55 protein-coding genes and 2 tRNA genes (1 of these 57 running past the window's edge) are annotated in these 57,671 nt (G+C 43.5%); 30 read left to right on the top strand and 27 right to left on the bottom strand.

From position 1 onward, the window contains the following. Nucleotides 1-46 precede the first annotated feature (46 nt). The 8 genes from C3B73_RS02300 to C3B73_RS02335 all read left to right on the top strand — a co-directional run bounded on the left by C3B73_RS02300 (nt 47) and on the right by C3B73_RS02335 (nt 11,620). Entirely contained in the window at nt 47-700 is a 654-nt protein-coding gene (locus C3B73_RS02300; protein ID WP_103663931.1) for an IS1595 family transposase, read from the top strand. Between the two features lie 79 nt (nt 701-779). Beyond that, nucleotides 780-1,871 carry a PAS domain-containing sensor histidine kinase gene (locus tag C3B73_RS02305; RefSeq protein WP_103664024.1) on the top strand — a complete coding sequence of 364 codons (1,092 nt, stop codon included), beginning with the start codon at nt 780-782 and terminating at the stop codon, nt 1,869-1,871. Nucleotides 1,872-1,939: 68 nt separating this feature from the next. After that, nucleotides 1,940-2,016 (top strand) — tRNA-Arg (locus C3B73_RS02310). A 445-nt stretch (nt 2,017-2,461) separates the two neighbouring features. Then, nucleotides 2,462-5,950, top strand: a complete 3,489-nt coding sequence (locus C3B73_RS02315) for a PAS domain S-box protein (protein ID WP_103664025.1) — start codon at nt 2,462-2,464, stop codon at nt 5,948-5,950. A 3-nt stretch (nt 5,951-5,953) separates the two neighbouring features. Next, nucleotides 5,954-6,613, top strand: coding sequence for a response regulator transcription factor (locus C3B73_RS02320; RefSeq protein ID WP_103664026.1), 660 nt, complete (start codon nt 5,954-5,956; stop codon nt 6,611-6,613). A gap of 226 nt (nt 6,614-6,839) precedes the next feature. Next, nucleotides 6,840-7,235, top strand: coding sequence for a response regulator transcription factor (locus tag C3B73_RS02325; protein WP_103664027.1), 396 nt, complete (start codon nt 6,840-6,842; stop codon nt 7,233-7,235). 136 nt (nt 7,236-7,371) lie between these two features. Continuing rightward, the gene (locus tag C3B73_RS02330; protein ID WP_103664028.1) at nt 7,372-10,362 is read left to right on the top strand and encodes a PAS domain S-box protein; all 2,991 of its coding nucleotides are present in this window, start codon (nt 7,372-7,374) and stop codon (nt 10,360-10,362) included. 10 nt (nt 10,363-10,372) lie between these two features. Further along, nucleotides 10,373-11,620 (top strand): GAF domain-containing sensor histidine kinase, encoded by a 1,248-nt coding sequence (locus tag C3B73_RS02335; RefSeq protein WP_103664029.1) that lies wholly within the window; start codon nt 10,373-10,375, stop codon nt 11,618-11,620. Between the two features lie 96 nt (nt 11,621-11,716). Here the strand turns inward: C3B73_RS02335 and C3B73_RS02340 are convergent, their stop codons facing one another. The 3 genes from C3B73_RS02340 to C3B73_RS02350 all read right to left on the bottom strand — a co-directional run bounded on the left by C3B73_RS02340 (nt 11,717) and on the right by C3B73_RS02350 (nt 15,394). Then, complete coding sequence (locus tag C3B73_RS02340) at nt 11,717-13,552, bottom strand: response regulator (RefSeq protein WP_232802943.1); 1,836 nt, start codon at nt 13,550-13,552, stop codon at nt 11,717-11,719. Nucleotides 13,553-13,613: 61 nt separating this feature from the next. Further along, on the bottom strand, nt 13,614-14,042 hold the full coding sequence (locus C3B73_RS02345; RefSeq protein ID WP_103664031.1) for a SufE family protein: 429 nt from the start codon (nt 14,040-14,042) through the stop codon (nt 13,614-13,616). 98 nt (nt 14,043-14,140) lie between these two features. Beyond that, nucleotides 14,141-15,394 (bottom strand): PAS domain-containing protein, encoded by a 1,254-nt coding sequence (locus C3B73_RS02350; RefSeq protein WP_103664032.1) that lies wholly within the window; start codon nt 15,392-15,394, stop codon nt 14,141-14,143. A 117-nt stretch (nt 15,395-15,511) separates the two neighbouring features. Between C3B73_RS02350 and C3B73_RS02355 the strand changes: the two genes are divergently transcribed. Next, nucleotides 15,512-16,315 carry a formylglycine-generating enzyme family protein gene (locus C3B73_RS02355; protein ID WP_232802944.1) on the top strand — a complete coding sequence of 268 codons (804 nt, stop codon included), beginning with the start codon at nt 15,512-15,514 and terminating at the stop codon, nt 16,313-16,315. Between the two features lie 38 nt (nt 16,316-16,353). Here C3B73_RS02355 and C3B73_RS02360 read toward each other — a convergent pair whose 3' ends face one another. Further along, on the bottom strand, nt 16,354-17,511 hold the full coding sequence (locus C3B73_RS02360) for an acyl-CoA dehydrogenase (protein ID WP_103664034.1): 1,158 nt from the start codon (nt 17,509-17,511) through the stop codon (nt 16,354-16,356). Nucleotides 17,512-17,684: 173 nt separating this feature from the next. Here C3B73_RS02360 and C3B73_RS02365 point away from each other — a divergent pair, with 173 nt between their 5' ends. Genes C3B73_RS02365 through C3B73_RS02380 form a run of 4 tightly spaced genes read left to right on the top strand, consistent with a single transcriptional unit; the run spans nt 17,685 to nt 23,234 of the window. Then, nucleotides 17,685-19,094, top strand: a complete 1,410-nt coding sequence (locus tag C3B73_RS02365; protein WP_157939401.1) for a methylmalonyl-CoA mutase subunit beta — start codon at nt 17,685-17,687, stop codon at nt 19,092-19,094. Further along, entirely contained in the window at nt 19,094-21,238 is a 2,145-nt protein-coding gene (gene scpA / locus C3B73_RS02370) for a methylmalonyl-CoA mutase (protein WP_103664036.1), read from the top strand. The genes C3B73_RS02365 and scpA overlap by 1 nt, the downstream gene beginning before the upstream one ends. After that, the gene (meaB, locus tag C3B73_RS02375) at nt 21,235-22,227 is read left to right on the top strand and encodes a methylmalonyl Co-A mutase-associated GTPase MeaB (RefSeq protein WP_103664037.1); all 993 of its coding nucleotides are present in this window, start codon (nt 21,235-21,237) and stop codon (nt 22,225-22,227) included. Before scpA ends, meaB begins: the two co-directional genes overlap by 4 nt. 23 nt (nt 22,228-22,250) lie before the next feature. After that, a complete protein-coding gene (locus tag C3B73_RS02380) occupies nt 22,251-23,234 on the top strand; it encodes an endonuclease/exonuclease/phosphatase family protein (protein WP_103664038.1) in 984 nt (327 codons plus the stop codon). Nucleotides 23,235-23,256: 22 nt separating this feature from the next. Here C3B73_RS02380 and cdaA read toward each other — a convergent pair whose 3' ends face one another. The 8 genes from cdaA to C3B73_RS02420 form a co-directional block, all read right to left on the bottom strand. Further along, a complete protein-coding gene (gene cdaA, locus C3B73_RS02385; protein WP_103664039.1) occupies nt 23,257-24,069 on the bottom strand; it encodes a diadenylate cyclase CdaA in 813 nt (270 codons plus the stop codon). A 15-nt stretch (nt 24,070-24,084) separates the two neighbouring features. Further along, on the bottom strand, nt 24,085-24,915 hold the full coding sequence (gene folP / locus C3B73_RS02390) for a dihydropteroate synthase (protein ID WP_232802945.1): 831 nt from the start codon (nt 24,913-24,915) through the stop codon (nt 24,085-24,087). Between the two features lie 25 nt (nt 24,916-24,940). Continuing rightward, nucleotides 24,941-25,276: a ferredoxin family protein gene (locus C3B73_RS02395; protein ID WP_103664040.1), complete on the bottom strand. Its 336-nt coding sequence runs from the start codon at nt 25,274-25,276 to the stop codon at nt 24,941-24,943. A gap of 126 nt (nt 25,277-25,402) precedes the next feature. After that, nucleotides 25,403-26,632: an alkaline phosphatase family protein gene (locus C3B73_RS02400; protein ID WP_103664041.1), complete on the bottom strand. Its 1,230-nt coding sequence runs from the start codon at nt 26,630-26,632 to the stop codon at nt 25,403-25,405. An 81-nt stretch (nt 26,633-26,713) separates the two neighbouring features. After that, nucleotides 26,714-29,380, bottom strand: coding sequence for a TonB-dependent receptor (locus tag C3B73_RS02405; RefSeq protein ID WP_103664042.1), 2,667 nt, complete (start codon nt 29,378-29,380; stop codon nt 26,714-26,716). A gap of 197 nt (nt 29,381-29,577) precedes the next feature. Beyond that, nucleotides 29,578-30,273: a TIGR04283 family arsenosugar biosynthesis glycosyltransferase gene (locus C3B73_RS02410; protein ID WP_103664043.1), complete on the bottom strand. Its 696-nt coding sequence runs from the start codon at nt 30,271-30,273 to the stop codon at nt 29,578-29,580. Nucleotides 30,274-30,413: 140 nt separating this feature from the next. Further along, on the bottom strand, nt 30,414-31,460 hold the full coding sequence (arsS, locus tag C3B73_RS02415; protein ID WP_103664044.1) for an arsenosugar biosynthesis radical SAM (seleno)protein ArsS: 1,047 nt from the start codon (nt 31,458-31,460) through the stop codon (nt 30,414-30,416). Between the two features lie 47 nt (nt 31,461-31,507). Beyond that, complete coding sequence (locus C3B73_RS02420) at nt 31,508-31,843, bottom strand: arsenosugar biosynthesis-associated peroxidase-like protein (RefSeq protein ID WP_103664045.1); 336 nt, start codon at nt 31,841-31,843, stop codon at nt 31,508-31,510. A 179-nt stretch (nt 31,844-32,022) separates the two neighbouring features. Between C3B73_RS02420 and C3B73_RS02425 the strand changes: the two genes are divergently transcribed. Next, nucleotides 32,023-32,502, top strand: a complete 480-nt coding sequence (locus C3B73_RS02425) for a hypothetical protein (RefSeq protein WP_103664046.1) — start codon at nt 32,023-32,025, stop codon at nt 32,500-32,502. Here C3B73_RS02425 and C3B73_RS02430 read toward each other — a convergent pair. The 9 genes from C3B73_RS02430 to C3B73_RS02470 all read right to left on the bottom strand — a co-directional run bounded on the left by C3B73_RS02430 (nt 32,499) and on the right by C3B73_RS02470 (nt 40,893). Further along, nucleotides 32,499-33,389: an MBL fold metallo-hydrolase gene (locus tag C3B73_RS02430; protein WP_232802947.1), complete on the bottom strand. Its 891-nt coding sequence runs from the start codon at nt 33,387-33,389 to the stop codon at nt 32,499-32,501. The two genes, C3B73_RS02425 and C3B73_RS02430, sit on opposite strands and share 4 nt — an antisense overlap. A 103-nt stretch (nt 33,390-33,492) precedes the next feature. Then, nucleotides 33,493-35,526, bottom strand: coding sequence for a DUF349 domain-containing protein (locus C3B73_RS02435; RefSeq protein ID WP_103664048.1), 2,034 nt, complete (start codon nt 35,524-35,526; stop codon nt 33,493-33,495). Between the two features lie 222 nt (nt 35,527-35,748). Then, nucleotides 35,749-36,570, bottom strand: a complete 822-nt coding sequence (locus C3B73_RS02440) for a mechanosensitive ion channel family protein (RefSeq protein ID WP_198597258.1) — start codon at nt 36,568-36,570, stop codon at nt 35,749-35,751. Nucleotides 36,571-36,683: 113 nt separating this feature from the next. Beyond that, nucleotides 36,684-36,869, bottom strand: a complete 186-nt coding sequence (locus tag C3B73_RS02445) for a CsbD family protein (RefSeq protein ID WP_103664050.1) — start codon at nt 36,867-36,869, stop codon at nt 36,684-36,686. A 108-nt stretch (nt 36,870-36,977) separates the two neighbouring features. Continuing rightward, entirely contained in the window at nt 36,978-37,481 is a 504-nt protein-coding gene (locus C3B73_RS02450; RefSeq protein WP_103664051.1) for a Dps family protein, read from the bottom strand. A gap of 185 nt (nt 37,482-37,666) precedes the next feature. Further along, nucleotides 37,667-38,017, bottom strand: a complete 351-nt coding sequence (locus tag C3B73_RS02455) for a hypothetical protein (protein ID WP_103664052.1) — start codon at nt 38,015-38,017, stop codon at nt 37,667-37,669. Between the two features lie 146 nt (nt 38,018-38,163). Next, complete coding sequence (locus C3B73_RS02460; protein WP_103664053.1) at nt 38,164-38,670, bottom strand: SixA phosphatase family protein; 507 nt, start codon at nt 38,668-38,670, stop codon at nt 38,164-38,166. After that, complete coding sequence (locus tag C3B73_RS02465; protein ID WP_103664054.1) at nt 38,667-39,587, bottom strand: YihY/virulence factor BrkB family protein; 921 nt, start codon at nt 39,585-39,587, stop codon at nt 38,667-38,669. The genes C3B73_RS02460 and C3B73_RS02465 overlap by 4 nt, the downstream gene beginning before the upstream one ends. A gap of 10 nt (nt 39,588-39,597) precedes the next feature. Then, the gene (locus C3B73_RS02470; protein WP_103664055.1) at nt 39,598-40,893 is read right to left on the bottom strand and encodes an MATE family efflux transporter; all 1,296 of its coding nucleotides are present in this window, start codon (nt 40,891-40,893) and stop codon (nt 39,598-39,600) included. 176 nt (nt 40,894-41,069) lie between these two features. Between C3B73_RS02470 and C3B73_RS02475 the strand changes: the two genes are divergently transcribed. The 12 genes from C3B73_RS02475 to C3B73_RS02530 all read left to right on the top strand — a co-directional run bounded on the left by C3B73_RS02475 (nt 41,070) and on the right by C3B73_RS02530 (nt 49,442). Continuing rightward, a complete protein-coding gene (locus C3B73_RS02475; RefSeq protein WP_103664056.1) occupies nt 41,070-41,543 on the top strand; it encodes a hypothetical protein in 474 nt (157 codons plus the stop codon). After that, the gene (locus C3B73_RS02480; protein WP_103664057.1) at nt 41,543-42,403 is read left to right on the top strand and encodes a hypothetical protein; all 861 of its coding nucleotides are present in this window, start codon (nt 41,543-41,545) and stop codon (nt 42,401-42,403) included. Before C3B73_RS02475 ends, C3B73_RS02480 begins: the two co-directional genes overlap by 1 nt. Before the next feature lie 84 nt (nt 42,404-42,487). Continuing rightward, on the top strand, nt 42,488-43,042 hold the full coding sequence (gene rsmD / locus C3B73_RS02485; protein ID WP_103664058.1) for a 16S rRNA (guanine(966)-N(2))-methyltransferase RsmD: 555 nt from the start codon (nt 42,488-42,490) through the stop codon (nt 43,040-43,042). Nucleotides 43,043-43,052: 10 nt separating this feature from the next. Then, on the top strand, nt 43,053-43,547 hold the full coding sequence (coaD, locus tag C3B73_RS02490; RefSeq protein ID WP_198597259.1) for a pantetheine-phosphate adenylyltransferase: 495 nt from the start codon (nt 43,053-43,055) through the stop codon (nt 43,545-43,547). Nucleotides 43,548-43,661: 114 nt separating this feature from the next. Then, nucleotides 43,662-44,861, top strand: coding sequence for a pyridoxal phosphate-dependent aminotransferase (locus C3B73_RS02495; protein WP_103664060.1), 1,200 nt, complete (start codon nt 43,662-43,664; stop codon nt 44,859-44,861). Between the two features lie 60 nt (nt 44,862-44,921). Then, entirely contained in the window at nt 44,922-45,155 is a 234-nt protein-coding gene (locus C3B73_RS02500; protein ID WP_103664061.1) for a hypothetical protein, read from the top strand. After that, a complete protein-coding gene (locus tag C3B73_RS14185; RefSeq protein WP_103664062.1) occupies nt 45,145-45,447 on the top strand; it encodes a type II toxin-antitoxin system RelE/ParE family toxin in 303 nt (100 codons plus the stop codon). Before C3B73_RS02500 ends, C3B73_RS14185 begins: the two co-directional genes overlap by 11 nt. Nucleotides 45,448-45,587: 140 nt before the next feature. Next, complete coding sequence (locus tag C3B73_RS02510; protein WP_103664063.1) at nt 45,588-45,875, top strand: FmdB family zinc ribbon protein; 288 nt, start codon at nt 45,588-45,590, stop codon at nt 45,873-45,875. 76 nt (nt 45,876-45,951) lie between these two features. Beyond that, nucleotides 45,952-46,524, top strand: a complete 573-nt coding sequence (locus C3B73_RS02515; RefSeq protein ID WP_103664064.1) for a GbsR/MarR family transcriptional regulator — start codon at nt 45,952-45,954, stop codon at nt 46,522-46,524. Continuing rightward, nucleotides 46,517-46,882 carry a YraN family protein gene (locus C3B73_RS02520; protein WP_103664065.1) on the top strand — a complete coding sequence of 122 codons (366 nt, stop codon included), beginning with the start codon at nt 46,517-46,519 and terminating at the stop codon, nt 46,880-46,882. Before C3B73_RS02515 ends, C3B73_RS02520 begins: the two co-directional genes overlap by 8 nt. A gap of 112 nt (nt 46,883-46,994) precedes the next feature. Continuing rightward, the gene (gene polX, locus C3B73_RS02525) at nt 46,995-48,755 is read left to right on the top strand and encodes a DNA polymerase/3'-5' exonuclease PolX (RefSeq protein WP_103664066.1); all 1,761 of its coding nucleotides are present in this window, start codon (nt 46,995-46,997) and stop codon (nt 48,753-48,755) included. A gap of 69 nt (nt 48,756-48,824) precedes the next feature. Beyond that, a complete protein-coding gene (locus tag C3B73_RS02530) occupies nt 48,825-49,442 on the top strand; it encodes a flavin reductase family protein (protein WP_103664067.1) in 618 nt (205 codons plus the stop codon). 1 nt (nt 49,443) lies between these two features. Here the strand turns inward: C3B73_RS02530 and C3B73_RS02535 are convergent, their stop codons facing one another. From C3B73_RS02535 to C3B73_RS02545, 3 genes are read right to left on the bottom strand one after another with little or no spacing between them, the layout of a single operon-like run. After that, nucleotides 49,444-51,285, bottom strand: a complete 1,842-nt coding sequence (locus C3B73_RS02535; protein WP_103664068.1) for a DUF4153 domain-containing protein — start codon at nt 51,283-51,285, stop codon at nt 49,444-49,446. Nucleotides 51,286-51,315: 30 nt separating this feature from the next. Beyond that, nucleotides 51,316-52,095, bottom strand: a complete 780-nt coding sequence (locus C3B73_RS02540; protein ID WP_157939402.1) for a toxin-antitoxin system YwqK family antitoxin — start codon at nt 52,093-52,095, stop codon at nt 51,316-51,318. A gap of 5 nt (nt 52,096-52,100) precedes the next feature. Then, nucleotides 52,101-53,204, bottom strand: coding sequence for an AI-2E family transporter (locus C3B73_RS02545; protein WP_103664070.1), 1,104 nt, complete (start codon nt 53,202-53,204; stop codon nt 52,101-52,103). Nucleotides 53,205-53,332: 128 nt separating this feature from the next. Between C3B73_RS02545 and C3B73_RS02550 the strand changes: the two genes are divergently transcribed. Both C3B73_RS02550 and mce read left to right on the top strand, forming a co-directional pair. After that, on the top strand, nt 53,333-54,835 hold the full coding sequence (locus tag C3B73_RS02550) for a M24 family metallopeptidase (protein WP_103664071.1): 1,503 nt from the start codon (nt 53,333-53,335) through the stop codon (nt 54,833-54,835). 27 nt (nt 54,836-54,862) lie between these two features. Further along, nucleotides 54,863-55,261 carry a methylmalonyl-CoA epimerase gene (gene mce, locus C3B73_RS02555; RefSeq protein WP_103664072.1) on the top strand — a complete coding sequence of 133 codons (399 nt, stop codon included), beginning with the start codon at nt 54,863-54,865 and terminating at the stop codon, nt 55,259-55,261. 192 nt (nt 55,262-55,453) lie between these two features. Here mce and C3B73_RS02560 read toward each other — a convergent pair. Then, nucleotides 55,454-55,527 (bottom strand) — tRNA-Pro (locus C3B73_RS02560). Nucleotides 55,528-55,715: 188 nt separating this feature from the next. Here C3B73_RS02560 and C3B73_RS02565 point away from each other — a divergent pair. Both C3B73_RS02565 and C3B73_RS02570 read left to right on the top strand, forming a co-directional pair. Beyond that, a complete protein-coding gene (locus tag C3B73_RS02565; RefSeq protein ID WP_103664073.1) occupies nt 55,716-56,213 on the top strand; it encodes a hypothetical protein in 498 nt (165 codons plus the stop codon). Nucleotides 56,214-56,418: 205 nt separating this feature from the next. Further along, entirely contained in the window at nt 56,419-56,835 is a 417-nt protein-coding gene (locus C3B73_RS02570) for a hypothetical protein (RefSeq protein ID WP_103664074.1), read from the top strand. A gap of 79 nt (nt 56,836-56,914) precedes the next feature. Here the strand turns inward: C3B73_RS02570 and C3B73_RS02575 are convergent, their stop codons facing one another. Both C3B73_RS02575 and C3B73_RS02580 read right to left on the bottom strand, forming a co-directional pair. Beyond that, nucleotides 56,915-57,535 carry a class I SAM-dependent methyltransferase gene (locus tag C3B73_RS02575; RefSeq protein ID WP_157939403.1) on the bottom strand — a complete coding sequence of 207 codons (621 nt, stop codon included), beginning with the start codon at nt 57,533-57,535 and terminating at the stop codon, nt 56,915-56,917. Further along, nucleotides 57,532-57,671, bottom strand: partial view of a copper chaperone PCu(A)C gene (locus tag C3B73_RS02580; protein ID WP_103664076.1) — the end only. It continues 307 nt past the right edge of the window; the window shows 140 of its 447 coding nt (coding positions 308-447); its start codon lies beyond the right edge, outside the window — the gene reads right to left on this strand; the stop codon is at nt 57,532-57,534. Before C3B73_RS02580 ends, C3B73_RS02575 begins: the two co-directional genes overlap by 4 nt.

Raw genomic sequence — 57,671 nt, forward strand, 5'->3', positions numbered from 1 at the left:
GGGGCTGAAGTAGCTAAGACTTGAATAAGGTGCTAAATTAGTTACTATGTATGAACGCAAAAGTCGATTAACCCCACACCAACAAAGCCGGCTGATAGAACATTTTGTAGCAGGTACTACGGCCCGTGCAGCCTCGGAATTGATTGGTGTTCAAGCTAACACCGCTATACGGTTTTTTATGAGACTACGTCAACTCATTGCAAGTAAACTACCCAGTTATGAATTATCTGGGGAAGTGGAAGCCGATGAAAGCTATTTTGGAGGCAAGCGTAAAGGTAAGCGTGGCCGTGGATCTACCGGCAAAGTAGCTGTATTTGGATTACTTAAGCGTGGAGGTAAAGTGTACACGGCTATTATTCCGAATGCTAAAACAGAAACCTTGCTACCAATTATTCAACAGAATGTGCAGCCGGATAGTATTGTTTATACCGATACTTTTCGCTCCTACAATGCCCTGGATATCTCTGAGTTCCACCACATGCGAATTAACCACAGTGAACTCTTTGCAGATCAACTGAATCACATAAATGGAATAGAGAATTTCTGGAATCAAGCCAAGCGTCATATGCGCAAATTTAACGGCATCAAAGCAGATAATTTTTACTGGTTTTTAAAGGAATGTGAGTGGCGCTTCAACGGAGGCAATCATGCAGAGCTCTTAAAGCAATTAAAATCATGGTATAAGCAAACCAAACATTAACCCTTAGCTACTTCAGCCCCTTAATTTTTTTGCACTACATTGATCGCATACAGGATCTATTTAAAATTGTACTCACAATATGTACTCTGATGATACTTTAGCAGAGGTGAATAAAATATATTCCCTTACCCCCTTCTTTGAGTTATCAAGTGATCCGCTTTGTATCGCAGGCTTTGATGGTTATTTCAAAAAAGTAAACCCTGCACTCTGCAAATTGCTGGGGTATTCTGATAGGGAGCTACTTGATCAACCTATAAACTCTTTCATTCATCCGGATGATCGCATCCTGACAGAAAAGCACAGGGAAAACATAAGAAACGGCAAGCCTCTTCTGAATTTTGAAAACAGGTACCTTTCAAAAGATGGGAAAACCGTTTGGCTTTCATGGACATCGATGCCTGTACATGATCACAAATTGGTTTACGCGATCGCAAAAAACATCACTCACATAAAACAACATGAATCAGAACGTAATCAGCTGCTTTCAGAAGTAACCAAAGCAAATCAGCGATTAAAGCAATTGAACTATACCACGGCCCACGACTTAAGATCTCCCGTAAGTAATTTACTTGCCGTATTTAGCTTAATGGATACTGATCACATCAAAGATCCGGAAACACTGGAATTTATCAGGATACTTAAGACGGCATCACAAAACCTTAAACAAACGCTCGATCAATATGTCGATCATCTTCAAAGTGATGACATGCTTCACATCAAGAAAGAAAAGCTAAACCTTAATGATGTGCTGAATAAAGTCACTGAATCACTCAGTTCACTTTTAAAGGATGCCAAAGCAAGCATCATTACTAATTTTGAGACCTTTGATACGGTCAACTTTAGCCAAAATTACCTCGAAAGTATTTTTCTGAACCTGATCACGAATTCCGTGAAGTATGCTCATCCTGATCGGGATCCTGAAATAACACTGACCACTCAAGTTGTAGATGGAAAGCACCAGCTTATATATTCAGATAATGGTCAGGGGTTTGACAGTGAGGATAATCAGGATAAGGTGTTTGGTCTCCACCAAAAATTCCACGACCACGAAGACAGCAAAGGCATTGGCCTTTACCTGGTGTATAACCATATGACAAACTTAGGTGGGCATATCAGTGTAATCAGTGAAGTTGACAGGGGGACTACCTTTACTCTCACTTTTGGGGATTAAAAATTCACATTCTAAAATTAATTGCCCCACTGTATTTAACTTCTTATCTTTAGGGCTCTCAAATAAATGCACCCGTAGCTCAATTGGATAGAGTACCTGACTACGAATCAGGCGGTTGGAGGTTCGAATCCCCCCGGGTGTACCAATTGCCTTTCAAAGCCGTCTTAATTAGGACGGCTTTTTTATTTCTGCCTATCTGCAAACTACTACACTCTCACGCTCGCACAAGATCGGCCTGATTTTGTGAGCTCCTGAACGTTTACTTTTTAACTTTTTCATAAAAACCTTCTTTAAATACCTTTTAACCGTGTTTTTCTCACAAAAAATAATTTCACTTTTTTTGTAAGGAATTGCTTTGAGATCGCTCTGACTTTGTGGTCAAGAGAACCAGTTTGGGTTCTAGTGGGTGCAAGTACAACCACCCTCGCCTTTTAAAGGTGGGGGTGGTTTTTTATTTAGCAAAAGTTTTCAGATGATCCGGTGACTTAGGTTTTCGTATCTTTTTCACATCCAACTCAAATATTGTTTGTTGTTTGCGAGATAAAGCGGTTAGTTTATCCCAAAGATTCACTGAATAATGCATTTATAACATGCTCCGGGTCCCTGATCTTTTTAAACCAAATGCCTTTTCGATCACGGTATATTACCTCGTGTTCGCGATGCTCTGGATCTTGCTTTCGGATCAATTTTTGATCTGGCTTACCAATGATGCAAGACTCATCTCTCAGTATCAAACCGTCAAGGGGCTTTTTTATGTGGTGATCACAGGTATCTTCCTTTACTACCTGATCCATTTGAGTAACGAAAGGATCTCAAACGAAAAGGAACGCATTGACTCTGCGCTTTATGCCGCCGGTATGGCCTCCTGGAGTATCGACCTGAAAACAAATAAAATTCAACGATCTGAATATCACCATAAACTCTTTGGAATCCCTTCAAATCGGATCAAATGGAACATCAATAAATTTTATGATGCCATTCACCCGGAAGACAGAGAGTATGTTCGCGAAGCACTTGAGAAAACCATTGGCCGGAAGAGTTCAAACTTTGAGGTCAAATACCGAATAAAAGTGCAGGATGGATCCATTCACTGGATGCACAGCCGAGGTAATCTGCTGTATAACAGTAATGGCAAAGCAACTCACTTATCCGGAGTAGTGGCCGATATTACAGAGCAAAAGAAACTCGAGGATCAATTTCAGAGAGAGAAGGAGCTTTTTGAGAGTGTATTCAGGAATATCCCTGTCATGATCGATATCACTTCTTCTGACGGAGAGACGGTTCGTGTGAATAAAGCCTATGAAGAGATCACCGGGTTCACGGATAAAGACCTTGAAAATCCCGGGATCATGGAAATTGTTTATCCCGATAAGGACATGCGCCAAAAAGCCTGGAATTCTATTGAAGAAGCTGATGGTACATTCAAGGAATTCGAAACCGTCACAAAACAAGGGGAAAAAAGAATTCAGCGATGGGCTAACATTCGTATCTCTGATGGAAGCACCATTGGAATTGGTATGGATATCACCGAGCAGAAAGAGCTGGAAATCAAACACGAGCAAGACCGGCTGGAACTCGAAAAGATTTATAACAACATCCCGGTCCTCATCAACCTTCATAATGAGAATGAAAATGTATATCGAATCAACAAACATTTTGAGCAAAAGGCCGGTTACACAAACGAAGACCTCAAGACTATTGACCTGATCGATACGATGATCCCTGAAGATCAAAAGGAATTAGCCAAACAACACATGCTTAAAGCGGATGGCAGCTGGGAAGATTTCAACGTCATCACAAAGTCAGGAGAGCTCATTGAAACTTCCTGGTCAAATATTAAGGTAACTGAAGATCTGTCTATAGGCATTGGGATCGATACCACTGAGATCAAACGTAAGGAAAGGCAACTTCAGGAGCTGGCCAATCAGTATCGTAATGCGGAAAAGCTTGCCAATTTTGGTCATTGGCGCCGCGACATACGTACCGATGAATCTTCCGTTTCCGAAGGTTTGTATAAGATCGTTGAGCTCGACACTGATATTGATTTCACCTTCGATATCTTAAAACAGATTATCCATCCCGATGACTTTGACTTCTTTTTGAGAGCCGTTGAGAGATCATATAAAACGGGTTCACTGGATATCCACTATCGCATCATTAAACAAAAGAGTGGAAACATAGCTCACGTCCACGAATTGGGCCGGGTCGAAATGGACGAGAACGGGAAACCTTATCTGATCAGTGGTACTGTTCAGGATATTACAGAAACCGTTGAATATCAGGTCCAATTGCAGGACCTTGCCGAACGCTACAGAAAAGCAGAAGACATTGCCAATTTTGGTCACTGGTGGCGCGACCTGGTAAATGATCATGCTATATTTTCACAGGGTTATTATAACATTACAGAACAAGATCCATCCGACAAAGACAGCAGACTTTCGGCTTCCTTACAGCTTATACATCCTGATGATCGTGAAGAGTATCAAAATGCTTTTAATCAGGCCCTCGAAACCGGCAATTTAAATATCCGATTCAGGATCATAAAACCTGAAAGTGAAAGTATTGGGTACTTCCATGAACTGGCTGAAACTGAATTTAATGAGGAAGGTGAGGCGGTGGCCATTAGCGGAACCATTCAGGATGTCACTGAACGGGAGGAAACCCAGATAGAGTTAACCCAAAGAAATGCTTTCATTGAATCCACGCTTGACAACCTGCCTATTGGTGTAGCGGTGAACCTGATCGATTCCGGGGAGGTTACCGTTATGAATAAAAAATTCTCAGAGATCTACGGCTGGCCAAGTGAAGATCTGACCGATCTGAGTACGTTTTTTGAAAAGGTCTATCCGGATGAAGCACACCGTAAACGCATGGTAGAAATGGTGATGGCCGATATGGCATCCCGTAATCCTGACCGAATGAGTTGGGAGCATCTTCGCATTACCACCAAACAAGGGCAGGAAAGACTCATCAACGCCAAGAATATTCCGCTCTACGAGCAAAACCTGATGATCTCCACAGTCGTTGATGTGACCGCGCAGGTAGAGGCAGAACGCCGGCTGGCCGAATCAGAACACAACTACCGGCTCTTATTCCAAAAGAGTCCTATGCCTATGTGGATCTATGATCCTGAAAACTTCAAGATCATTGAGGTCAATGACGCAGCCATCAAGCATTATGGATTTTCCCGTAAGGAATTCTATGGTATGACCCTTTTAGATATCAGGCCTAAAGAAGACCGAAGGGCATTCCTGAAGGCCGTTAAGCAACACGTTTCAGATAATGTAACTGAGACCACGGAATGGAAACATATTAAAAAGAATGGATCGGTTATTGATGTTAAGGTTACCGGGTCTTCCATAAATTATTTTGGAAACAACTACCGGCTGGTTCTGGTAAATGATATCACCGAGCAGAAAAAAGCCGAAGAAATGGTCCTAGCCTCTTTGGTGGAGGGTGAAAATAAAGAACGCTCCCGTATTGCACAGGAACTTCACGATGGATTAGGGCAGTACCTTGCTGCGGCTAATATGAATCTTAACTCGGTAAAGGATGAAGCAGAGGCTTTAAGTGAACGCAAACAGGAACAGCTTGAAAATGGTCTGAACCTGCTACAGTATGCGGTTACGGAGACCGCTCAGATCTCGAGAAACTTGTTGCCAAGGGTTGTGGATGATTATGGCCTTGCACTTGCAGTTCAGTCCCTTGTTGAAAATTACAAGAACACACCGGGAGTCAAGGTCACCTATTATCATAATATTGAAGACCTTGAATTAGGGCACGAGGTACAATTCAACTTATACCGGATCACTCAGGAAGGACTTTCTAACGCCATTAAATATGCTGAAGCCTCCGAGATAAACATACAGTTAATAAAAGATGAGCTTGATTTGATTCTCTCAATTGATGATAATGGCATTGGGTTTGACGCTGATGCAGAAGACTTTAAACCGGGGCTTGGACTTCAAACTATTAAAACCAGAGCCGGAGCCCTTGGCGGTACATTCGAGTTTGACAGCAAACCAAATAGGGGTACCTTCCTGAGCGTAGTGGTACCGATCACGAAACCAAAAAACTAAGATATGGCAAATATTAAGATTGGCATTGTTGATGATCATAAGATCGTTCGTGACGGAATAAAGATCATGGTTGAAGACCACCCCGGCTTTGATATTATCTGTGAGGCAGAAAACGGTAAGGAAGCCGTCCGACTTTGTGGCGAAAAATCTCCAGATGTCATCATTATGGATATAACCATGCCCGAAATGGATGGTATAGAGGCCACACGCATCATCAAAGAGAAACAACCGGATGTAAAAGTACTGGCTCTCACCATGCTTAGTGAAGACCAGCACATTCGTAAAATGATCAAGGCAGGAGCTTCCGGATATATCCTGAAAAGCTCGGGAAAGCAAGAACTGATCACGGCTATTGAATCTATTGTAGATGGCAAACACTACTTCAGTAACGATGCCACCCAGGCCATACTTCAGGAGCTGGTGACCCCAGATGTTAATCGCGTGAATGATGAAGAGGATGTCCATATCACTGAAAGGGAACTCGAGGTCCTCAAGCTGATCGTGAATGAGTTCACCAATCAGGAGATCGCCGATAAACTCTTTGTAAGCGTCAGAACCATTGATGCGCACCGAAGAAACTTGCTTCAAAAAACAGGAGCCAAAAATACGGCCGGCCTCGTAAAGTTTGCCTTAAAAAATAATCTCTTCAGCAATTCGGGTTAACCCACCCCTGCTCTCATTAACTGTTTTCATTTTCATATTGCAGATCCTTATAAGGCTATCAAAGCCCGGTATTGTATGCCAGCATCATTTTTCAAGTAATTAATACGTAGGTATTTTTACCTATGCCTATCTATTTATAATTACGACTTTAAGCCTATTCACAATTATCCCCCTTTGAATTAGATTAATATTAAACATAACCATCCCAAGCTTTGCGGGGGTTCGGGTGATTAAAATTGCATACATAGGTAAGACCAATCAAACAAACAGCTTTATTTGTGACACCATACAGTCTAATTATTCGGCTGTCATTACGTTTCACAAACCGGATGATTTGTTTGATAATCCCGAGATGCTGGATGACAGTAGCCTCGACCTGGCTATTTTTGACCTCAATTCATCCTATGGAATTGGGAATGCCCCAAAAAGCATACAGAAGATCAATCAGTACCTGATCACCTCTCCCCTTTTGGTTATGTATCCTTCAAGCTTTAATTACATCACCCCACTTATTGAAGCCGGGGCAAACGGAGTGATCCCTAACACCCCAACCGAATCTGAGATCACCGAAGCCATTGATAATCTACTTAGCGGAAGTAATTATTTCAGTGAACCGGAATAAGTCTTTTTACCTAAGTATAATAAACACCAATTACCGTTTTATGCGTAATTTGAAAAATAGGCTTTTCACGTCATTCATTTACGTCCGATACCTTCTAACTTTTGTTAAAGACAATGGTTAAGTACCGGGTTAGCAAATGAAAAATCAACGAGGATCAGACATATATTCGATATCAGAGCTGGACAGCTTAAGTTCAAGCCTGCTGAATGCCCTGGATTCTCAAATTGCTGTAATTGACGAAGCCGGTACCATCATAGCCTATAATCAAGCCTGGAAGACTTTCCGGGATAACTTACTACTTACCTGGTGCCACCCCGATCTTGGATCTAATATTCTAAAAACTCTTCAGGCCCCATTAGCTGAAGAAAACGACTTTGCTCTACGCTTTTTGATCGGAATTAAAGAGGTTCTGACCCAGGAAATCCCTGTTTTTGAAGGTAAGTGTAAATTTCAAGCCAAGGATGAAGATGAACATCAATGGTTCAAGGTAAAGGTTACTCAACTTGGGTCACAGGGTGGAGCTATTTTGATGTACGACAACATCAGTGATCAGATACAAAGCACCAAGTATCTTAAGGAAACTCAGCAAAAATTTGAGAGTCACTTTAATAACAGTTTGTATGGAATTCTGGTTGCGGATGAAAACAAAGTTATCATCGAGGCTAACAAAGTGGCTTGCGACCTGCTTGAAACATCCGGTGATGACATCACGTTTTCAAACATACAGAACTTTCTTGACCTGGAAATGGATATCGACCGTCTTCAAAAGCAGGTCAATCGAGATGGTAACCTGATCGGAGAAGTTGATATTCAGACCGCCAACGGTAACACCGTGCCTGTTGAAATGAGCGTAACTCTTTTCAGAAACGAGGATGGTAAATATATCACCAGCTGGGCATTTGTTGATGTTTCTGACAAAAAAGTGGCCCAAAAGGCTCTTCGGAAAACTGAACAACTTTATCAGCTACAATTTTATAATACCCTGGAAGGTGTAATCATAGGCAGACCGAATGGCCGATTATTAAAGGTCAATCCGGCTGCCTGTGATCTACTTGGCTATACTAAAGATGAACTTGAAGGAGAGCATCGTGATATAGTTTTCGACCCTGAACACCCACTTAACAAAAAAGCCCTTCAAAACAGACGAAAGAACAAGAGTTTTGTTGGTGAGGTCTATTTTACCCATAAAAACGGCCACCTTATGCCCGTTGAGGTCAGCAGTGCCATTTTCACTGATGAAGACGGCACAGAAAAATCTATTATTAACATCAAAGACATCTCTGAGCGCAAGTCGATACAGCGGCAGCTTATTGAGGAAAAAGAATTCACGGAATCAGCGATCTCAAGTTTACCATCAGCCTTTTTTGTTTTTTCTACTGAGGGAGAGATGGTCCGCTGGAATGACATGCTGGAGAAAGATCTTGGTTATTCTGCCAGGGAAATAGCCCGCATTAACGTATTTGAGCTGATCCACCCCGATGATCGATATAAGCTGGAAGAGGTACTAAAAGGTGAATTGATAGGAAGAAGCCTGAGTTTTGAGGTCAAATGCCTCACAAAAAACGGAGAGATCGTTAATTACCTGCTCAGGGGTTCAAACTTTAAACAAAATGGAAAAACATTCATTGTTGGCGGTGGGCTGAACCGAAACGATTTTCTTGAGATCGAAAACGAGCGCAAGAAAAATGCAGAACTGTTAAGCCAGCTATTTTATAACTCCCCTATCGGCATTGTTCTCATTGATGGTAAAGAGAATATTCTGAGTTCTAATAACAGCTTTGAAGAAACCTTTGAGTACAGTAAAGATGAGCTAAAAGACAAAACCTTGTCCCAGGCTATCGTGCCTGATTACATGAATAAACAGGCTGAGTCTTTTACAGCACAAAGCTTAACGGGCGAGTCATTCCAATCTGAAACTATTCGAAAAACCAAGAGTGGAAAAGAGATCCCGGTATTGGTCGGTGGCGTACCCGTAGAAGTGGATGGAGAAGTAATTGCCATATACGGAATGTATGTGGACATATCAGAACGAAAGAAACTTGAGGATCAGATCCTTGAACTGCTGGAAACCGAGAAAAAGGCTCGTATTCACATGCAGGATATGTTCGAGGAAGCCCCGTCAGCCATTGCAGTGCTGGAAGGCAAAGACCACAAATTTAGCTTTGCCAACGAAAATTATGAACAGCTGATCGGGCATCAGAATATTTTAAATAAACCGGTTATTGAAATTTTACCGGAACTAAAAGATCAGGGATTGATCGATATTTTGAATTCCTGTTATTGGGAAGGAAAAGCATATTCTTTCAACGAGCATCCGGTCTATTTCCGTAAAAACGATAGCCTTGAAAGTGAAACCCATTATCTGAATTTCGTTTACAAACCTCTACGGGATGATAATGAAGAGATCTACGGTATCTTTGTTCAGGCCATTGATGTAACTGAACAGGTTGAAGCCCGTAATTTGCTCGAAAAATCACTCCAGGAAAAAGAAACGTTATTGACCGAAGTTCACCACAGGGTAAAAAATAATCTGGCTATTATCTCAGGGCTTCTGGAACTGGAGATCATGAGTGTAGAAAATGAGCAGGTTACCAAACACCTCGATTCTACTCAAGCCCGAATTAAGACCATTGCCAAGGTACATGAGCTGTTATACCAAAATGACAGCCTTTCCCACGTCAGCTTCAACGAATACATAGAAAGCATTCTCGGCAAGACCAGTAAACTGATGAAAGGAAAGGTTCCTCTGATCTCTGATTTCGAGCTCTCTGATGTGCATTTGAATGTAAATCAGGCCATACCTGCAGGTATGCTTTTGAATGAGATCCTTGAATATCTGCACGATGCCTGCACGGCTTCAAAAGATGAACAAGACGGTCAGATCTCCTTCATTTTACGGGAAGAAGATAACAAAGTGATCATCGACCTGGTTGATCCGATTCACCGGGTCCTTGATTTTCAAAGATCTGACTCCGGATTGCAACAAACCTTACGCAACGAACTCATTGAAGTGTTACTCACTCAGATCTATGGTGAAATAAAAATTACAGAAGGAGCCGACAGTGTTCTGACGATCTCCTTTCCAAAACGTGAAACAAAAGGGCCACATAACGCCTTATATCATTAGGAAAGGAACTATGAAAACCATGTACTTGCATAAACAAACAGATCAGCACTTTGCGGGAAATGCCACTGTACCGGCCAACGAAGCGGAACGTCAGGCTAAATTGGAGGAATACGCGATCCTTGATACGCTACCGGAAGATGAATTTGATTCTCTGGTAGAACTGGCAGCCATGATCACAGGATCTCCTATTTCACTCATGAACCTTCTGTCTTATAACAGACAGTGGACCAAAGCCTCTTATGGAATGGATGTTGAATCTTCACCAAGGTCTGAGTCAGTTTGCCAATACACTATTTTGGATCAGGTTAATTTTGAAGTTGAGGATCTGTCTGAAGACGAAAGATTTTTTGACATGCCCTATGTGAAGAATGATCCGAATTTACGATTTTATAGTGGATACCCTCTTCGTACTACTGATGGGTATAATCTGGGGGCTTTATGTGTATTAGATACCCAGCCTCGTTCATTGACCGACAAAGAAAAGAAAGGACTTCAAACTATTGCCAATGAGATCGTAGCGAGACTTGATCTCAGAAAGCAACAACAGGAATTACAGCGACTCAATAAAGAAAAAGATCAGTTTTTGAGAGCTGTAAACCACGATATAAAGAGCCCGCTGAACGGGATTGTCAGTTCAACTCATTATTTACAGAATCTATGGGGCGGTGACCGCGAGGAACTAAACCAGATCCTGAATATGATAGAACTTAGCGGGAGAAAACTTATAAACTACACCAGCGAACTAGTCTCTAATTCTATGGAACAAGGGGAAACAAAACTAATCATAGATGATGTAGTGATGGATGATCTGATCCAGGATCTGATCGATATCTATAACCCACTTGCCAATGCAAAAGGCATCAACATAAACACACACCTCAGCACACCCGGAACATTCAAGCTTGACAGCGAGAAATTCAAACTCATTGTCAGTAACCTACTCTCTAATGCATTAAAGTTTTGCCACGAGGGAGACAGCATCACACTGGATGTCAAAATTACGGGCGTTGAAGAAAAAACCCTCTTTCTTTACATCTCTGATACCGGGATCGGGATTCCTGCGGCGCACCTGCCTACTATTTTTGAAAAAGATGAAGATCATCAGCGTCAGGGCACCAAAGGCGAAATAAGTACAGGTATGGGCTTACCGATCGTTAAAAAGTATGTAGAACTGCACAATGGTGAGATCAAAGTAGAGAGCATTGAAGGAATGGGCACTACATTCCATATAAACATACCGGAGAATGTGACCGGTTAAGAATTTCATTTGTACCCCGAAAAACCCCAAGAGTCGCTTCCTGATACGGAGCGGCTCTTATTTTTTCTGACAGTTTTTTTAAACTAACTGAATGGTTTAAACTCCTACGATCTGGGCCAGCTTTTGCTCAAGATCTGCGGGATTGAAAGGTTTAGTCACAAAATCATTCATGCCGGCCGCATATACATGCTCCCGGACTTCTTTTAAGGCCGCCGCTGTGAGGGCGATAATGGGAACCTTTCTCTTATACGGGTCGTCCAGTTTTCTGATCTTTTCAGTAGCTTCATACCCATCCATTTCAGGCATTTGGAGATCCATCAGCACCACATCAAAATTACACTCCTGGATGGCATCCAGGGCTTCTTTTCCGTTGTTAACCACTTTCATTTCCACTTCCCAGCGCTCCAGAAAACGTGTCATCACTTTCTGATTCACCACATTATCTTCGGCCAGAAGTATCTTCACTCCTTTAAGTAAACTTGACCCTTCTATTTTACCTTGCGAACCGTTCGTACTGACTTCCGGTTGTTGAGCCACACCAAATTCAAGCTCCACAGTAAAGGTACTACCTACGCCCTCCTCACTTTCAACGCTAATGGTTCCGCCCTGAAGCTCCGTCAGTTGCTTACTGATGGTAAGGCCCAATCCGGTACCTCCAAACAGCCTCTTGGTGTTCTGACTGGCTTGTGTAAAGCTATCGAAGATCGTGTTGATGCGTTTTTCATCAATACCTATTCCGGTATCCGATATAGCAAACTGAATGCTTGCCTGTTCGTGCTCATGTTGCAGAACCCTGACTTCCAGTTTCACCTCGCCTTCTTCAGTAAACTTCAAAGCATTACTGAACAGATTATTCAGGATCTGTGTTAGCCGGGCGGGATCGCCGATCAATCTTCCCGGTACCTGTTCAGCGACCTCCACTTTCAGGTCTATATCCTTATTCTTTGCTGTTGATCGGAAACTTTCAAGAATGACATTGATCAGATTATTCAGGTCAAATTCTACCTTTTCAAATTCGATCTTTCCGGCTTCGATCTTTGAGAAATCCAACACGTCATCGATCAGCGATAACAGGGTCTTACCTGAGAAATCAAGAATATTGATGGGTTCAAGCTGATCTTTTCTGGGATTATCCTGCTTCAGGAGATGAGTCATACCAAGTATGGCATTCATCGGTGTGCGTATCTCATGACTCATAGTAGCCAGGAATTCCGATTTGGCCTTTGTGCTTTTTTCAAGTTCAGTGGTCGTTTCTTCTAACTGACTTATGTAATTCTCTAATTTTTCCTGTTTTACACTCAGCTCTTCGTTCAGTTCCTTTTCCTTTTTGAGCAGTTCCAGAGTTTGTTGCTCCGCATTTTCCTTGAACTGGGAAAAGGTGTTGAATATCAGCCATGTGGTTACGAATGAACCCGTAAGCACAGCCCATCTCACAAGAGAAAATCCGCTGGCTGTCATGTTAACTCTTTCAAAAATGATGTAATCCAGAACAAAATAGGATAAAATGGATAATAAGATCCCGATGTTGCGTAGGTGGATCTGAGTATTATCAAAAAGCAGAATAGAAAGCCCCATGGCCGGAATAAAAAAGGCCTGTATCATCGCATCATTCCCAAAAACAGAGCTCAAAATAATGATCCCAATATCTGCATAGGCGATCAGAAGTATTTTGGAAGCTTTTTCAAACCCCTGCCTGGCCAGTAACGGGATCAACAAAAAGGCTATGGCCTCAGAAAGGAAGAACCAGGTCAGCGATACGGATTCATTGATCTGAAAGGCAACCAGAAACAGAATGGAAACCCCCGCCAAAAAGAAGGAAACGGAGTTTAATATGGACATACTGGCTTTAGAACCGATAACCTCATTTTCGGCCCTCAGGTCTTTTCCCAGCGCAATATCTGAGATACCTGTTAATGAATACTTTTTGCTCATGTCCATTATCCTTCCAATTAGTGTATTAAGAAAAGGAAATTACGGAAGGAGAACCATTAGATTACGATAACGTTTCACTGGATTTAAAGGCCATGGCATAGATCTTCATTTGTTTGATCATAGATGCCAATCCATTGGCCCGGGTAGGTGACAGATGGCTTGCCATACCAATTTTATCAATGAATTCAGGCTTTGTATTTATGATCACATCCGGAGTTCTTCCCGAATAAAAACGGATCATCAGAGATACCAAGCCTTTGGTAATGGCAGCGTCGCTATCAGCATTAAAGATCACTTTTCCATCTTCCATTTTGGCGGTAAGCCAAACCTGACTTTGGCATCCCTTGACCAAATTTTCATCGATCTTATCATCTTCCGGAAGTGGGTCTAATTTCGTCCCCAATTTGATGATGTACTTGTATCTCTCCTGCCAATCTTGAAGCAGTTCAAACTCTCTTACAATACGGTCTTCAGTTTCTTTAATATCCATTTTTATTTTGAATATACGGGTTCAGATAGTCCCTATAAAGAAAAAGCCCGATGATCGGGCTTTTTCTTCTCTTTTAATTTTAATTAGAAAGCGTAGAGTCAATTCTCCACTTCAAGCTCTATCATGGCAACGCTTTTTACGCTCTCGACCACTTTTCCGTTAGTGCCATAATCCGGCTTAAAGGATTGAACAACTGAAATATAATTACCATCAGAGGTCTTATATCTGCAATTGACGCTTGTGGATGTACCTTCAAAGGCTTTCTCCATGGCATCTTCCACATCACGCAGATCATCAGCATGGACTACATTTTTCACGCCTTCCTTGATCACTATATCCGGATCAAGTCCTGTCAGGGCCGAGTACCCATCGGATACAAACTTACATCCGGTCTGCCCGTTTTCCTGTATCACAAAGCGTAACACAAACTCATCTTTTTTCCCGACAATGGATTCCAGGTCCTTTTTCTTACGCTTCAGCGTTTCGATGATGCGATCTCTTAATGAAATATTATCAAAATGGATCCTGATGATCGTCTCTTCATTATTTACAAAGTAGTTGACCTTTCCTTCCAGTTTAACGGTCTCACCGTCTTTCTGAGTAAATTCCCATTGGTAAGGTGATTCTTCTATCTGCTCTGCATCAAAATCTGAAAACAGTCGTTTTACTTCTTCTTTGTCATCTTCTAAAACAAGATCCCAGAATTTAATGGTCTTGAATTCATCCGCATCATACCCAAGCAGGTTCTTGAAGGAACTGTTGGAGGAAATGATATTGCCCTGAACGTCAAGATCCACGAAGGTTTTCTTAGACTCTTCTACCAGGTTGTCAAAATCCAGGTTGGCATCAAATACCAGTTTACCTGATTCCTTGCGATCTGTAATGTCTCTTTGATAAGATACCCAGTGAGTGATCTCACCGTTCTTGTTGGTCAGAGGATGAATATCCCATTGGTTGATAAACTCGCTACCATCCTTCTTGTAGTTCACTGTGTGACCAAAAAATGCCTGTCCTTCAATCAGTCGCTCTTTTAACCGATCAAGAACATGACGATCTGTTTTTTCACCCTGAAGCATTCGCGGGGTATTTCCGATCGCCTCCTCTTTGGTATAACCGGTCATCTTGGTAAATCCATCATTTACATAAACGATCTTTGGGCCGGGTTTCTCAAGATCAAGGTCTGTGATCAGAATAGAATCGTAATCGTGTTTGATGGCTTGTTCGAGAAGCGAGAGCTGTTGGTTTACTCTTAAAAATCTGTTCTCTAGTTCCGTGTACAGCTCTTTTAGCTTCGAATAAGATGCTTCATCCTTACTGCATTGCTTCAGCTGATCTAATATTTTTTGGTCCATTACTGCTTTGTTTATTTGATCCAATGGTCTTATCTGCCAAGTTAAAACTCTGTATGTAACAACATCATTCCAAAATTTCTAAATTAATTTTGTTATTACTATTATATTAGTAACAAGATGATTAAATATGAACACATAGCTGTTTTAGTGGCACTCACCTTCTTTAGCGGGTGTGCAATGTTACAGAAAAACCCTTCAATATTGAAACCCGAAATGGTCTTTGTTGAGGGCGGTACTTTTTTAATGGGAGACCTGATAGACAGTACCAACACTGATGCACTGCCATTACATGAGGTCACACTAAATGACTTCTATATTGGTAAGTATGAAGTAACCTTTCAGCAGTATGATGAATTTGCAGTATCTCAGGGCAAAAAGTTACCCAGGAATGATGATTACGGACGAGGGTCAAGAGCTGCCGTATATGTGAATTGGCATGATGCTAAAGCATTCTGTGAACATTTTGGGTGGAGGCTGCCGACCGAAAATGAGTGGGAATATGCCGCACGTGAGGGTGGGCAAAAAAGACTTTTTTCGGGGACAAACTCAGAAGACTCCTTATCGGCATATGCGATTACCAACGAAGGGAATATTTCTTTTGCCTACCAAACCGGTACAAAAAGACCCAATGCCCTGGGGATCCATGACATGAGCGGAAATGTATACGAGTGGATCGGAGCCTACTATCAATTTTACGAAAACCCTGACGATTGGCATGACCTGAAAAACAGTAGTGTAAGAATAATAAGAGGGGGCAGCTTCAGAGATGGGCCCTTAATGGCAAAAGTATATTGGAGAGTGGGCGTACTTGCTGATATTCAGGATTATGATATTGGTTTCCGCTGTGCCATTTCTCAGGAAGAGTTGAACAAAAGTGGGGTCTTTAACGGCTTACTGAGATTCCGAAACAAACAACCTTAAAATAAAAAGGGGGCCGAAGCCCCCTTTTTCTCACTCACTCATCGAAGTAGCAACTTGGCAATAGTGCTAAGCTGCATGTTCGTTGTACCCTCGTAGATCTTACCGATCTTAGAATCACGGTAATATTTCTCTACGGGATATTCTTTCACATATCCATATCCACCAAACAGATCCACGGCTTGAGAACTTACGCTTTCAGCTACTTCTGAAGCATAGAATTTTGCCATAGCGGCTTCCTTCAGGAAGTTTTGTCCGGCCATTTTCTTTCTGGCGGCGTTGTAAACCAGTAATCTGGCAGTTTCAATATCTGTTGCCATTCTTGCAAGCTGGAACTGAACGCCCTGAAACTCTCCAATGGCTTTACCAAACTGCTTACGCTCCTGTACATATTCCAAAGCAGCATCAAAAGCCCCCTGGGCAATACCGATCATCTGGGCTCCAATACCAACACGACCTTCATTCAAGGTTTCGATGGCTACTTTATATCCTTTTCCAACTTCGCCCAATACATTTTCTTTTGGCACGCGAACATCTTCCAGCAGGATCTCACAGGTTGAGCTTGCACGGATTCCCAGTTTATTTTCCTTCTTGGCAATTGAAAAGCCTTCCATACCGCGTTCAACCACAAATGCTGTAATACCTTTATACCCGGCATCCGGATCTACCGTTGCCATTACGAGGAAGATATCCGCTTCATTGGCATTGGTGATCCACAGCTTAGCTCCATTCAATACAAAATGATCACCATCTTCTTTAGCTGATGCCTTAAGAGCGAATGCATCACTCCCTGAACCGGCCTCAGACAAACAGTAGGCTCCTACTTTTTCAGTGGCCAGTTGTGGCAAATATTTTTCTTTCAGATGATCGGATGCAAAATTCACGAAGGCATTGTTTACCAAAGTATTCTGAACGTCCATAAACACACCGGCTGACGCATCTACGCGGGAGATCTGCTCAATAGCAACGATCGACATCATAAAGGTTCCGCCACCGCCTGAGTATTGTTCCGGGATATCAATACCCATTAGCCCCATCTCAAAAAATTGCTTTACCAGATCCGGATCAAGTTTTGCTTTCTCATCCATTTCTTCAACCAGGGGTTTGATCGAAGCTTGTGCAAAATCAGCCGCAGCGTCCTTTAACATTTGTTCATCTTCGGTAAGCTGAGTCAGTGGGGCAATTAATTGGTCCGTCATGTCCTTCTTAGTACGTCGTTATTAATATTTATGTGAGTAGGGTCAGGAATATACAAATTGTAAGCGCTTTTTTACTAATCAAAACGGTATTTTTTAACACCTGTTAGTAAAGAACTTCTGACCTCTTTATTTTGTAAGTCTATTATTAATCCCAACTCTCAACCTGTATTGTTTTGAAAGATCTGAATTTTGAGGATGAACTTGATTTCAACGAGTTCCCCCCTGTATCCACTGAAAAATGGGAAGAAATCATACAGAAAGACCTGAAAGGCAAGAACTACAAGGACGTTCTCCGATGGGATACCGGTGAAGGCTTCAATGCCCTTCCCTTTTATCGTTCTGAAGACCTAAAGCCACTCGAGCATTCCACGCATCCCTTGACCTCCTCCGGAAACTGGAACGTACTTGAGATCATTGAGGCTGCCTCTCCGGAAGAAGCCAATAAGCAGTGTTTACACGCCCTCGAAAATGGTGCCGGCGGACTTGATCTTCGTCAAAAATCAAACAGCCTGTCATCCAAAAGTGATCTTGAAACCTTGTTTAAAGACATTCAGATCGAGATCATTTCCATAGTATTTGGTCCGTCCATTTCGATTCCGAAAGTGGCCGGGTGGTTCAGAGAGATCATTTCAGATCGCAAGCTGGATCACGATTCACTGGACCTTCATTTTTCAGCGGATCTTTTTTCGCAATGTTTGGTAAGTGGAAAACTCCCGGATAGAGAAGACCTCAAACCGTATCTGAGTTCCCTCACACAAGCATCCATTTCTTTGGTTATAGATACCTCAGCTTACGCCAATGCAGGAGCCAATTTAGTACAGCAACTCGCTTTTTCCCTTGCTGCCGGAAATGAATATCTGGGTATGGATCAGGAACTTGCCGATAAGCTCTCTTTTCGGTTTTCAACAGGTACGCGATACTTCCCTGAGATCGGGAAATACAGAGCTTTCCGTTTACTCTGGGATCAGGTACTGAACGAGTATGGGGTTTCTGAGCATCAGGTAGAGATACTGACTGAAACAGCACTTTGGAATAAAACCCAGAATGATGCTTACAATAACATGCTCAGGACCACCACTGAGGCCATGTCTGCAGCTATTGGCGGCTGCCAAAGCATGTCGGTTCATCGCTTTGATGATCACTTTAACGAACCAACTCCCTTTGCTTCCCGGATTGCAAGAAACACTCAGTTGATCCTTCAGGAAGAAGCCTACCTGAGCAGAGTATCGGATCCTGCTGCCGGCTCATATTATATAGAGGTGATCACCGAAGAATTGTGCAACCAGGCCTGGGGGCTTTTTCAAAAGATCGAACAAAAAGGCGGTTTTTATGAAAGTTTGAGATCAGGATACATCCATGATCTGATCATGGAAGCCCGACAGGCTAAGATCCGATCCTACAGGCAAGAAACAGAAGTATTAGTCGGCGTAAATAAATACCAACCGGATGAGACCATTAATGACCTAACCGACAAACAGATTTTCACAGATGTTTCAGACGAACTTCCATTTAAAAACACGACTGACATTCCGGCTATAGAACCTTTGCACCTTGAAGCTGAACTCCAAAAAGGAGATGCATAATGAAGAAAGATTTTTCAAATATAGACCTTAAGCTTAACGGTTCATCCTCAAAAAACTCTCCCAATAATGTTGAGTGGGATACCCCGGAACAGATCCCGGTTAAGCCACAATTCAATCAAGGTGACATTGAACCGCTGAACCATCTTGAATATGCTGCCGGTATTCCTCCGTATCTAAGGGGACCTTATTCGACCATGTACGCCGTTCGGCCGTGGACGATCAGACAGTACTCCGGATTTTCAACGGCCGAGGAATCCAATGCATTTTATCGCCGAAACCTGGCAGCAGGACAGCGTGGTCTCTCTGTTGCTTTCGACCTTGCCACACATCGTGGATATGATTCCGATCACCCACGGGTATCAGGCGATGTAGGAAAAGCCGGCGTGGCTATCGATTCTGTCGAAGACATGAAGATCCTGTTCGATCAGATCCCGCTCGACAAGATGTCCGTTTCGATGACCATGAATGGAGCTGTAATTCCCGTTATGGCCTTTTACATTGTAGCGGCTGAGGAGCAAGGGATTTCTCCCGAACAGCTCTCCGGTACCATCCAAAATGATATTCTGAAAGAGTTCATGGTTCGGAATACTTACATCTATCCGCCTGTGCCTTCCATGAAGATCATTGGTGATATCTTCGAGTTTACTTCTCAGAATATGCCTCGCTTCAATTCCATTTCGGTCAGTGGTTACCATATGCAGGAAGCCGGTGCCACTTCTGACATCGAATTAGCTTATACCCTGGCAGATGGTTTGGAGTACCTCCGAACCGGTATTGAGGCCGGCATGGATATTGATGAATTTGCTCCTCGTATCTCCTTTTTCTGGGCCATTGGCATGAACCATTTTATGGAAATCGCCAAAATGCGGGCAGCCAGATTGCTGTGGGCCAAGATCGTTAAATCCTTCAACCCAAAAAATCCGAAATCACTTTCACTCAGAACGCATTCTCAAACGTCCGGGTGGAGCCTTACAGAGCAGGATCCATATAACAACGTTGCGAGAACTACCATCGAGGCCATGGCTGCTGCCCTTGGGCATACGCAATCTCTGCACACCAATGCCCTGGACGAAGCCATCGCATTACCGACCGATTTTTCTGCACGAATTGCACGAAATACGCAGATCTTTCTACAGGAAGAAACCGGCATTACCAAGGCCGTGGATCCCTGGGCGGGCTCTTATTATGTGGAATATCTGACCGATAAGATCGCACGCCGAGCCTGGACTTTGATCGGTGAGGTTGAGGAACTGGGTGGTATGGCAAAAGCCATTGAGACCGGCATTCCTAAAATGAGAATTGAGGAAGCAGCTGCCCGTAAACAGGCTCGCATCGATTCCGGAAAAGACACCATTGTCGGCATCAATAAGTATGTGACCGACGAAAAATCTGATATCGATATCCTGGAAGTGGATAATGATAAAGTTCGGCGGTCTCAGATCGAACGGATCAACCAAACCAAAGCCGACCGAAATGATGAGAACGTAAAAGAGTGCCTTGATAAAATTACCCAATGCGCTGAAACCGGTGAAGGAAATTTATTAGCTTTAGCCATTGATGCCGCCCGTGAAAGAGCCACCCTCGGTGAGATCTCTGACGCTATGGAAAAATCATTCGGCCGTTACAAAGCAACCATTAAATCAATTTCAGGCGTGTATTCTTCGGAACTTAAGGACGACGATCAGTTTAAAGCAGCCCTAAAACGAGCAGATGAATTTGCCGAACTGGATGGCCGCCGTCCGCGTATTATGGTTGCCAAAATGGGACAGGATGGTCACGATCGCGGAGCCAAGGTGATCTCAACCAGTTTTGCTGACCTCGGTTTTGATGTGGACATCGGCCCTCTTTTCCAAACCCCGGAGGAAGCCGCCCGACAGGCCGTGGAAAATGATGTGCATATTCTGGGCGTTTCCAGCCTGGCAGGCGGACATAAAACACTGGTCCCTCAGGTTATCGAGGAGTTAAAGAAACATGGGCGGGATGATATCATGGTCATTGCCGGAGGAGTGATCCCGCAGCAGGATTACGACTTCCTGTATAAAGCAGGCGTGACTGCTGTATTTGGTCCCGGTACGGTGATTCCACGGGCTGCCAAACAAATACTGGATACCCTCATCCAAAATTACTCAAACAACGGTTCATGAGTCGCACTCTCCCGACAACACAAGAGTTTATAGATGGCATACTTTCCGGAAACCGGATGCTCCTTAGCCGCGCGATCACACTGGTTGAAAGTACAAAAAGGGATCATCATGAAATGGCGCAGGATATCATTGAGGGATGCCTGCCTCATGCCGGAAATTCCATTCGAATTGGGATAACCGGTGTACCCGGTGTCGGGAAAAGTACTTTCATTGAGGCGTTCGGAAATCACATCATTGAAAAGGAAAACCGTTCACTGGCTGTATTGGCTGTTGACCCAAGCAGTTCTCGGACGAAGGGAAGCATCCTGGGTGATAAGACCCGCATGGACACTCTTTCAAACAACCCAAACGCCTACATCCGCCCCACTCCCACTTCCGGGTCGCTGGGTGGTGTAGCACAGAGTACGCGTGAAACCATCACGCTTTGTGAAGCGGCCGGTTTTGATACCATCCTGATAGAGACCGTTGGGGTCGGGCAGTCCGAAACCGCTGTACACTCGATGGTAGATTTCTTCTTATTGCTGATGCTCGCCGGTGCCGGAGATGAACTTCAGGGCATTAAGCGCGGCATCATGGAGATGGCTGACTCTATTGCCATCAATAAAGCCGATTCAGGAAATGAAGAGGCCGCCAAACGTGCTAAATCCGAGTTTAAGAACGCGCTTCACCTTTTCCCGCCAACAGAGTCCGGCTGGATCCCCAAAGTGACGACCTGTTCAGCTTATCACAATAAAGGCATTGATGATGTTTGGTCGATCATTGACGAATTTATCCGTCATACCAAAACCAAAGGTTATTTCGATTCCAAAAGGAAACAGCAAGCCGTTTACTGGCTTGAAGAAAGCATCAATCAGGAACTCCACCGTAAGTTTTATGAGAACAAGGAACTGAATACCATGCTTCAAACCTTTCGGGAACAGGTTCAGAATGGAGAAGTTTCAACCCAAAAGGCAGCCAATCTGCTTATCGATCATTTTTTAAATACTTAACCACTCAAGAATTTTTAGCTCTTATGTCTTATAGTAAACACATACTTTCGTTATCCTTGCTTCTATATGCCCTTGTTATTTTTTCAGGTTGTGGCAGCGATACTACCCCAACTCCAATTGATACCAACGAGCCTGAACCAAACACCGAATTTGCACCGGTAGGTACTTCTTCAACCCTGGACTTCGGAACCTGGAACCTGGAATGGTTTGGTGATACCAGCCGAGGTCCCTCTGATGAAAACCTGCAGCTTGATAACGTCAGTTTTGTGATATCCGGATTGGATCTTGACATCTGGTCGGTTCAGGAAGTCACTTCCACTTCCCATTTTAACGATCTCTTGGACAGCCTTGAGGGGTATGAGGGCTTTTTAGCTAACGATCCGATCGTACAGAGTGATTCGGCTTATTACGAAGATTTTGGAAACAATGAACAGAAAGTGGGTTTGATCTATAAGCCCGAACTGATCACGGTAAATTCGGCTCAACCTATTTTAACAGATTACGATTACGAGTTTGCTGGCCGGCCGCCACTTGAGGTTCAGCTTACTGCAAGTATTGGTGACGAATCTGCCGACATTGTAGCCATTTTGATCCATGCCAAATGCTGTACGGATAATGAAGATTATGATAGAAAACTAGCGGCTGCAAATGCCTTAAAATCATACCTGGATACTACATGGCCTGATGCTCATGTGATGGTGTTCGGTGATTTCAATGATGATATTGATGAGTCTATTTCTTCAGGCAGAGAATCCGTTTACAAGGCTTTTGTAGATGATTCAGATGATTACGTTTTCCCAACCAAAACACTGTCTGATAACAACATCTCATCCACGACCGGGTATCCTGATGTGATCGATCACCACCTGAATTCTAACGAATTATACTCCTTTTACGTAGATGAGTCAGTCATGTCCTTTCAGCCTGAAGACTATGTACCGAACTATGAATCAACCACGAGTGACCACTATCCTGTGTTAACCCGTTATTCCTTGATTCAGAATTAAGATCTGCAAGTAAGAGTCCCGATCAGCTTAGGTTCATGTCGGTTTGAGAACTGAAGGCCACATCTTCCTCAAACTTCTGATTACCGAAGGATTCTTCCATCTCGGCCCGGAGTTTTTGAATGGTCAGTCCACTGGTGAGGGCTCCATTCCGGGCAATAGAGATTCGGCCTGTTTCTTCAGAAACCACGATCACAAACACGTTGTTTGACTCGCTGATACCCACAGCCGCCCGGTGCCTGGTTCCAAATGATGTTGAGATATTCGGGTTTTGTGAGATAGGCAGATAGCAGCTTGCAGCCACGATCCTGTTTCCGCGGATAACAACGGCACCGTCATGCAGTGGGGTTTCTTTTTTGAAGATAGTCACCAACAGCTCGCTTCTGATCTCAGCATCAATATTCACGCCGGCATCAACCAGGTCTTGAAGGGATGAAGTTCTGGCGAATACGATCAAGGCGCCGATCTTGTTCTTTGACATTTCCTTGACGGCTTCGATCACTTCATCAATAGTTTTATCAGAGTTGTTGGTCGTGAAGAATCGATCCAGGCTGGTGTTCGTCCCAAGTCGATACAGCAATTTCCTGATCTCCGGTTGAAATAAAATGATCAGGGCAATAATACCCACATCCAGGATCTGGCTCAGAATAGAATTCAGGGTTGTAAACCCAAGTATCCCGATCACTACATTCAGGATCACCACAAACAGGATCCCCAATGCGGCCTGAATAGCAAACGTGCCCTTCACCCAACGATACAGATACACCAATACGAGCGCTATAATTAGCGTCTCGGCAAAATCTTTTATTCCGAATTCGAGAAAACCGATCGGGAACAAAGTTGCTCCTTTCTGTTACTGTTGAGATTGAATTGCGTTGAATATACGAATAGAATCCGAAGCTTCCTCTACATCATGCACTCTCAGTATATCCGCCCCTTTCATCAGGGTATGATAATGCAGAGCAATGGTTCCGGCTAATCGTCCGTCTGTTGGCCGCCCGTTTAATATGGCACCTATCATTGATTTCCGGGAGGCTCCTATCAATATAGGTAAATCAAATTTATTAAAAATCTCAAGACCGCTTATCAATCTCAGGTTATGTTGTAGCGTTTTCCCAAAGCCAATACCCGGATCCAGAATGATCTTGCGCACCCCTTTGGTTCTCAGTTCTTCGAGTTTTTCCTCAAAAAATGAAAATATATCCTGCAGTACATCATCATACTGCGGATCCTGTTGCATGGTTTTGGGATCTCCCTGAGAATGCATCAACACATACCCCGCTTCAAATTCTGCACAAAGATCAGCCAGCCTGGGTTCTTTTTGAAGGCCACTGACATCATTCACTATATGAACCCCTTTTTCTAATGCAGCCTTTGCTACCTCATACTTGGTGGTGTCTATCGAAAATTCCACATCCGAAAAGAGAGAGATCGCCTTTTCGATGACCGGTATCACCCTGTCAATTTCTTCCTGAACCGATACGGGGTCTGAACCCGGCCTCGTAGATTCCCCTCCAATATCTATAATTGAAGCCCCATGCTGGATCATGATATGAATTCGATCCAGTGCCCGGTCAACATCCAGATACTTACCACCGTCACTGAATGAATCGGGTGTGGCATTCAGTATGCCCATAACTTTCGGGCCGCCGGCGATATGTAAGTAAGGATCTTCTTTCAGCAAATAATCGGTATTAGGACGACTCAGACTACCAGTTCTCTACCAGCTTGTCTTTCTTGTCTTCAACTTCAGCCCATTCGTCGGCATCATCCAGAGAATCTTTTGTTTCGTTGATAATGCGATCGGCCCATGAATCAGCAAGGCGCTCGTTCAGATCAATATAATCTTCCCATTTTTCAGGTACTTCATCATCAGGATAAATTGCTTCTACCGGACATTCGGAAACACATGCATCACAGTCGATACATTCCATCGGGTCGATGACCAGAAAGTTCGGTCCTTCGCGAAATGCATCCACAGGGCAAACAGCCGCGCAGTTAGTATATTTACATTGAATACATGGTTCAGTTACGATGTATGCCATTTTATATAGTCTGTTTTTTCAAGTAATGGGGTAAAAATTTTGCAGATTGGAATATCCCTTCACTTTAGGATAGATGCAATCTTTATAGCACTAATGAAATGCTTTTTTCTTTGAACCGTTCCGTGTTTAATTCAACATCACGGATACACTGTCTAAAGATCCGTCTGTTTTAGCCGGTTCAATGCTCAACAGGTGCGTCATCAATTCGTATAAGTGAACATTTTCAAAGGTTTTCATTCTGAATCCTTTCTTGAAGTCAGGACCCGCAGCCACAAATAAAGCATGCATTTCCTTTTCCTGATTATCGAAACCATGAGTTCCACCGCTTGGATACTCAGGCCGGGCATCAAATACTTCTTGTGTATTGATCGTATATCCAAGATCAGCCACGATCGTTAGTTCCGGGATCCTTGCATGGTTCTTCAGATGATATCTTTCCGGGATCTCATCCTTTAAATACACCTTGTAGTGTTCTTCATTTACTTTTAGCGCCTGATAGATCTCATCAATTTTTTCGTCGTCTTTTACATCCGCCATGATGACCGGACTGAAAGCGATCATCTCCAGGTCTTCAGGATCGATGATATCATCCAGTACTACCATTCTTTTTCTGGAAACAGCTGCCATTCCATGGTCTGAAACGATCATGGTATTGGTAATTGCAGACAGATCGGATTCCTCCAGCCGTTGCATCAGGTAACCAACCAGCTCGTCAGCTTTTTTAACAGCCTCCACTAATTCATCCGAATCAGGACCAAACCGGTGCCCTTGAGTATCCACGAAGTGAAAGTACAGAGTGGCCAGATCGATCTCATTTTCATTGTTCAATGTCATCCATGATATAACCGAATCAATTCTGGCTGAGTCACCCATTGATTCATCATACTTCTTCCAGAAAGTTGGGCGCAGATCTTGAATGGGTGCTTCTGAGCCTACCCAAAACATGGTTCCGGCATTTTTTCCGGCTTTTTCAACAGTATTCCAGATCGGTTCACCCTGATACCACTCGGGATTTTCAACGGCATCCCGGTTGCGGATCGCAAAGCGTTCGTCCATGTCGGGATCATACATATTGTTTCCCACAAACCCGTTGTTTTCAGGATACAGCCCGGTAGCTATAGCATAGTGATTGGGAAAGGTCTTGGATGGAAAGATCGGAATAAGTCCATCACTGATCACTCCGGCTTCCACAAGCTTATCAAAATTGGGAGTCTCGGTTTTGGTGAGGTAATCATATCTGAAACCATCGAAGGAGATCAACAATACCTTCTCTCCTTTGGGTTCATTTGAGGATGATTGACTTGAGCAGCCAATAGCTGTTATTAATAGAATGAGTGTAAAGATCAGATTTTTCATAATGCCTGAAAATAAAAAAGCAGCCTGTCAGAAACAGGCTGCTTTAAAAAGTTTACTTAGTTTTTACTTTGGTGTGTAAGCTTAGAAGTTTACACGGATTCCAAAGTTATATCGTCTTGGAAGACCCAAGAAAACTTCAGCATCATCCGCATCGTGATCTTGATCAAATCCATTGAATCTACTGTTATCCGTAGCATCCTGGATATATGTTTCATCCAGTACGTTGAAAATGTTCAGGAAGAGTGAAGAACCTTCAAGAATATTATCAAGCGTGTAATTCAAGTGCAGGTTGAATACAGTGTAGTTAGGTGCCTGCCATGTTTGGGCTCTATCATTTGGATCGTCTCTGTTGATCGGATCGAAGTCTGACCAGTGACGGTAGAATGATGTACCAACAACCTGAACATCAAAATTGTTCATTGGCTGCAGACCTAAGACATAAGCAAGCTGTGCTTGAGGAGCATTACCTACCTTAAGTCCATCAAGGTAGAGATTCAGTTCAGTTGCACTGTTTGGATCTCCCTGATCAGCTAAGTATGTAGCAGAAACATCGCTTTGGTATTCCCACAGGTTATAAGAACCGGAAACATCCAGACGTGCCCAATCAGTAGGCTTGTAAGAAGTTTCAAGCTCTACACCGGTGTGCATTTGGTCAAGACCGGAAATGTTGATCAGTCCCTCATCGCCATTTGGCTGATCTACACCACGTGTAAATGAACGGTCACGTCGGTCAGTCAGGTAGTAGTTAGCATTGAAGCCAAAAGTACCACTTGGGTCGCGGTAACGAACACCGGCTTCGTAGAAGTAAAACTTCTCATTTTGTGGGTCTTCATTAACCGCTCCGTTAAAGTCGCTGATAACGTTATCAAAAATTGGCACTTTAGAAATGTAACCAACATTCAGGTAAATCCCTGTGTTGTCAGTAACGTTGTAAAGACCACCGGCCTTCGCCTGGTAACCTACAATGTTGTCAGACTCACGAGTCAATGGGCTTCCACCTTCGTTGATAAAGAAGTTTTCGTGAGAGTACTTAATGGTTGAAATACCACCTGTTGCATAAACACTGTACTTGTCAGTAGCATATTCACCCTGTACATAACCACCATACCAGTCAACAGTATTAGTGAAGTTATAGTCAACTACATCACCCAATCCGGCTCTGTAATTTGGATTGAATGGGTCGCCTGTTTCAACATAGTAACGGCCACCGAGTAGATCACGTACTTCACGATAGTGTTCGATCTCGGCCGTTCTCCAGTCTAAACCAGCTTGCAGCTCAAAGCTTTCATTTACCTGGTAAGACAGCTTAAGAATATCACCAATGGTCCACTGGTTGTTACGGCTGTTACGCAGAATTCCGTTAGCTTCACCGTTTGGATCGTTATCTGCAATGGTTGCATCCCAGTCAGCTATTCGCTGATTGTGAGTGTAATCCCATTCAATATCACCAAGGGTACCAGTACCGCCACCTTGACCACCAGAGTAATAAAGAACGTTCGTCAGGGTCAGCTTGTCGCTAAGCTCACTGTACCAGTTCAGGTTGATCTGTGGCTTATGGAAAAAGTTTTCACGTTCGTTAATGAAGTCTCTGCTGTAACGGTTTTGAATGGACGCACCATACCAGGCACCGTCACCAACATATTGTTTCTCATCATATGTGTTAGAAACGCCCGCAACGTTTGCATTGAAGAAACGTCCTTTTTCCCAGTGAATATCAGCAGCAGCAGGATCATACCCATCCAGGCTCAGTGCATAGTCGCGATCGTAAGTAGCTGTATTCATTTTGTAGAGATTCTGTCCGTGACGCTGAGGGGCACCAAGAGCAAAAAGATCTAAACGATTGCTTTCATTAACCTGGTAAGAAGCTGCAAGGTGGTAAGCCCACTCGTCAGCCCAGGTTCCTTCTACAAGACCTTCAGCTGTTTTTCTTACACCAACAGCACTAAAGGCAAACTTGTCATTGATCATACCAGAGTTCAATTGAAGGGTGGTTTTATTCAAAGCACCACTTCCATTCTCAAACTTGATAGAGCCACCCGCTTTATTTTGAGTCGGGTCAGTAATAATGTTCAACGTACCACCTACAGATGGAACCGCAAGGTTTACGTTTGAAATACCTCTCTGCACCTGAATAGAACGAGCAGCATCACCAACACCACTCCAGTTTGACCAGTATACCCAGCCGTTTTCCATATCATTTACAGGCACACCGTTGATCATAACGGCAACGTTACGCTGGCTAAATCCACGCACGTTAATCCTTGCATCACCGGATCCACCACCTTCACCGGTAGAGTAAACAGATGGCGTGATGTTCAGAACTTCAGGAAGGTTACGGGAACCAAGCTGAGTTTGAATAGCTTCCTGATCAACATCAGTAAAAGCTACAGGTGTAGTTTGATCTGAACGAGAAGCAAATACCTCAAGTGCTGTCAAAGACGCACTTGTCAGCTCAAGTTCAAAATCCAGTTCCAGGTCGCTGGAACCAACAGTAATTTCTTCAGTTATAGTAATATAACCAACACTGGAAACACGGATGGTGTATGTACCCGGCTCAACGCCTCTGATCACATACTCACCGTTCAGGTCAGTAGCATTACCCTGGGACGTGCCCATTAGGATCAAGTTGGCGCCAATGATTGGCTCTCCCGATCCCTGCTCTGTTACGGTACCACGGATGGCAGACTGCGCAAATGCCGCCCCGGAAATACCAAGAATTAAAAATACAGTGGATAGATATTTTAACATGGTGTTTGTTTTTTGTTGTGAGGTTTTGTTAAAAACGACTTTAGAAACATTCTTACATATTATTCCAAGTCATAAACTTAGAGCTTAAATAGATATTGAAGCCCGGTAAAAGACCTGACTAGATCTAAGATTCAAGCCTTGCAAAGATAGGGATTATAAATCCCAACATCCCCGACTTTTTTCTATTTAACACTAACTTAATACGTCTTGCTGATCGCGTGTGAACGATAAAAGTTCACGATTGTCTCCTGCTTTACTCCAGCATAAAACAACAGCACAATAATACTAAAAATCAGCTGCAATTTGAAGACTCCTATCTCCTCATAGCGGCGAGCAGAGGTAGTTACCGATTTGGGTATGATTCGGAACTGCATTCGTTTTTTTATGCGCCTCACGATCTCCTGATCTTCCATTACCACAAGCGCTTCATCAAACCCGTTTATTTCATTAAATACCTTTTTTTCCACGAACAGACTTTGATCACCAAAGCGAAAAAGATCTACATCAAATTTTGTGAACCAGGCATAGAATGTTAACGCAGGGTGGTCACGATCAAAAGTTAACCGAAAACACCCGCTGCATGCACCACTCTCAATGGCCTTTTGGATGTCATTCAAGAACGAAGGAGGAGGAAATGAGTCGGCGTGCAAAAAATACAACCACTCACCTTTTGCAACCTTCGCTCCATAATTCATTTGCTGCGCCCGGCCTTTTTTGGGGGATTTGTGAACCGAGGCACCTGCTTTTTCAGCCTCCGCCGCCGTTTGATCTTTGCTTCCCCCATCAACCACAATAATCTCGGCATCGCCTACGGTGGTGTTCTCTTTAAGAAAGGCTACCAGCTTCCCAATATTCTTTTCTTCATTAAAAACGGGGATGATTATGCTGACCATGAATGCTTTTTAACTTAAAACCGATCTCAGAATTTATATAAACGTGCCTGATGACATACCTTGGCGTATGCAATACGCCCTTACTGTTTCCTGACTATCTTTAATTCAAAATTCAATGTTGAATGTACTTTGCTGAATATTCAAGTGGTTGCCCCGCCACAGCTGCTTCCGGCTCCTGCCGTACAGCCAAAACAGTGCTGATTGACCACGATCTCCCGGTCATTAAGCTTGCCAAGATCAAAATTTCTAATGTGCTGAACACTATCCTGATGGGTTTCCATCTCCAGCATCTGATTGAAATCACAGTCATATAAACTTCCATCCCAACCAACGGAAATGGTATTACGGCACATCACCCCCATAGCGGCTGAGGGATTAAAGGATTCCACCAGCTTTTCCATGTAATCATCCAGATTACCGGACATCAACAGGAAATTCAGGAATCGACTGATCGGCAAATTGGTAATAGTAAAGAGATCATTAAACTCAATATCATGTTTCCGCCTCAGCTCCTTTTTGAATTCCTGCTTGATCTCCTCCTGATCTCCCGGCAGAAAAGCCCCAACCGGATTGTAAACCAGATTCAGCTTTAACCCGGTGTCTTTTTTCCCATAACCGATCTCATTCAGTCTCTTCAGCGCCACAATGGACTTGTCGTAAGTCCCCTCACCCCTCTGTCGGTCAGTCCTGGATCTACTGTAAAAAGACAGCGAACAGGTCACTTCTACTTTGTGCTTTTTAAAAAACTCCGGCAGGTCGCTGAATTTATTGGTCGTCAAAATGGTAAGATTGGATCTAACAATGATCTGTTTGCCCATTTCAGACACCTGTTCCACAAACCACCTGAAGTGCGGGTTCATTTCCGGAGCCCCACCGGTCAGATCTACGGTTTGTATGTCCGATGACCTCAGTGCCTTAAGGCAGTATTCAAACGTTTCTTTACTCATGATCTCCTGCCGGTCGGGGCCCGCATCCACGTGGCAATGTTTACAGGTCATGTTACACATGTATCCGACGTTCATCTGAAAGATCTCGATCCCGGTTGGTTTAAGTGGGAACAGTCCAATATCATCCAGTTTATCTTCGAATCTGGACAGAGACTTGATCCTGTCGTTGTGTTTATTAATAATATCAAGCTGCACATGAGGCTTTGATAGTTCGTGCGTTTCTGCTTTAAGAGACTTCATTAAAATAATAGTTTAAACATTCATCAGTGATTTTTGGGTCTGCCAATTTACATGGATACATCCTTCACTTTGTTCATCATCTGCACGCCATGCACCAGGGAGGAACCTCCCCTAATGGCAGCCGACACGTGCACCGCCTCCATCATTTGCTCCTCACTTGCTCCGTTTTCCAGGCTGTCAGTTGTGTAGGCATCAATACAATAAGGGCATTGAACCGTATGAGCGACCGCCAGTGCGATCAGTGCTTTTTCACGTTTTGATAGCGCTCCTTCTTCAAAGACCTCTCCGTAATAATCAAAAAACTTTTTCCCCAGTTTCTCCTGAAATTCAGAGATATCGCCAAATTTTTTCAGATCATCTTTAATGTAGTATGATTTTTCCATGACATGCCGTTGTTTTTATTAATAGTATATTTGATGCCCGCTTCAACCCTATTCTTACTAAAATAATTTAGGGAAGAGCCAAGCCGTGATTCTTAAGAACTAATTATTTTACTTAAATATGAAACCATTCTTCTTAATTTCCCTTTAAGTACATATAAACACTAACTAAATCTCAAAACATGAAACTTATAAAACTACTTAGTTTACTATTTGTCATAACCGGATTTACTCTTTTGTCTAATCCGAGTGCTTACGCTCAGGCAAATGGAAATGGCGGCAATGTTGGTATTGGTGCCATGCTGGGTGAACCAACCGGTATTTCAGTTAAGGTCTGGAATAACTCCAACAACGCCTTCGATGCCGGTGTAGCCTGGTCATTCGGCGATAATGATGCTCTACATTTACACGCTGACTACCTGTTACACAAATGGTTCAGTGATATCGATCAGGGCGCGCTTGCTTTCTATTACGGAATTGGTGGGCGATTGGCTTTTAGTGATCCTGATTCTGAGATCGGAATCAGAGTACCTTTTGGACTAAACTACATCATTCCTGATTCACAGATCGACCTGTTTGTGGAAGCTGTGCCAATTTTAAATCTGGCACCTGATACTGATTTTGACGGCAACGGTGCGGTTGGTATCCGTTATTATTTCTAAACTAATGCCAGGAAAGGATCGGGCGGGTCAAGAGAAATGACCTGCCCTTCTTTTGCTAAACCAACGTGTTCAAATTTTGAGGCATATCTTTTCTGAACCTCCCGGTTTACCTCATCTAATGTATCATCATCCTTATCAGGATCATGATGTATCAGACACAATCTTTTAACTCCGGCTTCTTCAGCCAGCTCTACTACTTCTTCCCAGGCTGAGTGCCCCCACCCTTTTCGGTCTTCATATTCTTCTCTGTTGTATTGCGAGTCATGCAATAACATATCTGCTCCTTTTACAAAAGAGATAAATTCTGTTCTAAAATCATGCACGTCCTTTCGGTCACCTAACATGATCTCATTATCCGGAGCATAGACAATGGTAGAATTGCCTGCCGTTAACTTATAGATCGCGGTTGGCACGGTATGTACCGCCCACATATATTCCACTTGATAGGAACCGAAATCTACAGGCTCAGGGTCTGTAGTGATGCAGTTGATATCCGCCTCCAGCATATCCATAGATACCGGAAAAAAGGTATTGGACATATGCCCCTGTAAGATCTCCTGACATCCCATATCTCCATTTGGCGGCATATAGATCCGGAAACAATTTTCTGCATCATAAAATGGCTTAAAGAAAGGAAAGCCCTGCAAATGATCCCAATGTGGATGTGTTATAAACACCCGGCCTTTATGCCCCGCTCCGTTACCGTGAAGCTCGTTTCCCAGATTTCTGAACCCCGTTCCACTGTCGAATACCAATAACGTATCCTCACCGGGTATTTCTACCTGAACGCAGGACGTATTACCACCATATCGCATGTTTTCATCGTTTGCGCATGGTGTAGAGCCTCTGACTCCCCAGAGTTTAATTTTAATGGGTTGTGAGTTCAAATGATCTTGATTTTTAGACCGGGATGTCCTTCCGGGATGATAAAATTTTGTATGCCAAATATATAGCCAATATTAAATCATGCCCATTATAATAAAGTAATATTTATTCTTCCTCATCCTGACCTTCATCATCCCCATCATCAGCAGACCGTTTTAACTGGTCGATCTCTTTTTTCAGTTCAATGATGCGATCCTGTTTTTCCTCGATCGCTTTATCTGCCTTATCAATTTTTTCCTGGATCTCATCCAGAAGGGCATTACCGCGGTTGGTTGGCTTAAAGTAGGTCTTAGCTTCCTGATATTGTATCATTTCACTTTCCAGTCGGGATACATCTTTCTTCAGTTTATCGCGTTCTTTCTGAAACTTGATGATATCTTTTCTGGTATCCGGGTCGATACCCTGATTGGCAAGTTTTTTCTCCATTCCAAGATCTGAACCCAGGGCTCTGTATCGATCGTAGATCACATCACAGGCTTCCCGGTATTGCTTCCAGATCTTATTCTTCATTTTGATGGGCACATAGCCAATGTCCTTGAATTGCTGTTGCAGTTCTTTGGCTTCCTGAACCGCCAGTGCCGGATCCTCATGCTCACCCAGTTCCCTGAGCTTTTCAAGGATCTCCTCTTTTTTAGCGAGATTTTCTTTCTGATCTTTACGCTGACCTTTGAATGCTTCACGGCGCCGGTCATAAAATTCATCCATCGCTCCCTTGAACTGCTTCCAGATCTTGGAAGACTTTTTACGCGGAACCGGTCCGATCTTCTTCCATTGCCCCATCAGGCTCTGCATGGTCTGGTGACCTTTATCAAAATCGTCTGTTTCCTTGACTTCATTAGCTTTCTCGATCAGCTTAAATTTCTTCTCAAGGTTTTCCTCTTCCTGCTCTCTCAGAAGATCAAGATTATCAGACTTCACCTCGTTGAATTTATCTGTGGCCGCCTTGAACTTCTCCCACATCTCATTTTCATCTTTCTGAGGAAGATTACCGGCTTTTTTCCATGCTTTATGAAGCTTATTAACCTTTCGGGCTGCCTTGGCGATGTTTTCCTGATCAACCAAAGCCTCAGCTTCTTTCACCAGCTTTTTCTTCTTCTCGAGCGCTTTCTCGATCACTTCCCGGTACTTCTTATCAACCTTGAACCGGATCTCATTGAACGTATCCTGCACCTTGTTGAACCGGTCCCACAGAGGCTGATTCTTATCGGACGGTACGCGGCCAACTTTTCTCCATTGGGAGATCAATTTGTTAAACTCATCCTCGAGTTCTTCAAAATCAGGACTTTCATCCTCGAGTTTCTTAACCAAGGCATCCATCTTATCTAACAGCAGCAGTTTCAGCTCCAGGTTCTCTTCTTCTTTCTGCAGTTTCTTAACGAGGCGATCCACTTTGTGATCTTCAAACTCATCCATGAGTTCCTTGAAGCGCTCATCCAGCGTTTCAACTTCACCCTGTGGCAAAAGTTTAATGGACTCCCACTGCCCTTTGATCTTTCCTACCTCTTTGGTGGCCGTCCAATTCTCTTCATTTACAATATCAGAAAGCGATTTTAAAAGCTCTTTTTTACGGGCAAGATTCTCTTCCTTCTTACGATTAAGCTCTTCATAATGAGCCCGCTTCTTTTCTTCAAAATTTTCCCGGAGCTCTTCAAATTCCCCTATCATTGACTTCACCTTTTCACTGGCTGACTCAGGACCTTCCGTGATATTTTGAGCCATATTTGCCAGTTCGGTAGTCACAAAAGCCCAGTCGGTTTGCTCAACAAGTTCTTTGGCTCTATCTACGATGTCTGAGTAAAATACCTCAGCCGATTCTTCATCTTCACCCTCATCTACTTCAGATCCATCTGAGGCTTCTGTAACTTCAGGTTCAGATTCCTCAGTAGTTTCATCCGCAGTATCTGAACTTTCCTCTGCATTCGGTTCCTCAGATGCAGTTTCAGAGGCTTCACCTGCTTCCTCAGTTACATCTTCAGCAGGGTTATCTTCTGCTGTCGGTTCCTCTGAATTATGCGCTTCAGTTGAATCAGAAGCTGCTTCTGATTCAGGTTGTTCGGATTCAACCGCCTGCTTTTTTTCTTCAGCAGTGATTTCTTCTTTCTTTTCAGAATCGGTATTGTTTTGCTCCAGGTTCTCCACAGTAACCTTCCTTTCCTCGTAGTTCTTTTTGATTTACGGCTCTAAGCCTTCTATTTATTTTAGTGAAGATAATATATCTGCCCGTTCTTTGGCAATTGAAAGGGAAATCTACCCAAATTTAATCGTATCACTTTGGAATCAGTTATTCACCAACTTGAGCGCATAAAAAAAGGTGCACCTTCATGCACCTTTTTTAACGAATTCTGTATGTGAAACTATGATCTATTTCTCCTGAAACAGATGAACGTCTCTTTGCGGAAATGGCATTTCAATACCTTCCTTATCAAGTTCTTCCTTGATCTTTTCGAGATTCTGGAAAAAATAATCCCAGTAATCGCCGGTGCTTGTCCAGGCGCGGGCAGAGAGGTCGAGAGAGCTGTCTCCGAGGTTTGTTAATACCACCACCGGTTCTGCAGGCTCTTTCAATGTTCTTTCATCTGCATTCAATATCCTGAGGATGACCTCACGGGCTTGTTTAACATCGGTATCATAACTTACACCAATAGAAAGATCCGCACGACGGGTATCCTTTGCCGAGTAGTTGGTGATGGAAGAATTAGCGATCTGTCCGTTAGGGATGATGATCGTTTGGTTATGAGGAGTTTTAAGTCCCGTGTGTAAAATATCGATCTTTTCAACCGTTCCTGAATGACCGGTAGCTTCGATAAAATCTCCAACTTTGAATGGTTTGAAGAACAGGATCAAAACACCTCCGGCAAAGTTTGCAAGGCTTCCCTGCAGGGCTAAACCTACGGCCAAACCGGCAGCACCCAATACGGCTATGAATGAGGTCATTTCTATACCCAGCATACCGAGGGCTGTGATATATACCATCACCTTCAGTAAAATAGATACAAGACTCTTAAGGAATGATTTCAGGGCAACATCCACATTGCTTTTGTCTAACCCCTTTCCAACTCCCTTTACAATTAGTTTTACGATCCAAAGACCTACAACCAGTGTGACTATAGCTGCTAACAGTTTTGGGCTGTAAGTCGTCACTATGTTAATAAGATCTTCAGATGAAATATTGAAATTTTCCATTATCTGTATGCCCTTGTTAGTTAATTGGTTATTTTTCTAATATGAACAAATTTTATGACATTTTCTCATAAAAAAAGGAGGCAACAGCCTCCTTTTTCAATCTTAAATTGGTGTTAAAGATCTGCCAATTCTTTTTTGATCTCATCTTTGGTTTTACCCAGTTTCTTCTGCAACCGACCAAAGAGCTCATCCTCTTTGCCTTCCGTAAAGACCAGGTCATCATCGGTCAGATCAGAATACTTTTGTTTGAGTTTACCTTTTAATTCGTTCCAGTTTCCTTTTATGGTCAGGTCATTCATAATGATTCACCTAATTTCTTTGAATTAGAATTGATTCTAAATAAAAAATTAGTGGTCACTTAGTGGGATATGAACTCCCTGTTCTAAGCAACCACTAATCAGGGATGGTTATTCTTCTAAGTGACTTCTGAGCATCCATGCCGTTTTGGAATGAATGGTAAGGCGCTCGGTCAGGAGGTCAATAGTGGCTTCATCTTCGGCTTCATTTGCCGGTTTTAAAGCCTCGCGTGCAGTTCTTATGACCTGCTCATTTGCCGCCGTCAACCGACGTACCATTTCGAGAGCCTTAGGTCGGTCGGTATCCTCTTCTATAGAAGTGATCTCATTGAATTCCTTAAAGGTACCCGGTGCCCTGAAACCCAGCGCTCTGATACGTTCAGCGATCTCATCAATAGCTTCAGCCAGTTCGGTATATTGTTCTTCAAACTGCTCGTGCAGCTGATGAAATAACTCGCCGGTCACATTCCAATGGTAATTGTGTGTCTTTAAATACAGCAGATAGGAATCCGCCAATACCCTGGATAATCCCGCTGCGATCTTTTCTCTGTGTTCTTCGGAAATTCCAATATTAACTTTCATGGTCTCAACTCCGTTTAGTGTATCAACGCTCATAACTTGTATTCTTTTCTTTAAATATTCAGTTATTAAAACACGCTGAGACCTGAATCATTCCGATACTTAAGTGCTTATTAACATAGATTTATAATAGCATCCATAGAAAGTTTCGATCATAAAAAACCCCGTGTTTTTTTTAAAAAAACACGGGGTTGATCTAAAACTCGGTAAATGCAGAGAGCTTACTCTTCTATGCCATAAACTTCCTTCAGTATTCCTTTAGCATTGGCATCGCCGTCTTGCATAACACGGTGCTGAAGGTTGGTAATGATCTCCTGTTCGGCTTTTTCGTAAGCCAGCTCCTTTGCACTTTTTTCTGTATTGGTTCGAACCAGCTCATAAATATCATCGGCTCGTACCACACTGTAGATCTTGTCATCATTAAAAGCATGAGACCGAAGATCTTCAAACTCCTTGAATACACGCGGGAAATCTTCACTGTCTTCTGCCCGGGTAATTATCTCAACATGCTCAGGGCCTTCCGCGCTTAAAGGGGTTTTGCAGAGGTAAAAAAAGTTTTGTTGGTATTGCATCTGCTGTAAATGATTGGGTTTAATTTTTTAGCTGTGCCAATATAACAAATAGTGTACAAAATGTGCCATTTTAGGTGACAGGTTTTATTGGTGAGGCGTTAGGTGTTAGAGGCAAGCCTAATACCTAACACCTAAAAAATTTGTACCTATGTTCTTAAAATTTTCGGGATCATCATCCATTTTATCTGACAGGTGCCCTGCATGACCTCACCCCAGGAATTCGCAAAGCTTTCCAAACAAACGAGAGCAGCGGTTGGCATCCGCACTGCGATCTTGTGTTCTGAACCGGCCAGCAATCCGGCTGTATTTTCAATGATGGGGTTATGGCCGACCATCATGAGGCGCTCATGTTCATCTGAGGCGGCTTGTATTTGCTCTATGTAATCTTTCATTGAGCCATAGTACAGATCCTCATTCCACTGAATTTGATCTTCGCTCATCTCTGCCGACTCTGAAAACAACTTCGTGGTTTGAACCGCTCTTTTGGCAGGCGAGCTGTAAATAACCGCCGGTTGATATCCGATCTCTCGCACAAACTGCCCCATTCGCGGTGCATCATTCAGTCCACGTTCAGCTAATGGCCTCTCAAAATCACTCAACCCCGGTTCGCTCCAGCTGGATTTTGCGTGTCGTAACAATAAGATCTGTTTCATACCTGATTTCCTTGTTTAGTTTCCAGCTCAACCACTTCCACTTTACGGGCGTATTTACCTGCTTCAATAGACCCCTCTGATGACTTGGCCAACACTTTAACCAACTCGATGCCAAAGAAGATGATAATACCCGAATAGTAAACCCACAACATTAAAATGATCACTGAAGAAGAAGCCCCGGATAACTGAGTGAGTGAACTGTTACCGATCACCATACCGACAAGGAATTTACCGAATACCAGCAGTAAGGTTGTAATAAAACTGCCCCAGAACAATGGTTTCCATGGCAACCGAACATCCGGCAGGATGTAAAACATCACCATGATGGCGAACAGGATCATTATGATCGAAAACCCATTACCCACTGCTCCAATCAGTATCACCTGCCCGGTCAATCCTTCAACCGGTACGATATTGAGTAAAGCGGTCATGACAGAATCAACGATCAGGGAGAAGATCATTACTGCACCCATCAGCATGATCATTCCAAATGCCAATGCCCTGTCTCTGAACACTTTAACTACGCCGGCTTCAGGCATCGGCTTCACTTTGAAGATCTGATTGAACGAATATTGCAGCTGTACCAGCATACTGGTTGAGGATATGATCAGAAATACGATACTCAGGATAAGATATAAGAGACTTTCATCATTGGTTTGCACGGTTTCCGCAAGGGTCATAACCCCCTTACTGCTTTCCTCCCCAATATTATTTATCAGGAATTCCCTCAGCTCTGCCATGGCACTTTCGCTTCCAAAAAAGAGTCCTGCCACATACACAGATATAACCACTATCGGAGCCAGCGAGAACAAAGAATAGAAGGCCGTGGCCGCACTGAACTGAAAACAATTGTCTTTTACAAAAGAGTCGAATGTCAGATAGGTCACCTGCCATGCTTTTCTAAGCGATCTGATCATATCAGTTGGTTTAGCTGTTTAAAATTCGGCTTGGAGCATACAGGGTCAATATCACCCCTCGGGCTACCATAAAAGCCGTCATCGCCATCCATAACGCGTGTACTCCCGCAAACGGTTCACTAATATAATATACCGGCACAAATACCAGGATGGTAGCTACCAGCATGGAATTTCTCATGGCAGCCGTGGCCGTGGCTCCTATATAAACTCCATCCCATATAAAGCACACACTATTAACGACAGGTGCCACAATGAGCCAGATCACAACCGTCAAGGCTACTGAGATCACTGTATCCTTGTCGGTGAAGAGAGCCAGTATCTCCGCATCAAAAGTGGCGTAGGTGATGGTTCCAAGCATTCCAAGACCAAGCCCCCAAAGCATATTGGCCTTTACCGCAAGTTTTAAACTTTCCTTATCACCGGCTCCCTTAAAACGACCAACCAGACTTTCAGCAGCATAAGCAAAGCCATCGGTTCCATACGAACTGATGTACCACATTTGCAGCAGGATCGTGTTAGCAGCCAGTACCACATCCCCCATTTCTGCAGATTTTGCCGTGAAAAAAGCATAAGAAAATATCAGGCACAAGGTGCGGATCACGATATCACTGTTGACTGAGAAAAATTTCTTCAACTCTGAAGTCTCGACCAGCTCTCCCCAACTGATATTCAGCTTAATCCCGCCATATTTCTTTTTATAAAGTGTAATAGCCAAACCCAAAGCCAGGAAACTGGCGATCAAACTTCCGGTGGCCACCCCATCAACCGTCATGTTGAACCGGAACACAAAAATGAGATTCAGAACAATATTTACAATATTTAAGAATATCGTCACGATCATCGGATAGGTTGAATTTTGCATACCCAGAAACCAACCATTCAGTCCAAATAAAGCCAGCGTGGCCGGTGCTGCAAAGATCCGGATATGGTAGTACAACCGGGTATATTCTTCCACTTCCGGGGATGCATTAACAATGGCCAGAGATACTTCTATGAGCGGATATTGAAGCATTAAAATAACGACACTGCTTACAGCGGCCACCAAAAGCACTCGCATTAGAATGACCTTTGTTTGGCGGTCATTACCCGCACCATAGGCCTGAGCCACCATTCCGGTGGTTCCCATTCTCAAAAAACCAAAGCCCCAGAAAATAAAATCAAAGATAATACTGCCTACCGCAATGGCCCCCAGATAGTAAACGTGCTCAAGTCGCCCTACCACGGCCGTATCAATAGCCCCAAGCAGCGGTACCGACAGATTACTTATTATATTCGGAATAGCCAGTCTAAGTATTTGCCGGTTCAATGAAAGCGGGTTTTTAATTTTAATGTTAAAAGTCTAAAATAAGGGCATCCGAAGAATAATAAATTCATATTTTTTGAATGCTCTGTAAAGTTGCATATCTATGGGTGTGCATGTATTTTCTTTCTCCAAAAATTCTTGGGAATTAAACTAAATTATCTAACTCATTTGCTTTTCACATGAAAATTGAAACGCGTAACACGATCCTGACTATTGTACTTGGAATAATAATTATTGGGCTTACCTATTGGTTATATGATTCCTTGATCACTCCTTATCAAGAAGTAAAAGAACGAGAGGCGATGACTGAAAAAGTTCGCCAGCGCTTAGTTGACACTAAAGATGCGTTGATTCAGTATGAGTCAGTTCACGAAACTTTCCCTCCAACAGAAGGAGGATTAGACAGTTTGGTTCAATTCCTCAAAACGGATTCTATGATGATCGCTATGGGCGATTCTCTGTTTGGATCTACTTTTGATGTATTCAACCCGGATTCTCTGGTATATTCTCCACAACCTCCATATCCGAAATTTGAGTATGCCCTGAATGATACCCTGCGTCCGCAGATCTACCTGTTGACAATTCCGGGATCTGATGATGCTATCGGTAGCCTTGAACGTACGACCATGCGTAATGCTCCAAACTGGAATTAATGGGTGACCAACCTGCAAATTTAGGTGTTTGTTTTTTTTCCGATCGTTTGTTCTATTCCATCAACGATCCGAATAAAGACAAGCACCTTTTTCGTATCGGCTCGTTTGACTATAATTTCAATGTGATCGATGCCATTACCCGCCAGCAGGATCCCAACTTTTCCCATGTACTTACCACTTTTGAACAATTCCGGGCAGACCATAACATAAAATCGGTTCGGGCCCTGACACACCCTGCACTCGAATGCTGGAGTGTGTTTCCGAAAGTAGTGTACGATAACGCCGATGAACGTGAAGACCACCTTTCCATACTGATGAAAGGTGTTGAGCGTGAAGTTCTGGAACCCACCTGGCACTCCCTTCACAATAACGAGTACAAATTCCTTTCCGTGAGGCGGCGAAATCTCATGGAAGGCTTTGACAAACTGACCAAAGAAGTGGCCACAACCGATTTCAGCAGTGATTTTGAGATGGCCCAAAAATGGTCGGGTTTTGCAAAACCGGGCGGATCCTTTTTAATGATCGGTTGCCACAAGAACGTGATCTCCATTACATCTTATTTGCTCGGCAAGTTCAGAGCAGCTACCTACCTCTCCTTTGATCAGCCGGAAGACCTGCCTTACCACTGGCTTCAATATGCCAAAAACTCAAGCTGGTTGCGAGGGCTGCATGAAACCATTTACCTGTTTGGAATAGACACTCACGATATAGAACAAGCCCTACAGGGTTTTTGGGATGACTCAGCCGAGGTCGTAAAACTAAACACCCTTGAGAGCATTGGGGTGAAGGCCGAAGAAGAAACCTACGGATTTGACCTGACGGCCGCTTTTCCGGCTATTTTACTCAGTCTCGATTTTTGATTTGTGATGTTTAATGCTCCGTTATAAATGTTAAATTACGGGTGTTCACAACTGACATTTATAACTTAAATCAATCCCTCCGCCATGCGGATCATTACAGGAAAATTAAAAGGCCGGCAATTTACCATTCCCAAAGGCCTGGATGTACGCCCCACCACCGACAGAACCAAAGAAAGCATCTTTAATCTGATCGAAGCCCGGGTGTTTATGGAAGGCACTATAATACTCGACCTGTTTGCGGGTTCCGGAAACCTGGGGTTCGAAGCCATTTCTCGTGGGGCAAAACATGTTACAGCCGTTGAACGCGACGCACAGAATGTAAAACAGATCGAAAAGACAGCCAAGGAATTTGGGATAGACAGGCAAATGCGGATCGTCTGCTCGGATGTTCAAAAATTTCTGAGCGGAATGGCAACGCCCCACCACTTTATATTTTGTGATCCTCCCTACGACTATCCATTTATGGATGAGATCATCGAGCAGATCCTGTCAGAAAACTGGCTGACTGAAGAAGGCTGGCTAATGCTGGAACATGATAAATATAAAGACTTCACGGATCACCCAAACTGCACGTTCTCTAAAGCCTATGGCCGCACGATCGTTAGCATCTTTCAAAAGCATCCGGTAGATTCTAAATAAAACACAGATTATGAAAACGATTGCCCTCTACCCCGGTTCTTTTGATCCGATAACCAATGGCCACCTTGATATCCTTAAACGGGCTACAAGATTGTTCGAGAAGGTTATTGTGACGGTTGCCGTTAATAATAAAAAGGATGCCGTATTCAGTGGAGAGGAACGCGTTGAGCTCATCAAAGAATGCATCTCAGGCAAAGAATGGGCCAAAAATGTGACGGTCAATCAGTTTACGGGACTTTTGGTAAACCACGCCCAAAAGATGAACGCAGACACCCTGGTAAGAGGAGTACGTCAGATCTCTGATTTTGAATACGAATTCCGGATGGCGTTAACCAACAAACGGCTGGCGCCGGAAGTGGATACGGTATTCCTGATGCCGGATGAAGAATTTACCTTTATATCTGCTTCCATTGTCAAAGAAGTAGCTTATTGGGACGGGGACCTCAGTTCATTTGTTCCTGAAGTGGTTGCCGAAGCCCTTAAAAATAAATTCCGTGATGGATGAGGGATCAGGCATTAGAGGATATGTAAATTGAATTAACTCTACATTATTTCCATTTACTCTTCCATTCAGGATTCAATAGTATTCACACCAAACACTTTTAATTCACAGTACCACATGATCTCAAAACGAGCACAACAATTACAGCCTTCTGCAACTTTAAAAGTGACCGGCAGAGCCAAAGAATTGAAAAGACAGGGTAAATCGATCGTATCACTCAGTGCCGGGGAACCCGACTTTAAAACCCCTAAACATATTTGTGATGCAGCTATCAAGGCTATTAATGATGGGTTTCATGGGTACACGATGAATCCCGGCACCCCGGAATTGCGTGAAGCTATCTGCCAAAAGCTAAAAAGGGATAACGGACTGGATTATGATCCATCTCAGATCATTTGCTCCAATGGTGCCAAACAATCCGTTGGTTTCAGTATTCTGGCACTGGTTGACCCGGGTGATGAAGTGATCATTCCCGCTCCATACTGGGTTTCTTACCCCGAGATGGTACGATTGGCAGAAGGTACTTCGGTTACCGTCAGAACGTCTTTTGAGAACAATTTTAAACTGACACCTGATCAGCTTGAGGAAGCGATCACGGACAAGACCAAGGCGATCATCCTGTGCTCTCCTTCTAACCCTACCGGTGCTCAGTATACTAAAGATGAGCTGAAGGCCCTTGCAGAGGTCCTTAAGAAACACCCTCAGGTTTATATTATCTCTGACGAGATCTACGAATACATTGTTTTTGACGGAGATCATGTAAGTATCCTAAACGCAGCTCCGGAACTGAAAGATCGGGTGGTTCTGATCAACGGATTTTCAAAAGGCTTTGCCATGACCGGGTGGCGACTTGGGTATCTCGCTGCCAATAATGAGATCGTAAGTGCTGTGTCCAAGATCCAAAGTCAGGAAACCTCGGCTCCTTCATCCATTTCACAAAAAGCCGGGGAAGCGGCCTATACGGGCAATCTTGATGATGTGGTCGCCATGCGAGAACAATTCAAAAAGCGCCGCGATTATTTGGTTGAAGCCCTGAATAACATTGAAGGTGTAAGCTGCTTTACCCCGGGAGGAGCGTTCTATGTATTCCCGGATATCTCTTACTATATCGGAAAAAACAAGCCCGATGGCTCGACCATTGAGTCCTCCACCGACCTTTGCCTCTACCTCCTGGATGAGTTCGGTTTAGCCCTTGTCCCCGGTGATGCCTTTGGTGAACCGAATGGCATCCGCTTGAGCTATGCTGCATCTATGGATGACCTGAAAGAGGCGATCGGCCGACTCAAAAAAGGATTTGAAAGTATTCTTACAGCTTAACCCTGCATTTTGATATAGATTGGGGTTTTATCATATTTAGGATCATAAATCCTTTCAGTCATGCCTTTACAAGAAAAAGATAAAAAACTTGAGATCATCAACTTTGTCTCAGAAACAAATGATTCTGAGGTTATAAACGCTATTCATGATCTACTTGCAGATCACACCGAATCAACTGATTTTTGGGATGAATTATCACCTGATCAAAGATCAAAGATCGAAGAAGGACTTAGAGATATTGAAAAAGGAAAGGTGGTTTCACACAAAGATGTGAAAGCAAAGTATGGCATCTGATGTCACTCTGTTTTGGTCTGAAAAAGCCATTAGGGATCTTGAAAATATTCTTGAATATTTGAAATCAGAATGGACAACTAAGGAAGTAAACCAATTCAGGACAAGCCTAAAATATAGACTCAATCTAATAAAAAATTACCCCAAGCTTTTTAGCCCATCCACTGCAAAACCGAATCTGAGGCGATCCGTTCTTTCTAAACAAACATCCATTTACTATCACATAAATTCTCAAGATCAAAGAGTAACCATCGTTCGTCTTTTTGATAATCGAATGGATATCGGAAAACTTTAGTAGTTTAGAGTGAAGTTGGGACATGTACAGTTCTGAAAGATACATGACACCTTACTAAAAAAAGTTTTGATTGGCACAAATTTTGCAAATCTATCGCTAAAAATTTTCATACTTATTTTATTTACTAAACATACTACAAAATGCCTACTTACGAATATAAACGAGAAGACGGAACCACGTTTGAGATCAGCCAGAAAATGAGCGAACCGGCTCTGACAACCTGTCCAGATACGGGACAGAAAGTAAGGCGTGTCATATCCGGTGGCGGCGGCGTGGTCTACAAAGGAGACGGCTGGTATGTCACCGATTATAAAGATGGCGGACGTAAGTCAGCTTCTACTCCACCGGCTGATTCTTCAGAAAATGGATCTTCAGAAACTAAAGCAGAATCTCCAAAAACAGAGACTGCAAAAGAAGCAAAAGCATAACTCATTAAAGGTTGATCGTTATTCGTATCTTGTTTCAATTATACGAGTAACGATCAACGAATAAACCATCAACCGGATGGAACACAGTAAAGCATATCAGGAAGCCTTGGATCAGTTTGTGCTGCTTTGGGGCGAAATGGCCTCAGCCTGGGGAATCAATAAAACCATGTCCCAGATACATGCCTTGCTGTATGCTGAGTCACACCCCCTGGATACGGATTCGATCATGGATACCCTCGACATCAGTCGCGGTAATGCCAATATGAATCTGCGGCGATTACTCGATTGGGAACTGATCCATAAAACCAGCTACCCCGGTGATCGAAAAGATTACTACTCTGCTGAAACCGATGTCTGGAAGATCGTATCCACCATTATCAGGGAGCGACAACAGCGCGAAATCGCTCCGATCCGCGAAAACCTGGTTAAATGTGTTGAGACCCTTGAAGCGGGCGGACTCGAAGATCAGGAAAGCAAGGAATTCAAAGTTCGGATCGAGAACTATATGGAGTTCCTCGAAATGTTTGAACGCTTTACCGATGCCTTGTTGCCTTACATCAACAAAAAGAATCTCGGATTCCTAAAACAACTTGTGAAGCTGGTGGAGGTCAAGGAGTCTCTCACCGGAAAGAAAAAGAAAGATGACTGACCCCACTCACCGCGAGATCGGAAATACCGGTGAAGATCTGGCCTGTGAGTACCTGCAAGCTAAAGGCTGGGAGATACTGGACCGAAATTACTATTTCGACCGGGCTGAGGTGGATGTGATTGCCAAAGATGGCCCTGTGACCGTGTTTCTTGAAGTGAAACTCAGATCAAGCACCCGCTTCGGTCAGCCTTTTGAATATGTGACCGAACACAAAGTAAGGAATGTATTCAAAGCAGCAGAAGCCTGGGGCAGGGAACATGACTTGAACGACTCCCCAATGAGATTCGATATTATCGGGATCGTGAAGAAAAAAGGTCAGGAACCGGAATTTAATCATATTGAGGATGCTTATAGATAGGTTTTAGGTACAAGGCACAAGGTTATCTCATTTTAAAACCTTGTGCCTTGTACCTCACCTCTTGTACCTTTCCCTCACTTCATCAAAATTATTTAAAACATTCGATCAACTCATGCCCTTTACCAACGACGAAATTGCCTCCAAACTCCGCGAAGTCTCTCAACTCATGCAACTTGCCGGTGAGAACCGATTTAAAGTGATCGCTTTTGACCGCGCAGCTCAAACCATTGAAGGACTTCAAGAAAATATCGATGACTACATTCAGGCAAAAAACCTGACAGACATCAAAGGAGTTGGTAAATCTATTGCCGAAGATATCTACACCCTGGCTGAAACCGGCAAAATGCCCGTACTGGAAGCCTTTAAAGAAAAAGTACCGGAAGGTTTGGTACAGTGGCTGAACATATCCGGGCTTGGGCCGAAAAATGCCTACAAGATCCATAATGAGCTTGGCATCAGTACCATTGAGGAACTGATAGAAAAGATCGAGGATGGCTCGGTGGCTTCCCTTTCAGGTCTGGGGGAAAAATCAGCTGAGAAGATCATGAAATCCATCGAATGGATGGAGAAGTTCAATGAACGCTGCCGACTGGATGAAGCTCAGGCGATCGCTATTCCCATTTTTAACAGCCTGAAAGATCTGGAGGGAGTTCAGAAGATCGAAATCGCCGGTTCCTACCGAAGAGGCCTGGAAACTATCGGTGATATCGACATCCTGATAGCGGCAGAAAAGCAATTTATTGACAACCTTTTTGAGGTGTTCACAAATCACGAGCGTGTGACTGAAGTACTGGGAAGAGGCGATACCAAAAGTTCGGTACGCACCAAAGAAGGGCGGCAAGTGGACCTAAGGATCGTATCCCTGAAGGAATTCCCCGCGGCTCTGATGTATTTTACCGGAAGCAAAGAGCACAACGTTGTGATGAGGCAGCGGGCCCGTGAACGAGGCATGGGGCTGAACGAATACGGACTTTTTAAACTGAACAGTGAAGGGGACACGGACTTTGATGCTCCGGTTGAGTTTAGCAGTGAGTCTGATATTTATGAAAAGCTGGACCTCCATTTTGTGCCTCCGGAATTAAGGGAAGATCGGGGTGAATTCGAGATCTACGACCAACAGGAAACTTTGGATCTTGTTATGGATGATGATATTTGTGGGGTTATTCATGCCCACAGTACCTATAGTGATGGTAAATATTCCATTCGGGAAATGGCCGAAGCATGCATGGAACGTGGCTACGAATATCTTGGCCTCACTGATCACTCCCAAACGGCTGCTTATGCCGGAGGATTGTCAGTGGATGAGATCAAAAAGCAATGGGAAGAGATCGATCAGCTTAATGAGGAATTCAGTGGATCGGGAAAGAACTTCGTGATCTTTAAAGGCATTGAATCTGATATCCTTGCCGATGGCTCGCTTGATTACGAAGATGAGATCCTGGAAGGGTTCGATTTTGTGATCGCCAGTGTGCATCAGTCATTGAATATGCCCCGTGAGGAAATGATGGAGCGTATGCGAAATGCCATCAAAAATCCATACACCCGAATTTTGGGGCATCCTACGGGTCGCCTGCTCCTGAAACGCAACGGCAGTGACCTCGACTTAAATGAGCTGGTTGCATTAGCTGCTGAACACAACACAGCGATAGAGATCAATGCCAGCCCTTACCGGCTGGATATCGACTGGCGTTTTGGAAACAAAGCACGTGAAGTGGGAATGATGACTTCCATCAATCCGGACGCCCATACCATTGAGGGCATTGACGACATTCAGTATGGGGTTCGGGTCGCCCGAAAAGGAAAATTTGGTAAAGACCGGGTTCTGAATACAAGATCAGCAGATGAGGTGATGGATTTCTTTAAAGCCCGCTAAGCTGCGCCTTGCTTGCATTAAAAAAATGGCTACCTTTGGCCTGACCATTAACCTGAAACGTTTCAAAAAGTGATCATCGACAAGTCAAAATTCTCAGAATATGATATTGAAAAACTGGTAAAAGGAACGGTGGTGCCCCGACCTATTGCCTGGGTATCTTCGGTGGGTAAGAGCGGTATTCCAAATCTTGCTCCATACAGTTACTTCAATATCATTTCCACAGAACCGCTGATGTTCATGATCGCCAGCGGGCCGGGAAAGAACGTTGGGAAGTCAGGTGATAAAGACACGCTTTCTAACATCAGGGAAACCGGAGATTTTGTGATCAATATGACTTCTGCCGGACTTGCTGATCAGATGCACCATTGCAGCACGGTGTATCCTAAAGACGTCAGTGAATTTGAAAAAGCAGGCCTAACTGTTGCCAAAAGTGAATTAGTGACCTCACCCCGTGTATTGGAAGCCCCGATCAGCATGGAATGCAAACTTCACAAAGTGCTGGATATCGGTAACTTCAATCAGATCATCGGGGAACTCGTTTGTTACCACATCAAAGATGAAGTGTACCTGGAAAACGATAAGGTCGATTATCAAAAATATGACCCGATCGGCAGGATGGCTGCCAACTATACACACGTTCGCGACCTCTTCTTTCCCGGTGAAGTCGATTCCATTAATCGATCATAGCTCAATCTGTGAGTCTTGTAAATAACCCAAGGTTCACTCTGATATTTTGTAACTCACCATCCTGAACCTGCCTACTCAATGTATTGAATACCACCTTCACAAGGAAACGTTCGCCTGCGGCCTCAAGCGTCAAATCCCTTGCCGGCACTGTTTCAAAGACACTTGGTGATGATCTGGGTAATTTCTCTATCAATGGCATCAGGTCCATTTCGAGGATTTCGGTAACGGCTCCTTCCTCACCTAATAGATCCATTTGCAGCATATGATCGCTCAATGAGATCCTGAATTCATGATCGCCTGCCAGAACCTCCACTTCTTTCGGTTCTGCTCCACTCCATAATTCAATACTACCGAAATGATGGGTAAAGCCATCTACGCTAACGGCATCGGTGTTCATGGATGATACCTGGAAAAATGAGAACCCTTCTTCCATTCCACCTTCCTCTTCCCAATCATACACATATTCAAAGCCGATCTTCAGGGTGATAGCCCCGGCATCGGTTACCACTTCAAGATCATGTTTGTTTTCGATCAACTCATCGAGATCGTCAGAAAAGAATTTCTGAAGCGATTCGGTTCCGTTCAGGTCTAACAAATACCGGATCCCTGAACTGATCTGTTTGCGATCATCAAACGGGATCTCAGAACCTGCTGTCACAATGAAGCCACTTTCATCCAGCAAGTCGTGTTTCTGAAATATTGATTCCAGACGATTCAGCTGACTCCTTTCACTCACCTCAAAAGCACTCAAAGGACCGAATGAGATCAGCACGGTGATCAAAAACAACGAGATAGGAATCACCTTAATATTCCTGGCCTTGCTGATCAAGAAGTAAAGAACTATACCGCTTAGCCAAACGGCCAGTGTAGCCACCAAATATCGGTTCACCGTTACCCCATATTCTGAAATTCTCACCCAGATGGACAGCATTAGTAACACAATAAGCGGGATGAGAGCCACATAATATCCCCTGGCAAAAACCGTCACCCACTTATGATCTTCCTCCTTTTGAATGGGATGAAGCAGCAGTAACGCTAAAATGCCTGTGATCGAAAAACTCAGAACCAGATTAGCTACCCACCCATTTGGCCAGGCCCATTCGATCAGGATCTTACCCATGTACAGATACAGAATTAAAATGTACACGACCACCAACGGCAACAATACATACTGTACAAACAAGCGGAGTCCATTGGGATACGAACGCTCGGTTTCAGTCAGATCATCAGGTCTTGGAACCCCAGACAGGAAAAACCACGTGCCAAATATTCCCGTCAGGAAGATCGCGACCTGCCCATACCTAACGCTCCTCAGGTTGAACTCGAGCAGATTTTCAAGGGAGATCAAAGCAATAGAAAGTCCTGCAAACAACACAGCCACATACAGAGCGGATAGTAACAATCTCAAAAACAGGCTTTTGTTGTACGCCCAGAAATCATGCACCTTACCACCACTTACGAAAGGCGAGAACGAGACCAACAGATGGCCGGCGAGGAACCATAGCAAGTATCGGTAAAAGGCTTCTGAACCGGATGGTTCAAATTCCTCAGGAAGAAACAAGTAGTAAATACCCAGCAAAATAACAGTAATGATTCGGGTACCCCATAATTTTGCCCCACTCCACTTATATCTTTCACCCGCAGTGGTAATGGCTGTAAAAATGGAGATGGCCAAAGCCGATACCCAAATGAAATTCACGATCGCAGGATGCCCCATATTTTGATCGGCCAGCCATAAAAAGGCAACGGTTCCCATTATGGCAAACGTTAGAACGACCGGAAACCTTCGGCTTGTTTCTATAGCTTGCTTCGAGAGGTTTTCTAAAGATGGTAATTTTATCATAATACCCTCACTAATGATGGTTCAACCCGGTTAATTCAACTCACTTTGTTCAGCAGAGTCACGATCGGGATATACTTCCCGTTCCACTTCGTTTCCAAGGCTATCATACTCGATCCAGATCCCTGATTGACGCCCATTCACATATTCACCCCTTACTTTCAATTGTCCATTTGGGTACCACTCTTTCACCGAACCATGCAAACCGACCCCCGCCTTGAAGGAAAGATACCGGAGTAAATTCCCATCTCCATCATACAACAAACTCGCTGTATCCCGGCTAACAGTATACCGCTCAAGTTCACCCTCGCGGTCAAAGTAGCTGTGCATGATATCACTTCGTATCTCTTTTATATCCTGCGATCCCGAATAGTAGAAATAGACCTCTTTATCGTTGGCGGCTGCCACTAACGATCCGCCCGAACTCCACAACGACATGGTTTCATCCCTGAAATTACGATCCATAGCCAACACACGATTGGGATGCCAGTATCTTAACCGAAAAATCTTCCCATCCTCAAACTCACCCTGAATATTATACCTGTCGCGATGAAAGGTTCTGATATATCCGGTATAAGGATCGCCGGACCTTTTATGCACCAGAGTCAAACTTGTATCTATGACCAGGTAATATCGGTACCCATTTCTTGTGGTTTGTCTAATATAATCCCGGGGTGAAACCGGATTTCCTGATGGATCCCTGAATTCAAGATTATCATAACCATCCAGAAAATAATGCTCGCGCCGGTTTGATTCTTCAGCACAGGAAGTAATCAGAAGCAGAAAACACAATGCAAAGATAGCCCGGCTCAAGTGAGTCATTCTTCCTTATTGTAATCAATGGAATTGCCCAGCAGATATCCATAGGGTTTGAGGTCAGGGATCTGATCAAATATCACTTTCAGGATCCCGATAAGTGGCACAAACAGGATCATTCCGGAAATGCCCCATAGCTGACCACCTACGATCAATGCCACCATAGCCACAAAAGGGTTGATGGACACTTTGGAGCCTACGATCTTGGGGGTGATGAAATTGCCCTCCAGAAATTGTACCGTCCCAAATACAGCGATCACCAGCAAAGGAGTGATCAGTGAATCCGTTAACAGCAGGGCAAACAGTAAAGGCGGCAAGGCCCCGATTATGATCCCGATATATGGAATGATAGCCAGCAGTGAGGCAAAGACCCCAAAGAACAGGGCGTGCTCCAGGCCAATGATGAAGAGTCCGGTAGTATTCAGCATGGCCAGAATTCCGATCACAGTTAACATCCCCACCAGGTAATTTTGTGTGACTTCCTGAATACGATCCAGCAGGCTGTCCACATGCGTATAATCACCCTTCTTAGCGGCAAATAACTTCTGAAAGAAGGTCTTATACATCTCCTGATAGTACAGCATGAAAAAGATGAAAATAGGCAATAACCCCAAAACGGTGAACATGTTGGTGGTAGCACTTACCAATGAACTGACCAGATTCCCACTTTGATCGATCAGGTTGTTAACCCCCTGCTCCAGGTACTTACTTTGTTCCTCCTGAGAGATCCCAACCTGCTCTTCCAGAAACCCAATGGTCTGTGAACTTACCGTCTTCAATTTCTCTGAAACCTCCGGCACCCGTTCCGCAAACTGCGTGAACTGAACCGATATCAGGGACAGAACTCCCGCCAATACCACGATGACGACCACCATACTGAGAATGATGCTGAAGGCTTTACCAAGCTTCCATTTCTCAAATAACCTAACGAGGGGATTTAACACCATCGCCAGAAAAGCTGAAAAAGCCAGAGGCATCAAAATGAATTTTGCCGTAGTAAGTACGATAACCAACAGGCTCAACCCGATCAGGATCATCGTGGTTTTAAACCAAAAGGGGTGTTTTTTCTGACCTGAGGTTGGGTGATGTATGAAATTTTTAGACATTTGGCTTTCTTCTACTTTTAACGGCTGAATTCAAAATGTTAAAGCTAATATAACTTTTAAATACTTTTTGATTATAAGGATGAAAATCCTGACTCTTTGGCAATCATCACGCCCCAACATATTGAACCATGAATAAACCACTTTTTAAGCATTTTTGCCTTACGGCTCTTACAGCCATTTTGTTATACACTGCCGGACATGGACAGTCTTACGCATGGAACACATCTAAAGAAGCGGAGGAAAAACCCTTGTTCTCCACTCATTTTAGTGTGGATGAATTTGCTTCGCGACAAGCTAAAGTTTTTGATGCCATCGGTAAAAAGGCCATTGCTGTGTTACAGGGTGCCCCTAGTGCTGCCGGACATCTTCCCTTCTGGCAGAATAATGAATTCTACTACCTGTCCGGTATTTCATCGCCCCATGCCTACCTGATACTACACGGACCTTCGGAATCTGTACTTTTATTTTTAAAGCAACGGGATGATCGAAGAGAATATGGGGAAGGAAAAGTATTATCGGCCGAAGATGCCAAACTGATTTACGATCATGCAGCAATTGATGAAGTTTACTTTCAGAGTGACTTTGAGGATGTGATCACCCGGTTACTCAGTTCTGATGATATTGAAACGGTTTACACCCCTTTTTCGCCTTACGAAGGGATCGCAGGAACAAGGAGTATGTTAAGCCGAGCCATTCGGGACATGAAAAGCGATACCTTTACCGATCAGAAAGCCCGGCATGAATTATTCATTTCTAAACTGCAAGGAATCTCTTCCGGTAAAGAAGTACGCAACCTGGACCCTATCATTGATGAACTTCGAAAGATCAAATCTGAAAAAGAGATGGAACTGATCAAACGATCCACAGATCTGCAGGCAGCGGCTATCATGGAATCCATGAGGTCCACTGAATCCGGCGTCAAACCTTACGAACTTGAAGCGGTTTCCAAATACATCTACATAAAAAATAACATTCAGGATGATGCTTACTACCCGCTCATTCATTTTGGCCCTGATGCTTACATGAATCACTATCATGAGAGTGTTCGTCCTGCAAGAGATGGGGACATGATCCTCATGGATTACGGAGCCTATGTGGACTATTACTCAAGTGACCTGGGACGCATGTGGCCGGTCAATGGCACCTTCAATCCGGTTCAAAAAGAACTCTATACCTTCTATTTGAAGTTTTACGAAGCCATTTTATACAACATCAAGATCGGGCTGACCCCACAGGAAGTTATGCAGAATGCCCTGGTAGAGATAGACCAAATACTTGCAGCTACTGATTTCTCAAAACCTGTTTACCGTAAAGCAGCAGAGGAATTTGTTCAGTCTTATCATGAAAGGGCTAAGAGCTCGTCTATGAGCCTTGGTCACGGTGTGGGCATGTCGGTTCATGATGTTGGGGATTATTCGGTGCCCATTGAACCCGGCATGGTTTTCGTGATCGAGCCGCAGTTCAGGGTACCGGAAGAACGCATTTATATCCGCCTAGAAGACATGATCTTTGTTACGGAAGATGGAGTGGAGATCTACAGTGATTTTCTTCCCCGTGATATCGAAAGTATAGAAAAGATCATGCGCGAACCCGGCTTGTTACAGCAATTTCCGACAGATATTCAAAACTAATTATAATTCAACACTTATTTATTCATCATGCATATAGATCATATTGGCATTGCCGTCAAAGACATCAAATCAGCTACTGAAACCTATAGCAAGATCCTGAACAGCTCCCCTACAAAAACGGAAGTGGTTGAAAGTGAAAAGGTGGAAACTGTCTTCTTTCAAACCGGGGAGTCAAAGGTTGAATTACTTGGTCCTACCGATGAGGATTCCGTGATCGCAAAATATGTGGCTAAGAAGGGCGAGGGACTACATCACGTGGCCTTTGAAGTGGAAGATATTCACGCAGAATTAGACCGGCTCAGAAAAGAAGGATTCACCGTGCTGAATGAACAGCCCAAGGATGGCGCCGATAACAAACTGGTGGCTTTTGTGCATCCTAAAGACAACAACGGCGTTTTGGTAGAGCTGTGCCAGAGTAAGGGATAAGATCTGAACTATAATTAAAAAGAAAAGCCATCACTTACACAGTGATTTGCTCCTCCATTTTGGAGCACATTATGTATCACACTAGCGTAACAAATAATCGGTTAATTACTATCAAAGGCATAAATTCGAGAAAATATTAAAATAAAAAAGCTCCCAAAACGGCCATAAAAGCCATTTGGAAGCTCTTAAATGTCGGGGCGACTGGATTTGAACCAGCGACCTCTCGACCCCCAGCCGAGCGCTCTACCTAGCTGAGCCACGCCCCGATCATCAGATGCCAAAGATACGCTGATTTGAGGCGGGCATCAATCTAATATTTTGAACTTTCTATAATTAAATATGAAATAATGCCAACTCCACAACACCTACTTTTCAAATGTAACAAATGCCTACCTCGGAACTTTATGTTTAAGTTCAGGTTAAAATGATCAGACACCCATAAGTCCGTAGCAGTATGTACATCATAGATAACAAACGACAGATCGAACGCATCAACAGCATGGTTCCACTCCGTAAGAACCTGGAAACGTTTGAAGTTTATTATCACGATCCGACTACCGGAGAAATGTGGAAGAGCTTTTTTCCAAAAGGATATCAGGAGCACAAGGGACCCAAACTGCTACGACCCGAACCCCTCCCAAAAAGTCTGGAATTGCAGCTTGAGATCTGCCTGAACGGAAATGATGAAACGGATGCCATCGGCTTAGGAATTGAATGTTCCGTAAAGCCTGAGCAATGGCCTCAAATACTTGATCTGCTCGATAAAAACCGCAGTAATTACTTAAGATCCCATCTCAATACCTTCATCCATCATCTTGGTGTATTGGATCCCCTCAATACCCTGAAAGCTATCGAACAAACGCCCGAGGATGCCGGACTTTCAAAGGATGAACTCCACCGACTCAAAAAGCAGGCCCGGATGATCAAGATTAAGAGATTCCTGAGACTCTGACGCCTATTTCGTTGCCGTTTTCTAATCTTTGCCTTTCTCCTGAGGAATAGCCTCAATTTCTAATAAGTGTAAAAACCCCATCTGAACGCTTTATTTGACACTTTTTATCCCTGGAGAGGATCAGTACGTCTTCGTTTCAAACATTAAGATTTTTTAATATTAGAAACTTTTAATAAATTGCGGGTGAGTTAAAACAGGAGGTCCAATGAAAACTTTAATTCTCTCCATACTTACTTTCTTAGCAGCCGGACTTACCTTTCAGGCCAATGCCCAGGTAACAGCGGTTATGCAAGCACGGGTTGAAGTTATTAGCGGCGCAGGTTTTACTGCCTTGAATGAACAGCTTATCGACTTTACTTCTGTTAATGCTTTTGAAGATTTTGAAGCCGGCACCTTTACTCTTGTCACCACCCCGGGTTCTGAAATAAATGTTCGCCTCGAAAACAAAGATCAGGTTGTTAACGAGCAAGGCGAGATCCTGGACTTTGATACTTTACAAGCCGAACAGGTTATTTCTCCTAACGGTGAACATGACATTTCCATCAATGGTAAGGTTAGCGACCTTCAGCAGTTGAACGGCCACTATCAGGGTGCCATCACCGCCGTTGTTGAATATTATTAATCGTGGCAAACATTCGGTTCACCCCGTTGCTCTCTCAATAGCTACCCTTTACATCCTGAATTAGGTAAATAAAACCACGTTATTTTTTGGAGGCTCTGATCAGGAAGAACTTCCAGTACCTGTAGCTCCATTCTTGTTCTGACTCAACTTTTAAGCCTACCCCTTCTGCCATTTCCTTAGCTTCACTTGCCGAACGGGTATTGATAATTTCAGGGACACTAAGTTTGATAAGTCTGTTTACCACCCTGAAAAAACCCGACCGATTCCAGTCCAAAAGATAGAAATGTCCTCCGGGTTTTAAGATCCTTTGGACCTGCTCCAGTGCTTTTTCCTGTCCGGCGTAATTATGAAAGGCATTCATTGATACCACAACATCAAATGAATTGGGTTCAAAACTTAACTCCTCGGCATAATCACACTGAAAGTGAATCGATCCCTTCTCACTGAATCTATCTCTCGCCAGCTTTAACATTCCTGCAGAAACGTCATTCAATGTCATTGACCTGAACCCAAAACCGGCTTCTATGAGGTGCTCCGCAAATAATCCGGTTCCGGCACTTACATCAAGGATCTTATCTTCCGGAGTACTTTCAAACTCAGCTAACAGTTTTGAGTGCGTATGATCAAGGTATTTCTTCCATTTGATCTCATACTTCCGGGCACTCCTGGAATAAGCTTCTGTGGTATTCTTATCGCTCAATGTTTGACCGGCAGCATTAATTGAACTTCTCCTGCCTTACTGAACTGAAGCGTTAAGGCCACGGAATCACCCTCAGCTAATTCTTTTTCCAGCTGGATGAACATCACATGCAATCCACCTTGTTTAAACATCAGGG

The organism is Gracilimonas amylolytica (assembly GCF_002911695.1).
GTDB lineage: Bacteria > Bacteroidota > Rhodothermia > Balneolales > Balneolaceae > Gracilimonas > Gracilimonas amylolytica.

Coding starts and splice junctions, on each gene's coding strand:
- C3B73_RS02300 (WP_103663931.1), top strand. CDS start 47: ATGTATGAACGCAAAAGTCGATTAACCCCACACCAACAAAGCCGGCTG.
- C3B73_RS02305 (WP_103664024.1), top strand. CDS start 780: ATGTACTCTGATGATACTTTAGCAGAGGTGAATAAAATATATTCCCTT.
- C3B73_RS02315 (WP_103664025.1), top strand. CDS start 2,462: ATGCTCCGGGTCCCTGATCTTTTTAAACCAAATGCCTTTTCGATCACG.
- C3B73_RS02320 (WP_103664026.1), top strand. CDS start 5,954: ATGGCAAATATTAAGATTGGCATTGTTGATGATCATAAGATCGTTCGT.
- C3B73_RS02330 (WP_103664028.1), top strand. CDS start 7,372: ATGAAAAATCAACGAGGATCAGACATATATTCGATATCAGAGCTGGAC.
- C3B73_RS02335 (WP_103664029.1), top strand. CDS start 10,373: ATGAAAACCATGTACTTGCATAAACAAACAGATCAGCACTTTGCGGGA.
- C3B73_RS02340 (WP_232802943.1), bottom strand. CDS start 13,552: ATGAGCAAAAAGTATTCATTAACAGGTATCTCAGATATTGCGCTGGGA.
- C3B73_RS02345 (WP_103664031.1), bottom strand. CDS start 14,042: ATGGATATTAAAGAAACTGAAGACCGTATTGTAAGAGAGTTTGAACTG.
- C3B73_RS02350 (WP_103664032.1), bottom strand. CDS start 15,394: ATGGACCAAAAAATATTAGATCAGCTGAAGCAATGCAGTAAGGATGAA.
- C3B73_RS02355 (WP_232802944.1), top strand. CDS start 15,512: ATGATTAAATATGAACACATAGCTGTTTTAGTGGCACTCACCTTCTTT.
- C3B73_RS02360 (WP_103664034.1), bottom strand. CDS start 17,511: ATGACGGACCAATTAATTGCCCCACTGACTCAGCTTACCGAAGATGAA.
- scpA (WP_103664036.1), top strand. CDS start 19,094: ATGAAGAAAGATTTTTCAAATATAGACCTTAAGCTTAACGGTTCATCC.
- meaB (WP_103664037.1), top strand. CDS start 21,235: ATGAGTCGCACTCTCCCGACAACACAAGAGTTTATAGATGGCATACTT.
- C3B73_RS02380 (WP_103664038.1), top strand. CDS start 22,251: ATGTCTTATAGTAAACACATACTTTCGTTATCCTTGCTTCTATATGCC.
- C3B73_RS02395 (WP_103664040.1), bottom strand. CDS start 25,276: ATGGCATACATCGTAACTGAACCATGTATTCAATGTAAATATACTAAC.
- C3B73_RS02400 (WP_103664041.1), bottom strand. CDS start 26,632: ATGAAAAATCTGATCTTTACACTCATTCTATTAATAACAGCTATTGGC.
- C3B73_RS02405 (WP_103664042.1), bottom strand. CDS start 29,380: ATGTTAAAATATCTATCCACTGTATTTTTAATTCTTGGTATTTCCGGG.
- C3B73_RS02410 (WP_103664043.1), bottom strand. CDS start 30,273: ATGGTCAGCATAATCATCCCCGTTTTTAATGAAGAAAAGAATATTGGG.
- arsS (WP_103664044.1), bottom strand. CDS start 31,460: ATGAAGTCTCTTAAAGCAGAAACGCACGAACTATCAAAGCCTCATGTG.
- C3B73_RS02420 (WP_103664045.1), bottom strand. CDS start 31,843: ATGGAAAAATCATACTACATTAAAGATGATCTGAAAAAATTTGGCGAT.
- C3B73_RS02425 (WP_103664046.1), top strand. CDS start 32,023: ATGAAACTTATAAAACTACTTAGTTTACTATTTGTCATAACCGGATTT.
- C3B73_RS02440 (WP_198597258.1), bottom strand. CDS start 36,570: ATGGAAAATTTCAATATTTCATCTGAAGATCTTATTAACATAGTGACG.
- C3B73_RS02445 (WP_103664050.1), bottom strand. CDS start 36,869: ATGAATGACCTGACCATAAAAGGAAACTGGAACGAATTAAAAGGTAAA.
- C3B73_RS02450 (WP_103664051.1), bottom strand. CDS start 37,481: ATGAGCGTTGATACACTAAACGGAGTTGAGACCATGAAAGTTAATATT.
- C3B73_RS02455 (WP_103664052.1), bottom strand. CDS start 38,017: ATGCAATACCAACAAAACTTTTTTTACCTCTGCAAAACCCCTTTAAGC.
- C3B73_RS02460 (WP_103664053.1), bottom strand. CDS start 38,670: ATGAAACAGATCTTATTGTTACGACACGCAAAATCCAGCTGGAGCGAA.
- C3B73_RS02465 (WP_103664054.1), bottom strand. CDS start 39,587: ATGATCAGATCGCTTAGAAAAGCATGGCAGGTGACCTATCTGACATTC.
- C3B73_RS02475 (WP_103664056.1), top strand. CDS start 41,070: ATGAAAATTGAAACGCGTAACACGATCCTGACTATTGTACTTGGAATA.
- C3B73_RS02480 (WP_103664057.1), top strand. CDS start 41,543: ATGGGTGACCAACCTGCAAATTTAGGTGTTTGTTTTTTTTCCGATCGT.
- rsmD (WP_103664058.1), top strand. CDS start 42,488: ATGCGGATCATTACAGGAAAATTAAAAGGCCGGCAATTTACCATTCCC.
- coaD (WP_198597259.1), top strand. CDS start 43,053: ATGAAAACGATTGCCCTCTACCCCGGTTCTTTTGATCCGATAACCAAT.
- C3B73_RS02495 (WP_103664060.1), top strand. CDS start 43,662: ATGATCTCAAAACGAGCACAACAATTACAGCCTTCTGCAACTTTAAAA.
- C3B73_RS02500 (WP_103664061.1), top strand. CDS start 44,922: ATGCCTTTACAAGAAAAAGATAAAAAACTTGAGATCATCAACTTTGTC.
- C3B73_RS14185 (WP_103664062.1), top strand. CDS start 45,145: ATGGCATCTGATGTCACTCTGTTTTGGTCTGAAAAAGCCATTAGGGAT.
- C3B73_RS02510 (WP_103664063.1), top strand. CDS start 45,588: ATGCCTACTTACGAATATAAACGAGAAGACGGAACCACGTTTGAGATC.
- C3B73_RS02515 (WP_103664064.1), top strand. CDS start 45,952: ATGGAACACAGTAAAGCATATCAGGAAGCCTTGGATCAGTTTGTGCTG.
- C3B73_RS02520 (WP_103664065.1), top strand. CDS start 46,517: ATGACTGACCCCACTCACCGCGAGATCGGAAATACCGGTGAAGATCTG.
- polX (WP_103664066.1), top strand. CDS start 46,995: ATGCCCTTTACCAACGACGAAATTGCCTCCAAACTCCGCGAAGTCTCT.
- C3B73_RS02535 (WP_103664068.1), bottom strand. CDS start 51,285: ATGATAAAATTACCATCTTTAGAAAACCTCTCGAAGCAAGCTATAGAA.
- C3B73_RS02545 (WP_103664070.1), bottom strand. CDS start 53,204: ATGTCTAAAAATTTCATACATCACCCAACCTCAGGTCAGAAAAAACAC.
- C3B73_RS02550 (WP_103664071.1), top strand. CDS start 53,333: ATGAATAAACCACTTTTTAAGCATTTTTGCCTTACGGCTCTTACAGCC.
- mce (WP_103664072.1), top strand. CDS start 54,863: ATGCATATAGATCATATTGGCATTGCCGTCAAAGACATCAAATCAGCT.
- C3B73_RS02565 (WP_103664073.1), top strand. CDS start 55,716: ATGTACATCATAGATAACAAACGACAGATCGAACGCATCAACAGCATG.
- C3B73_RS02570 (WP_103664074.1), top strand. CDS start 56,419: ATGAAAACTTTAATTCTCTCCATACTTACTTTCTTAGCAGCCGGACTT.